Here is a 57,532-nt window from a genome sequence, read left to right on the forward strand (position 1 = left end):
AACGCTGCGGCATGTTTGCTCACCACTGGCGCTGGCGCAACAATCGGTAACTGCATCCTTCACCTCCTGCTCAAAACCTTTGAACCTAACGCCTAGTCTACCTCAGACGCGATATGATGATTTTTCTCTCATGAGAGCACAACACTCAAGTAATGATCATGTTGGGAAATACCATTTAGCGTCACTAGAAGACATTGAGCTTTCAATTTGTCTCGACGCCTTCTAGCGCTTGGTCAGCTACATCGTAGAGTGTTTCTAGTTTTTCTAGCGTCTCAGCTGGGGCCTGCCACAGGTTACGGTTACTGGCTTCTATCATCCGCCCGACGATGTTGCGAAAGGCTTCTGGATTGGCTTCTCTTAGCCGCTTAGCCATATCTGCGTCTAGGGCGTAAGTCTGAGCGGCCTGGTCGTAAACCCAATCATCTTTGAAGCCTGTGGTGCCGCCCCAGCCGACTAGCGCTGTCAGCCGTTGAGAGATCTCATAAGCTCCGCCCGAGCCCTGCTGTGCCATCGCTTCAGCCCATTTGGGGTTGAGTAGCTTGGTGCGATACTCCATCCGCAGTACCTCTTCTAGCTGCCGTGGGGTGGTATCGGCTGAAAAGCTCTCTACAAAGCTGGCGGTGACTCGTTTACCCTGGCGCTTTTCGGCGGCTTGTTTGAGTGCGCCTGTATTGGCGTAGTATTCTTGAATGTCGGTAAGGCCGTATTCTACAGAGTCAATTTGCTGCACGATGCGGCTGGTGCTTTGCAGTAGCGTATTCAATACTTCTGGGCGAGACTGGCCTTTGTCGCTGCGGCCATAGCTGAAGGTATTGCGATCGCACCACGTCTCTCCCAATTCCTCACCTGACTCCCAATTAGAATCTATTACCCGATCATTGACCAGCGAACCGTAGTCACCTGACGGGTTAGAAAACAGCCGCGCCGACACATTTTCGACGCCTTGGGCTTTTAGCGCTAGCGCGTGCTGACGAATAAAATTCTGCTCGGGCGGCTCATCCGCTTCAGCCGCTCTTTGAAACAAATCGTCCAACAGCTCAATAATATTCACGAAACTATCGCGGAAAATCCCTGAAAGGTTTGCCAACACGTCAATTCGAGGGTGGTCAAGCTCATTTAGGGGAATCAGCTCGTACCGAACAATCCGCCCGGTGCCTTCTTTTACAGGTGCTGCGCCGACTAGCTCCAACAAAATGCCAAGAGATTCTCCTTTGGTCTTAATCGCATCCAATCCCCACAGCATCACAGCGATAGTTTCTGGATATTCGCCGGTCTCCGCCTGACTTTGTGCGATCAGTTGGTGGGCAATGGCGCGGCCCCTTTCATAAGCTGCTGGTGAGGGCATCCGGTAAGGGTCTAGGGCGTGAATGTTTCGGCCTGTGGGCAAGACCCCGGGTCCATCTCGGAGTAGATCGCCGCCGGGCGCTGGTGGAATGTATTCACCATTTAGGCCGCGCAGCAGGTTAGTGAGTTCGTCTGTGGTTTGGGCAAGGCCGTGACGAATATCAATTGCCTCTGTCAACAGTTCCACCGTCACCGGCTCCGAGGCAGGATAGCGACGCGCTAAAGATTCAATGTCAGGGTTGGCGGGTAGCGTGTTCTCTGAAATTTGTTCAATCAGGTCAGGAGAGAGGCGATCGCCAAAATACGCATTCAGATAGCTGCTCAGTTCCTCTGGCTCAGGCGCTTGCCCAAGCACATGCAAGCCACTAGAGAACAGGCGATTTTCCAATACCTGTAAATACTCATAAACCGTGACAAAGTATCGCTCTATAGCTGCGCTGCTGAACAGCCGAACGTTTTCTAGCGTAAAGTCTAGTCCCTGCGCCTTTAGCTCTGCCATCGGGCAATCGGCTGCCAGGCCCGTGTCGACGATTTTCTGAAGAATAGGATCACGCAACACCGCATTGACCTGGGGATCGGCGCGAAACTCTGCTATCAGCTCTCTCAGCAGCATCAGCTCTTTGTATAGCCCCGCTCTACCATAGGGCGGCACATTGTGAGAGATAATCAGCCCATAGCCGCGTCGCTTGGCGAGAATAGATTCTGAAGGATTGTTGGCCGCGTAGATATAGAGATTTGGCAGGTTGCCTAGCAGAATGTCAGACCAGGAATAGCCGGTATTGCCCAAGGGCGAACCCGGCAACCATTCCACCGTGCCGTGCATACCAAAGTGAATGACCGCGTCAGCCTGAAAGTCTTTTTCTAACCAGGTATAAAAGGCCGCGTACTGCGGATGAGGGGTTAGATCTCGCTCAAACATTAGCCGCATTGGGTCGCCGGCAATGCCTAGCGGTGGCTGCACTCCAATCCATACGTTGCCAAGACGAATGCCGCCGATTAAGAAATCTTCACCCAGTGTTTTGATTCCCGTTTGGGTGAGAGACTGCCACTGCTTTTTGATTTTGGAGGTTTGGAGATATCCCAACCATGTTTCTAAAGTCTGGGCGCTGACCGCCGCTGGAATATCAGCGCCTGAGTCTTCTGCTTTTCGCTTTCGGGCAGACCATAGCCCTTCGTCATCAGCGTCTTTGACCCAATCGATCAAGGTCTCACCGTTTTCAGGGAGCTCTCCAACCTGATAGCCCTGATCTTTGAGAGCTTGCAACAGAGCCAAGAGGGATCTCGGTACGTTGAGCAGAGCGGCGGTTCCGGTAGCTCCGTAGCCAGGCGGAAAGCCGTAGACAATGATGGCGAGTTTGCGATCGCGCTTCTCCTTCCGCCTCAACGCAATCCATCGCTTCACCCTGCCCGTCAGCCGCCGCATCCGCTCCGGCACCAGATAGATCTGATCGCCCACCAATCCGCCCAAAGGCACTGGGTCAATTGCCCCGTCTAGCTCAGGCAGCGAATAGAGCACCACACTCTGCAATCCCCCAATGCCCTGCCGCGTCCAAGACGCAATATCTTGAATCAGCAGTGGCGCAGAGACAAAGTAGGGTACATTTTTCGCGCCCAGAATCTTTTTGGCAACGGCTACCTGCCGCCCGGCTTCCATAGAGCCCGCTGGCCCGCCTACGAGCGGAAACCCGATGGTAGAAACAATCGCGTCTACCTGTACCGCCTCTTTTGAGAGAGACGGGTACTCTGTATTTCCTAAAGCCCGCTGGGTCTGTTCGTAGGCGCTAGTCATCAGATCTCGAACGGCAACGTGACCTTCAACCCCGTTGATGAAAATTGGCAGCGGCCTCAGCCCGGCCTGCTCAAAGTAACGAATAAGCTGGAGAACATAGGGCTGTTTTGTAATCACATGCTTGCGGTACAGCAGAATTCCAACTGTTGGCAGCCCCTTGTCTTCATGAGTTTCGGCATACCATTTCGTATACGCTTTTGGTGATTCAAAATAGCCATCATACTCAGGATGCAACAGACCAATGTTGGGCGTTTCTATAGCTGGCGGAATCTCTCCTACCGGCAGATCTAAGTAGTTCTCTGCTAGCACCCAGAGCATAGCCGCTACATTCTCTGCGCCGCCTGCATTCCAGTAGCCGTAAATAATGAGCCAGTTGCGCAAGTCCTGCACTTTGCGCGCAGGAATGTACTTCAACAGTTTGGGGCCAACTTTCAGAAAGCTGATGTAGCCTGCTAGCTTGTCTTCCTCTTTGCCGCTGCCGAATTTGCTCAGAATGAACTGCACCGGCTTGGGCATCCCTTTGGGCTTTTCGCCAATGGCAAATTTGCCTAGCTGAGTTAGCGCCATTAGCTCCAGCGCTGACTCAAATACCAGACGAATGGGGATTTGCTGAACGCGATCGCGCAGCCACAGCACCTGATCATAGTCAAAAATCAGGCTGGCAAAGAAACCATCTGCATTCTCCAGCGCAGCAGCAATGGCGTCGGGTTGGGCGATGAGATCGCGATCGCAAAACACCCGAATATCCAAATCTGGGCAACGCGCCTGAGCTAGATCTGCCGCCTGCTGATACAGCCGCGTATTAAAGGCTTCAAACCCTGCAATTAGGACAATCCGTGGCATAGTGAGGGCTCGCGTAGCTAACTACTAAATTGTAGCGAGAGTGAAGAGTCACAATATGAATGGTTCGGCTACACCCAAGATGCCAGTGGAAACTTCATCACGGCTTGTATACGCAAAAAGTCTCTATCTGTAGAAACGATAGATAGTTCGTAATGAATGGCGGTGCAGGCAATCCAAAGATCATGATCGCTGATACCGATATCTTCAATTTTAGTTTTACGTCGCTTAGGGCCATAGTAGTGAATTAACTCTGCCTTGAGCTGTCCGTACAGCTTGGCAATCTGGCTATTAAGGCGATAGACATATAGAGCGTTTAGATAGCGTTGAGCGATACGCAGATTTTGTTCCTGCTGCTCGGAGTTGTAGGCCATGTAAAATATTTCGCCCTGGGTGATGACGCTAATAGCTACGTTCTCCTCGCCAATGTCGGCAATGTGCTGTCGTATAGTCGCGTCATCTAAAAGCAGACGGCTCAAGTGGTTAGTATCAATTAGGTACAAACGCTACGCCTCAATTTGAGAACGGGTGTCGTAGACTGTTTGAAGGCACTCTTCAAAATCGCTACCTTCCCAGGTCTCAGTGATATCTAGCAAGGGGTGATCATCAATAGGTGGCCGAATGTCAGCATCTTTAGATTGAATAGCTAACGAACCGCTGCTTAAGTCGGACAAGTTTGTATTAGGACTGTCTTTGAGGGGAGGCGATAACGGCTTCTCGTAGCGACGCAGCAGAAAATCGACAAACTCAATGACTACTGCCAAGATTTCTGGTGGAAGTTGGTCAAGCTTCTGGCTAAGCTGTGCTCGCCGGTTAGTCGCTGTCATAGTTGACTACCTAGAAAATCAAGGCTGCTCAAATTATACAAGTTTGCCCTAGACTTTACAGATTTCTCTAGGGCAAGTCGTTTAATAAGTCCCTGCTCGCTTTATAGTTCAGCTTCAGTAAAGAAGTCTGCGTCGATGCGCTTGATATGAAAAGTTTCTTGAACACTCACGCCTACGCCGTGTTCGATCATTAACTGAGCCAATTTCTGTCCGTCAATTAATACAATTTTGCTATCCCTTAGTCTCTCGACGTATCTGATAGCGTTGTGGGTAAAAGTAGACGTTGTGATAAAGACACCTTTACGCGCACCAATGCCAGCGAGCGCGCCCTGAAAGGCTTGAATTTTCTCTCGTCCGACGGTGTTACTATTCCAGCATTTTGCCTGAATGTATATGGTGTCTAAGCCGAGCTGATCCTCTTTAATTAGCCCATCTATGCCACCGTCCGGACCGCGAGGTACACCTTCCACGTCTTGAATGCTACCGCCGTAGCCCATCGCATGGAGTAGCTGTAGAACTAACCATTCAAAGGCGCTGGGATCAACCTGCTGCATTTTATCGAGAAGGTTATCCCTTAAATTTGCCTCGATAGTGGCATGAGCTTCTCGAATCTTTTCATCGGGGGTACTTTCGTTCGGGTTACTGCTAGTATCAGAAACCTGTTTCTCTACGTTGTTAGGTGCTGCACGATCACTAAATTCTTGGTATTCTTCAAAACGCAGCAGGTAGGCATTATCAAGAGCAGGCGGGTCGTCTGCAATGACTGCTTTGCCTCGTTCGGTAATTCTGACGTAGCCTCTGCGAGTGCTTTCTAAAAGGTTGGCTTTCCGGAGATAGGTCGTCGCCCAACCTGTGCGGTTGTCGTAGGTTGCTTGGCGTCCGCTCGGGAGTCTGATGGCTCTCTGTTCTGGGGTAAGCTGGAGCTTTTGGGCAACGCGGTCACGTAATTCTCCCACAGCGTGCTCGTTGCCGTCTTCTGCGGCTATTTTAAGCAGGGGCAGCATCAGTTCATCGTAGGTGGGTATAGACATAGAGAAATGAAGAATCCGAAGGGACAAGTAGATTAGATTTGGCTACCCTTTGTAATACCCTTTGTATTTTTATATCCTAAACAGGGCTTGCTGAAAAAGTCAGATTAGGCCATTTATCGGCTGAAACCCTTGTAATCTCGTTGCCGCTTTCAGGTTTTACGCTTAGGCAAGTACAAGGTAAAATCGGCTGAAACCGCCAAAACTCGTTGATTACCCTTGCACTTGTTTGTGAATATTTCGGCTGAAGCTTATGTATACGAAGGGTTTAGACTTTTTCAGCAAGCCCTAAACATATTGGTACTTAATCTTATACCGGACACAGATCATAGTGCCGTTAGAAAGCCTTCACCGATTAGAAGCTGCTCTAACCCTGTGAAGGCTTGTCTGCTATAGGTTGTTTTGGCTGGCTAGCTAGCTACCGATGCGCAGTAGCTCTACATCAAAGATCAGCGTAGCGTTAGGAGGGATGACACCGCCTGCGCCGCGTGCGCCGTAGCCCAGGTCGGGAGGGATAATCAGTTTGCGGCGATCGCCTACCTGCATCATCCCGACACCTTCATCCCAGCCTTTAATCACCTGACCTTGGCCAATAGTGAAATCAAACGGACGACCGCGATCGCGCGAGCTATCAAACTTGGTGCCATCTTCCAGGGTACCAACGTAGTGGACAAACACCCGCTGACCTGGCTGTGGCGTTGCGCCATCGCCTTCAGTGATAACTTCGTACTGTAAGCCCGAGTCAGTCGTTACTACATTGCTATCCGCCGCTGCTTCACCTGACATATCATCTCCCATCAAATCATTTGCATTTTGGGCAACTAAAGTGCCCGCTTCCGAAGCCATTGCCGGAATGTCGGAGACGCCAGAAGCGATCGCCTCTGCACTGCTGCCGCCTGTGAACTGAGCCACCAGTAGCACAGTACAGCACACCACCAGTACGCCAAAGCTAATTAATATTTCTCTCATTGTCTTAAGGAATGTATTTTTCCAGACCGTTCCAAATTCACGGCCCCAGTGTACGACGCTTTAGGGTCAAATTTAGCGCCTACTCACTTAAAGCTAGCCGTTTTCTAGCGCCACTGCTTATTTTCCATATCGCGTAGCTGCCGCTCTAGCCGATCTAGCCGCCCGCGCAGCTCATCCATTTCTGCCTGGCGGGGCACGCCCAAATCTTGCATAATATTGCGCACCTGCCGCCGCATTTGCTGCTCTAGCGTGCTTTGGTCAATATTAAACTGAGCCATAAAATCATCGACAAATCCTTTGGCCTGCTCAGGATCTAACTTACCTTCGCGAACAAGATCTTCACTCATTTGCTTGACCCGTTCAGCGACCAGGGAGGTCGTGCCGATACCAAGCATCAATAGCTGTCTGAGTAGATTAGAAGTGTCCATAGTAGTTTCCGTTCAAGCGCAGAGGTCGCAGTTACTATCTCATTTTGACAAACTATTTTCTGCTCAGCGGACGGTTTACCGTATGAGATAGCAGACTCTACTCTGATCGTCAGTCAGGGCAGTGCTCATGCCTATCTAAGCAATGCCTATCTAAGCTCTTACGCTTTGGCTATGCTTTTAACAGCAGAAAATGTATCTGCTGATTTAAGCGCCCCCTTGTCTGATTCGAACAGAGGCCACCCACCCACATGCCTGTTTGCCCGAGATGCGATCGCTCCATTCCCGAAACTGCTCTGAGTTGCCCCTACTGCAAGCTCAAGCTCAAAGCCCACGGCCACCCCGGCATGACGCTATACCGGGCCGAGAGCAATACGCCCCTGTGCGCTACCTGCCTTTACGATGCAGACGATAGCTGCAATTTTTCTAAGCGACCTGACGCGATGACTTGCACACTCTATCAGCCTCTCAGCGCAGTGTCAGAGCCCGATCCCAAGGCGGTGTACCGCATTCCCTGGTGGCGTAAGTACCGCCTGTGGATAGCCCTAGCTGGACTGATTGCCGTCAGTCTATTGGTTGCCGTCCTCTGAGCTAGGAGCTGAGTAGATGATCAAGCAGTCTCTTACGCCGCAAATCTCCCTATAGGTAGCGCAAAACTATAGTAGAGCGTGCTATCACCTCCATAAGCGATTCCCCCTACCCAAAAAACTTGATGTTGGCATATACCACCCTCTCTGACTATATCCATCTGGCCACAGCCTCTGAATTTGCGGTCTATGCACTTGGCCTACTGGCCGTCATTGCTGTGCCAAGCTTACTGTTTAGTCTGATGGACAAGCTAAACAGCAAATCTGGGCAGAACTCTGAAAAGTCGTAGCGGTTCACCGCTTTTGTGGCCCGCCTCGTTTGTAGCGTATGGGTGAAGCCACTCCCTTTCACCGTTAAGCGATGACCTCGCACAAAGCACTACAATTGGTTAAGCAAAGCCACTAATCGCCGATGACCTCCACTCTTGTGCCCAGTAGCGAAATTGCCGAAGCGGTCGAGCATCGCCGCAATTTCGCCATTATTTCTCACCCTGATGCCGGTAAAACGACGCTGACCGAAAAGCTGCTGCTCTATGGCGGCGCTATTCATGAGGCGGGTTCGGTCAAGGCCCGGCGGGCACAGCGTCACGCAGTTTCTGACTGGATGGACTTGGAGCAGCAGCGGGGCATCTCAATTACGTCAACGGTGCTGCAGTTTAGCTATAGCGACTACTGGATCAATCTGCTGGATACGCCCGGTCACCAGGACTTTAGTGAAGATACCTACCGGACGCTGGCCGCTGCTGACAATGCGGTGATGCTAGAAGACGCGGCTAAAGGCTTAGAACCGCAGACCCGCAAGCTGTTTGAGGTGTGCCGGATGCGCGACATGCCGATCTTTACTTTTTTTAATAAGTTAGACCGGCCCGGACGTGACCCGATTGAGCTGCTCGATGAAATTGAGCAGGAGCTAGGGCTGAGTACCTACGCGGTGAATTGGCCGATTGGGACGGGCGATCGCTTCAAAGGCGTTTTTGACCGTCGCCAGCAGCAGTTTCACCTGTTTGAGCGGACAGCACACGGCAGCAAAGAAGCGAAAGACACGGTGATTGAGCTGGGTGACCCCCGAATTGAAGAATTGATTGGGCAGGAGCTGTACTACCAGTTTAAAGAAGAGCTGGAAATGCTCGATGAGATTGGCCCCGAACTAGACTTAGAGATGGTACATGCCGGTCAGATGACGCCTGTCTTTTTCGGCAGCGCCATGACTAACTTTGGCGTGGAACTGTTTTTAGATGCTTTTTTAGACTACGCGCTGAAGCCAGGGCCGCATGAAAGTACGCTTGGCCTGGTACAGCCGACGCAGGAAGATTTCTCTGGCTTTATCTTTAAGCTGCAGGCAAATATGGACCCTCGGCACCGCGATCGCGTTGCTTTCATCCGCGTCTGCTCTGGCAAATTTGAAAAAGACATGGTCGTCAGCCACGCCCGCACCGGTAAAAGCGTGCGCCTCTCCCACCCCCAAAAGCTCTTTGGCCAGGGCCGCGAATCGCTAGAAGTGGCCTATCCGGGCGATGTCATTGGCTTGAATAATCCGGGCGTGTTTGCTATTGGTGACACCATTTATCAGGGCGAAAAACTGGAGTACGAAGGCATTCCCTTTTTCTCGCCGGAGATGTTTGCCTACCTGAAAAACCCTAATCCCTCTAAGTTTAAGCAGTTTCGCAAAGGCGTTTCTGAGCTGCGAGAAGAAGGCGCAGTGCAGATTATGTATTCTGCTGATGAATCTCGCCGCGATCCGATCCTGGCTGCTGTCGGTCAGCTCCAGTTTGAAGTTGTGCAGTATCGCCTGAAAAATGAATATGGCGTAGATACCTTGCTAGAGCCTATCGGCTATAGCGTGGCTCGCTGGGTAACGGGCGGCTGGCCCGCTCTGAAAAAAGCAGGACGTATCTTCAACACGGCGACGGTAAAAGACAGCTATGGTCGCCCGGTTTTACTTTTCAAAAATGAGTGGAACTGCCGCCAAACTGAAGGCGATCACCCTGAGCTGAAGCTTAGCAATACCGCTCCGGTAGTATCGGGTATGGAACCTGAAGATATTTAGTAGATAGTAGATAGGGCAATTGTTACAGTCTCGCCGCAGACATTAAGCGTTGCTAAGGTTTAGCCGGTTTGGGTCTGGGTAAAGGGGGCCATCGCTACCATTGAGATATGGGAAAAGGTGACGATATCGTCAAGCGTCAGCACCTACGTAAAACCCATACAGTCATTCCTGGCGGAACGATCCATGAACAAGAGCATTCTCTCTCTCATCATTCTGGGTATTGCCCTGGCATTTCTCCATGTGCCGCATGCCATGATTACGGTGGGGATTATTGCTGGCTTAGTGGCTGCCGCTGTTAGGCTATCCTGGGCGCTACTGCAGTCATTTTCTCAGTCTTCAGGATCGCAGCCGGCTACCGTACGCATCTTATAAGAGCGCTGCTCAACTTGCTCTGGTGTTTAAAGTTAGGCACTCAGATTCAAGATAGGGTGAGAGGCCGGTGCGATAACCCGATAGAATGAGCCGGTTGCTTTAGGCCCAGTGCACTCCTTGATAGAACGCTACACGCTGCCCGAGATGGGCGAACTATGGACAGACCAATATAAGTTTGAAACTTGGTTACAGGTAGAAATAGCCGTCTGCGAAGCGCAGGCCCAACTAGGGCGCATCCCGGCCGAAGCGGTAGAGACTATCAAAGAAAAGGCCGATTTCGAGGTGGCGCGTATTCTCGAAATCGAAGCCGAAGTGCGGCATGATGTGATCGCCTTTCTCACTAATGTAAATGAGTATGTCGGCGATGCGGGCCGCTATATTCATCTGGGGATGACCAGCTCTGATGTGCTCGATACGGCGCTGTCGCTACAGATCGTCGCTAGCCACCGGCTCATTCTTACCCATGTCGAAAATCTGATTCAAGCGATTCGCTATAAGGCGCAGGAGCATCGGGATACGGTGATGATTGGGCGATCGCACGGCATTCACGCCGAGCCCATCACCTTTGGCTTTAAGCTAGCGGGCTGGCTAGCCGAAATGCAGCGCCACCGCGAGCGCCTCAGACGCATTGAAGATGAGATTGCCGTTGGCCAAATCTCCGGCGCAGTGGGTACCTACGCTAATATCGACCCGGAAGTTGAAGAAATTACCTGTCAGCTACTTGGGCTGAAGCCTGATACCGCTTCTACTCAAGTCATTTCTCGCGATGTCCATGCCGAATTTATCATGACGCTAGCAGGCGTCGGCGCATCGCTTGAGCGCTTCGCCGTCGAAATTCGTAATTTGCAGCGTACTGACGTGCTCGAAGTTGAAGAATTTTTTGCTAAGGGGCAAAAGGGATCTTCAGCAATGCCCCACAAGCGCAATCCGATTAAGTCGGAGCGGCTGACTGGCATGGCGCGAATTTTGCGGGGAAATGCGATCGCTGCTCTAGAAAACGTTGCCCTATGGCACGAGCGCGACATCTCTCACAGCTCCGTTGAGCGAGTGATCTTCCCCGATAGCTGCATCCTCACCCACTTCATGCTGGTAGAAGCCACTAAGCTCATCAAAAATCTGCTGGTCTACCCCGAAAACATGCAGCGCAACATGAACCGCTACGGCGGCGTGGTCTTCAGCCAGCGCGTGCTGCTCACCCTGGTTGACAAAGGCGTCAGCCGCGAAGACGCCTACCAAATTGTGCAGTCCAACGCGCATCAAGCCTGGAACACACCTAGCGGTAATTTTCAAAAGCTAATAGAAGCCGATCCTGAGGTCACCGCCCAACTCTCTGCTGAAGAGATTGCCGAGTGCTTTAACCCTGACTATCAGTTGCGCAATCTGCCCAAGGTCTATCAGCGGCTAGATATTTGAGGAGCGTTCCAGGATTGAGCAGTACTATCTTCAAGGACAAGTTCTTCGTATGAATAGAAGACTGAGTTTTTGGTCGAATTCCCTGATTCGCTTTTTGGGCGCTATTCTAATTCTCGGCTTATTGGGCTCAGTTATCTGGTTTGTGCCAAAAGTACAGGTAAGTTCGATGTCTTCTCCGACAGACCGAATGCAGGCGGAGACAGCTGCGCGTGACGTTATAGTCAAAGCGATAGGCGGACTTTTAGTTTTTGTTACTGCCTTTGTTAGCGTGGAGAACCTGCGAGCCACTGAAGAGAAGCAAATTGCAGAACGCTTTTCAAAAGCAGTAGAGATGCTAGGCCACGAAGAAAACGTTCATATTCGTCTTGGCGGAATATATGCTTTAGAGCGTATTGCTATGGATTCCAGAAAAGACCACTACCCTGTTATGCAGGTGTTAGCTGCATTCATTAGGACAAAAACATCTGTAGTGCGCGAACAAGTCTCTGATACAAAGCAACAAGACCTGCATCAATATGAGGAATTTTCATCTGCTAGAGATCATCATGAACAAGAGGAAGAGGAACGCTTCGGTGGGCATTACGGAAATTACGAAGATATGTGTGCTGGCGAATATGAGTACTTCATAGGAGCCCTAAATGAGGGTTACGTTCCCAATCACTCAGTTGATGTGCAAGTAGCAGTATCCGCAATAGGCAGACGAAATCTTAGCGATAGTAGCTCGTATTTTCTCGACCTAAGTAAGACGCTTTTAGAAGGAATTGCTTTTGAAGGCAACTACGAAAACGTAAACTTTTACAAGGCTCATTTCAAAGATTGTATATTCGGAACTCAATCAGGAGAAAAGTACACGAGCTTTCGAGACGATGATTTTAGGGAAGCTATTTTTGAGAAGGTAGAGTTTAAGCACTCTACTTTTAGAAAAACCCGCTTTAATAACTCCGTATTTGTAAGCACTACCTTTAAAGACACCGATCTTACAGGGGCAGATCTAACAAAGACGCAATTTTCTGGAGGGACGAAAATTTGTGGATGTAAGTTTATTAAAACCAACTGGACTGAGAGTAGTATAGGGGGCGAGATAAGAGCACCAAAGTTTGCATACTTTACGGGAAAGAGCGAAGTAAGGGACACAGATTTTAAGGATGCAAAGTTTACGAAAGCGAATCTTGTCAACGCCTTATTCAAGAAAGGTAGCTATCAGGGGACAAGCTTTGAGAAAGCAGCTCTCAGCGGTGTCACTTTCGAAGACGTTAACTTGAGAAACTCTAGCTTCATCGGAGCGCAGATTGGGCATGAATCAAAGTTATATATGGGCTACGAACAGTACGGGAGTCGAAAAAGATATCAGGAAAACTACTCTGATGAAGTTAGCTTTGTAGACGCGGGTATAAAAAGAGCAGATTTAGAAAAAGGGAAAGCAATTATCATTGAAGCTAATTTCAATTAACTCATATCTTGCACCAATCTCGATAAGCCCTGTCAGGCAAAGATTTGATGATAATTTCGAAGCCATAATGGGCGGCAATATCAGCATTGCGCCTGATTTGCCTGAGCATCTGAGACCAGAGCACAGAGGGTAACAGTTTCTCCAGAGGTCAACCCAATGTGCGAGCAGATAAGCATAAGCCTGCGGCAGGCTTCGCCAACAGCGACAGTACGAGCCAACGATACACACCGATTTTAGTGCTTTGGCCAAAGCAATGTAGGCCAAACTGATGCTTAGCGGTTTTGAAAAAGCCCTCAATCGCCCAGCATCTGCGGCCTAAGCGGACAAGATAAACGCCAGAATAAGGATGAGTCGAAGCGACAAAGCGCAACTCTCGTTTATTGTCCGCCCGTTTGAGCCAAAACCAAGAGACGGTGAGGGGATAGTCGATATCTTTGAGGTAGACCTGTAGGCCGCGCTTTGCCTTGCCTGGAAGGTCTTTTAGCTTCCGCCCATCCTGTAATAGCCGACTGTTTTTGACGCCGACGACGGCTCTCCATTTTCGCTGACGGACGGCATTGAGAAATTCGATGGTGCCAAATTCGGTGTCTGCCCAGGCAATCACCGTTCTGCCTTTGACCAGAGATTTGGGGATGCTGTCCAACAACTCGCGGCTAACTGATTCGGGCTCGGTTGCCCTTTCCCTCGCCAGACGCGGAAGCTCCACGGTATGCGCCGTTGGCCAATCACGATGTAGAGGACGACCAGATGCAGTCCACGCTTGCCATTGAGCATTCGCACCCAGGGTTCAGGCGCATCCATGTCCTCGGTAGGCGTGCTCAAATGCCAGAATTTGCCGGTCTTCTTCAGCGTGCTTAAATCTATCAATAACCGCACTGGAATACCCGCTGGCACTGGATGTGTCGCCAGTTGTGCCAAGATAGCGGCGCGGGTGGTGCGGATCACTTGCCGAGTTGACCAACGGTAGTGATTTAGAAAGCGGCTCAGTGAGCTGGCTGACTTGATTTGCGTATGTTCCGGTAGCGCATGACCTTGCGCGTCTAGAAACAAGCCTAAAATGGCTTTGAGACTCGCTTTTTGATAGACGCTGGGCATCAGGCTAATCAGGCTATAAACTAGTCCTTGGGCGTGCTGAAGCATGGTTACTATGACCGTCTTCTAAGTTTTACTACGCCCTTTTTTTCAGATTTTGGCTCTTTGCGCAACCCTTATTGAGAATGGTGCAAGGTCTGAGATATCCTTAAGGAGTCTATCTTTCACTATTTCATTTCTGAGTTGATTTAGCTTGTCTCTTAAATGCCTTGCTTCTTTCGTTATGACACAAGCAATAGCGAGTATCTTAGATTCTCTATCAACACCTGTTTCATCAATAAACATAAAAGTATTTTCTGCTGTCATTTGATATCTAGAAATCCTCGCAATAGCCTAAAACAATTCAACTTTATGCTAACCTCGCCCGATGCTCAGGCTTGCGATTACTCAGCACCCAAATGTAAGTCGCAATCCCCGTGTTGTAAAACATATTCAGCGGCAGCGCCACAATCGCCTCTAGCCAGTCATTCTCAATAATCCATCGTCGAATATTGCTCTCCTCTTGCCCCGCATCCCTGGTAAATAGCGAAGACCCGTTATGCACCTCCGCAATCCGACTGCCCAGCGGCGTGCTCTGCTTCATTTTCGAGAGCATATTCGCCAAAAACATCAGTTGCCCATCGCTAGAGCGCGTCACGAGCGAATATTCACTGTCCTCCGCGTGCTCAGTTACAAAGCAAAGCTGTAATTGCGCCAAGGTCACTTTATAAAGGTCACTTCACATTCGTCTGCCTCATCCACCGCTGCACCAGCTCAGCAATCAGCGCCAGACCGAATGCGCCCAGCAGGGCAAAGACCAGCAGCAGCTTTCCTTGAGCAAACAGCCCAGCCCCCAACGCCACAATCGGTGGGTTAGAGAGCGCAATACTGAGGACGAGCGCGGGCAGAAATTTCTGCCAGGGAGACCGAGCTAGCCCAATCCCATAAGCGACAAAGTCAAAAAAACCAGTCATTAGGCAAGCCGTCATCAAGAAAAAGTTGCGCTCCAGATGCCGCTGGCTAAAGCGGTCAACCCGGCCAATAAAGCGCTCCCCCACCAGCTTTTTAACCAGTTGCCGCCCAAACTGCCGCGATAGCCAAAAGCTCAGCGTACAAGACAAAAAATCTGACAGGCAGACCACTACCAGCCCTTCGCCAAAACCCAGCAGGCTTCCCGCCAAAATTGAGTAGGCAGTGCCGGGCAGCGCCGGAATCACCACGCTGGTAAAACGCAGTACAAACAGCCCAAGCGGTGCCCACAGCCCCATTTGCTCCACGCTGGCCCGCAGTTGCGCAATGCCATAGTGATTGATCAGCCCAACGGCGACAGCGACTAGCGCTACCGCCCCCAAAAAGCTGATCGTCTTGTGAATCCGTCTGTCCATGACTACGCACCCTATTTAGCGCCGCTGACTTTGCCGCGAAATACTACATACTGCCACATACCGATAGAGGTTGTAAGCCAGCATGCCAGTGACCCAAAAGCTGACCGCAGTCAGCATAGACACTAGCGAGTTCGGGGTGTTAGCTCCCTAGCATTTTGCCAGGGAGCATCGTAACTTCTAAAATAAAAGCTCAAGCCAGTTCGTTCATTGTCTGAGACTGGCTCTGTAAGCGCAAAATGTGTCATACAATTGCGTCTGAATTTGGCCGCAGAACCCCCATGAAATATCTGTCTGTTCTATTTAGCCTGTCTTTCCTCCTGGGCTGTTACGGGGCCAAAGTGCCCACCCTTTCATCAAAGGATCAATCAGACACTCAGTCCGACGTTGCCGAGGCCAAAGCCGCTAGCGCTGCCGATACGGAGGCAGCCACTGATAACAGCGGCGCTACTGATGGCGATGCAGAGGAAGCTACTGGCCCAGATGAGGCGGCCAGGAAAGAAATTGAAGGCGCTGAGCAAAAGAATGTCAAGCTCGTTGTAGAAGATCAAGCGACTGCCGGTCAAATTATTGTCAAAACGGTTGCTACTTCGCGAGATGGCTGGGTCTCGGTACATAAGAGTCAGGCGGATGGCAGTATGCAAACGCCTGAGAGCATTGGCCAGGCCCGCGTAGATTCGGGCGATAGCGAAGATATTGTCGTTGACCTGTGGGAAGCGCCTGCTGTGGGCGACAAGCTGTGGGTATTGCTGCACGTTGATGCGGGCGATCGCGGCCTATACGAATTTCCTGACAAAGACGTCGCTGTGTATAAAAATGGGGAGATTATGGCTAGATCTTTTGAGATCGAAAGCAGTGACCAAGCAGCCGACGAGGAATAAGCTGACTGGCCTGATCAACTCAGGTGAATGTTTACGCTGTACCTATAGACAATCTCGAAGCAGGCAGGCATAATTAAAGCCCTGCGGGTATAGCTCAGTGGTAGAGCGTTTGCTTCCCAAGCAAAATGTCGCGCGTTCGAATCGCGTTACCCGCTTCCTTCCGAAAGCCCTTTCGAGGCAAGGTCTCTAAGTGCTACCATATTCTGACTTATGAGCATGGGTCGGACGTTTTAAGGTGGTTTTAACCAGTTTATTGCCAGCAATTCTCATTATGAAAGTCATTCTTGTTCAAGCAGAAATATGAATGCTTGAAGGCCCCATTCTGCCGTTTTTGGATTTGGCCTAAACCGCATTTCAGAGCCGGATTTTAGTACAAAGGATTCGTTGTAGTGGTGAATGAAGTACCAAATGGACTGAAATCACTACGGTCTATACTTTTTCAGCAAGCCCTAAATAGTTTTGCCAGACCCATGAACCGCCTGCCCGCCCCTCAAGAGCACACCCACTTTTGGCGCGACCCGGTGCTGCGTAATTTGGAAATGCTGCACGCCACCTACATCACCTATGCTTTTTCGCGCCATGCGCATGAGGGATTTGGCATTGCCATTGTAGAAGCCGGAGCAATGGAATTTGAATACCGAGGAGCGACCTACATCGCGCCAGCCGGGAGTGTAGTAGTTATGCATCCGGGTGAGGTGCATACTGGGCAAGCCGTGCTAGAAACCGGATGGACCTATCGCACGCTGCTGCCCGCTGTCGATTGGCTGCAGCAGGCGGCGGTAGAACTGGCCGAGCGTCCGAGCGATATTCCCTACTTCTCATCGCCTGTGATTCACGATGCGCGGCTCAATCGACAGTTTGTCAACCTTCACCGCACGTTAGAAATCTCTCCTTCGCCCTTAGAGAGAGAGTCTTACTTTCTCTGGGGGATGACTCATTTGGTGAGCAACTATGCGAGCGATCGCCCCGCAGTCAGATCTGTTGGCAAAGAGCCCCGCGCCGTTCAGCAAGTACGCGAATATCTGATCGCCCACCATACTGATAATCCCTCACTCAACGAGTTAGCAGCGCTGGTGAATTTAAGTCCGCTACGGCTGCTGAGAGCCTTTCGCAAGCAGGTTGGGCTGCCGCCTCACGCCTATCTCAATCAGGTGAGAGTAAATCAGGCCAAACAGCTTTTGGTAGCCGGATGGTCAATCACCCACACAGCCCTAGAAACAGGCTTCACCGATCAGAGTCATCTGCATCGCCATTTCAAAAAAATGGTAGGCGTCACGCCCGGTCAATATGCGCGGGGCTGCAAAAACGTACAAGATCTAGCGCTACCCTTTGGCTAAGCTAGCGGTGTTCGTAGAGAAGCCTCCTGTGAGAAGACCCATGCCCAAAGCTCAGCCGCTGTCTCATCTATCACAATCTCGCCCGGCCTCTCCTCGCACTGAGTTCTGGGCAGGCGCACGGGATATTTTTCCGCTAGTGGTCGGAGCGATTCCGTTTGGCATTATCTTTGGCACCCTCGCTGTCAGCAGCGGTCTCTCAGTAGGCGGCACGCTGGCAATGTCGGCGCTGGTTTTTGCCGGGTCTGCTCAGTTTATTGCGGTGGGGATGATCGCAGCTAAGACCGGATGGCTGCTGATCGTGCTGACGACAGTTGTTGTTAATTTGCGGCATTTGCTCTATGCCGTCAGCCTGGTGCCGCATGTCAAACGGTTGTCGCAGCGCTGGAAAGTGCCGATGGCGTTTTGGCTGACTGATGAGGTGTTTGCTGTTGCCATTCGCCGCTATGAGGCTGACGACTTCTCGCCGCTGAAGCACTGGTACTATCTGGGGACGGCGCTAGCGATGTATAGCAATTGGCTGCTCTGTACGCTGCTGGGCGCTACCGCTGGGCGGCTAATTCCGGATGCGACCAGCTGGGGGCTCGATTTTGCCATGTCGGTCACGTTTATTGGCATGGTGATTCCCTATCTCAGAAGTAGGCCAATGTGGGTGGCTGTAGTCATAGCAGGCGTGGTCGCGGTCGTAGCCTATCCTTTGCCGAATAAGTTGGGGCTGATGGCGGCAGCGATCGCTGGTATCACCGCCGGTGTTCTCAGTGAACGCACCTTCAGCCGTGTTTAGATCCTCCTCTACCGTGGACTTATCCTAATGAACGAATTTCTACTTATTTCTGGTATGGCGTTAGTTACGTTTGCCATCCGCTACAGCATGTTTGGCGCTAGCAACCGGATCAAGCTGCCCCCGGCCTTGCTGAATGCGCTGCGCTATGTGCCGCCTGTCGTGCTCACTGCGATTGTGGTGCCTGAGGTGCTGCTCAGTGAGGGTACGCTACAGGTGAGCTATATGAATGCGCGATTGGTGGGGGCGATCGCCGCTGGCATTATCGGGGGGCTGACGCAAAATCTGCTGCTGACGATTGTGCTAGGAATGGCCGCTTTCTTCGGCTGGCAGGGAATGCTGGCCTTTTTGGGCTAGCTCATCCATAGTCGGCAGGGTTTCCTTACCGGCCCGACTACTTACGTATCTCTACCTCGCGCCGCGTGCCGACACTAACACAGGACGTTTTCCATCTCTCTGAATCCTCCGTGATTTCAGAATATCTAGAATAAATCTTTCCACCGCCGCAGTACGCTCGCCTCTACCCAGCCGATCTCCAAGCAAAGGCCAAAGCGCGAGAAATTTAAGCCTGGTTACGCAGCGATTTGATGCCCATTCGAGCGGAACGTCCGACTGACGTCATCTACTTTGAACCCGTAGATACGCCCTTGTCTGAGGCTGCCCTGGTCGCTGTAGAAAAGTTGTTTGCCGCTGTTGGGCCGCTGCTAGAGAGCAACAATAACTTATTTGGCGAATGGTGCATTGCCGACACCGATCTGGCAATTATGCTCAACCGCCTCATAGCTAACGGCGATCAGGTGCCAGAGAGACTTGTCGCCTACGTCCGGCACCAGTGACAGAGAGACTCCGTACAGTCATGGGGCAGCATTGCTCGCACAGCTTAAACAAACCAATTCGGCGCAGCTATGCGGGAGACGACATCCCCTCTGAGCTGGACTGATTTTGTCTTTATAACGACCAGGAGAAGGCAGGTATGGACTAGATTTCGAAGCTAGCTAGCAAGGCAACCCGACTGGTAACATAGCGGTGTCGGTGGGGCGCAGATGTTTTGAGACGCGCGAGCCGCAAGCGGTTTTTACTTCATCTTCTCAATTACCTACGTATGCATCCAAACGATCGCTCTGTTGACCCGCCCCATCATCGAAATGATTCTGTGATGCCGCAGGTCAGGCAGCGCCGCTGGTCGCTATTGACTATAATGATCTATAGGGACGGCGATCGCCCTGCTAACCTCAGCCGTTGCGCCCGCTCACAGCAGCCAGTTTAGCCATAGCGCCGTCCATTCAGCCGATAGCGGCGAGCTAGTTCAGTTCAGTTAGGGAGAAGCGCGATCGCAGACAGTATCCGAGCAGGTCTACCAAGCAGCCCTCTTAATCGGTCTCTCCGTCCTGCTGCTGCTCAGTATTCTAATCTTTCTAATGTGGCGGCACCTGTCAGCCCATAGTAAAGACAGCGCCGCGATCGCTGAGCAAGCCGAACGACTGCGGATCACCCTTGACAGCATCGGAGACGCGGTCATTACGACTGATGCCGAAGGCAGAGTTACCGATATGAACGCTGTCGCTGAGTCACTAACTGGGTGGCCTCTCAACGAAGCAACCGGTCAACCGCTACCTACTGTCTTCCACATCATCGGTGAAGACACCCGTCAAACCGTGAATAGTCCTGCAATTAGAGCATTGACAGAAGGCACTATTATCGGCCTGGCAAACCATACTCTCTTAGTTGCTAAAGACGGCACAGAACGCCGGATTGACGACAGCGCTGCGCCAATTCGCTCGGGCAAAGGCGAGATTGTAGGCTGCGTGCTGGTATTTAGAGATGTGAGCGATCGCCGCCAGCAGGAAAACCAATTGCGAAACGAGCAAGAATGCTTAGAGCTAGCCCTCTCTGCTGCTGACTCAGGTCAGTGGGACTTAAATCTCATTGACGGGTCAGCCTATCGTAACCTACGGCACGACCAAATTTTTGGCTACGACTCACTGCTGCCTGAATGGACCTACGACATGTTTTTAGAACATGTTCTACCGGCGGATCGCCCTTTGGTAGATCAGACATTCCAGCAAGCGATAGCGAAAGGCACCTCCTGGGACTGCGAATGTCAGATTCTTACAGTAAAAGGCATAGAGCGATGGGTGTGGATAAAGGGAAAAGTCCAACAGAATGCGAATGGCCAAAACGAGCGGATGCTCGGGCTTGTGAACGACATCACCCGTCGCAAGCAAGTAGAGGCAGAAATTCAACAGGCCCGCTCGCGGTTAGCCTCAACATTAGCAGCTAGTGAGATTGGCACCTGGGAGCTAGACCTTGCCACTGGGACTATTCAAAGCGATCTCAATGGCGAAGATGTTCGGCCTACCGCCCGCCGCTGCTGCTGCTGCTCCCAGAGACGTCTACAGAAATGCTATCCATCCAGATGACCGAGAGCGGTTGATAGCAGTAGTTGAGCGATCGCTGACAACGGGTGAAAACTACGAAACCAAGTACCGCATTACTAGACCTGAGGGCGCAGTTCGCTGGGTTATCGCTCGCGGACGGATTGAGCACGACAAGGCCGGTCAGGCGGTTCGGTTATTGGGAGCCGTTGTTGACATCACCGCTCAGAGAGAAGCCGAAGATCAGCTACGAGAGAGCGAAGCTCGATTTCGGCGGCTAGCCGATGTGATGCCGCAAATCGTTTGGGTCACCGGGCCAGACGGTTTGAATGAGTATTACAATCGCCGCTGGTACGAATACACTGGCTGCACCTCAGAAGAAGGCATGGGCGAGCAGTGGAGCATTTTCATTCACCCGGAAGACCAGCAGCGTGCCATTGATCGGTGGAATGACTGCGTACGGACGGGTAACCCCTACGAAATTGAGTATCGCTGTCGGTCAAAGACAGAAGAATATCGCTGGTTTTTAGTGCGGGCCTTACCTATGCGCAACGAGGCTGGGCGAATTGTGCAGTGGTTTGGTACCTCTACCGATATTGAAGACTTCAAGCGCGCCGAAGAAGATCGGCAGAACTTTGTGCGACTAGCTGACAACAGCACCGAATTTATCGCCATGTGTGACTTGTCGGGCGTGCCGTTTTACATTAATCCAGCCGGGCTCGAAAAGCTTGGCATCGGCAGTATGGCGGCAGCGCGCCAGATCAACTTGGGCGAAGATCTCTTTTTTCCCGAAGATCGAGATCGGATTGCCAACGAATTTTTACCGGCTGTATTAGAAAACGGCACGGGGACAACCGACTTGCGTTTTTGTCATTTCGAGACTGGAGAAACCTTGTGGATGGTGTCCAACGTCACCGTTCTGGTCGATGACAAAGATCGGCCCATAGGCTTTGCGATGATCAGCCAGGACATCACTGAACGGCGGCACCTAGAAGAGAACCTGCGACACTTAGCGGCTGACTTGTCCGATGCGGGTCGGCGAAAAGACGAATTTTTAGCCACGCTAGCTCACGAACTGCGCAACCCACTGGCCCCCATGCGCAACGGTCTACAGATTATGCGGCTAGCCGGTAACGATACCGAAGCAGCCGAGCGAGTCCGCACCATGATGGAGCGGCAGCTCAACCAAATGGTCAGACTAGTAGACGATTTGCTAGATGTCAGCCGGATCAGTCACGGTAAGGTGGCGCTTCGCCGTGAGCGCATTGAGCTAGCACCCATCATCGAGCAAGCCGTCGAGACCAGTCGGCCCGGCATTGAGTTAGCCCGGCATCAGCTGACGGTAGGTATACCGCCGCAGCCGGTATATCTGCATGCTGACCCGGTGCGGTTAGTTCAGATATTTAGCAATCTGTTGAACAATGCCAGCAAGTATAGCGAGCCTGCCGGGCAGATTGTTGTGAGCGCCGAGCAGCAGCAGCAGCAGGTAGCCATATCAGTTAAAGACACCGGCATCGGCATCTCGGCGGAGATGCTCCCTCAAGTGTTTGGCCTGTTTACTCAAGTGCATGGGGCACTGGAGCGAGCCTCTGGAGGCGAAGCGGCCTCAGAGACAGGTGGCCTGGGCATTGGTCTCACCTTAGTTAAGCAACTGGTCGAAATGCACGGCGGTACGGTTAGCGCTTTTAGCGAAGGACTAGGTCAGGGCAGTGAGTTTGTCATCCGGCTACCTGTCGCGGCTGCCCCCGCTGGTCAACTAGAGTCTACCGCCAGCAAGCCTACTAAGACGAGTGCCCGGCGCATTTTAATTGTCGATGACAATGAAGATTCGGCGCTATCGCTAGCAATGCTATTTGAAATTACTGGGGACGAGACGCAGACTGCGCATGATGGGTTGGCAGCGATAGAAGCTGCCGCCGATTCTCGACCCGATGTAGTGTTACTCGATATTGGCCTGCCAGGTCTGAACGGCTACGAGGCGGCGCGGGCCATTCGAGAGCAGCCTTGGGGTCAGAATATGATTTTGATCGCTTTGACCGGCTGGGGGCAGCCAGAAGATCGGCGCAAATCCACTGAGGCTGGGTTTGATGCGCATATGGTCAAACCAATAGATCACGACGATCTTTTGCAGTTGTTGGACGAACTAATCGAGTAAATTCCAATGCCCGCCGCAGACCTAACAACATGCCCCTAGCAACATGCCAACATCTAGTGATTCGCTCATCGTTAACATAGGTTTATTTGCCATTGCGGTTTTTGTCATTGGCGTCGTCGGCGTCAAAATGACAAAAGTGGCGGATCGCCTGGCCGATAAAACTGGGCTGGGTGAGGCGGTGATGGGAGCCCTGTTTTTAGGCGGCACAACTTCCTTACCGGGCGTGGTCACCTCAGTCACTGCGGCAGCGACTGGGCATCCAGAACTGTCTATCAGTAAAAGTGCCTTATCCAGACCGGGTATCGTCTCGAAAGCGCTCTTCCGTCCAGCTCCTGGCGCTCGTTGCCCCGGTTCGCTCAGGGCCTCAGGATCTGATATCTCTGCTATCCCCAAGCGAATGCTCGGACGACCACAGCCTAGCAGTCGATGAATATAGCTGATGCCGCCATGACCTAGCTTGACCGCTTTGATCGCGGCATAGCGGCGGCGATCCTTCTTGCTCAGTGACCCATAGTACTGCTACATTTGCTGTTCTATCGCTGATGAGTAGGGGCGAATCTGACGCATCTTAAAGGACACTATGATAACGGCAGATCCAGCTCACAATGGATAACTACTCTGGCTCTTTAATTTAATCCTCGATCCTTAGCGTAGAAGATGAGAGTGGTGATTCATAGAAGAAACTGCGGCGTGAAACAACTCATCACCCCGCAGAAAAACAATCGTCTTTAGACAAATTCACAGCGAAATCATCGTATTCCCGAAAAAATCTGCCAATCTCAAAAGCTATCCCCGTTTAGAAATTTTGCCATAGGCTAAGTCGTCAGCTTTAGAGAATACCTGAAACTCATACTGACGGCTGAGCAGCTCAATATCTTCTTCTGCTAAAACGGCCTCTCCTTCTGTAACCGTCTCCAGGTCATTGACCGATCTCACCCAGCGAATAGGCCGATTGCTGTAAAACAGGGCTGTCGGCATGTAGAGATCTTCAGACAGGCTGACGACGATCAGCTCCTCATTGTTAGGATTAGCCGACTGACTCGCACTTTCGGCCAGCGCCGCAACCGGGCTAGGCACCTCAAGATACAGCCCTCTAATCTCTCTCACCCCGGCCAGCACTAGCACGCCGCAGAGCACCAAAGAGACTGCCTGATAGCCTTTCGCAAATCGCAGAAAGTAACCGGATATGGCGGTCAGCCCAACTAATCCAAAGCCTGCTACTGCCATCTGCGCTGGCGGTGAGAGAAAAGTTACCCGCTGCGGAGCCAGCACACAGACAGCCGCCGCGACTACCAGCAGGCTGACAAAAGAGGCCGAATAGCGATACCTGATCGCCTGCGTAATCAAATGCCCTATCCAGATCGCAAACACCGGATAGCAGGGGACGACATACCACTCTAGCTTTGTCCCTACCAGGGTAAAGCCGCCTAGCACTACCAAAACCAGAACCAGAAGAATACGGCTACTCTGACCTGGAGTCTGATTTTGCCCCAGCGATGAGGCGCTCGAACTTTTCTTGATCTGTTCTTGAATTTGCTCTTTTATCTGGAGGGCAAACGCCATCGGCAGCAGCCAAACCCAGGGAAAAAACTTTTTCCCTAATTTTAAAAAGTAGAAAGCAGGCCCGCCCTCATTGCCTTCGATACCGTTGGTTGAGCGCTCTACGACATGGTACAAAAAGTACTGATCTACAAATGCCTGACCGTGCTGGTAAAGGGCAATACCGTGCCACGGCAACACAATCAGCGCGGCCACAAGACTGCCTCGCCAGAAGGTCTTCAAGCGCAAAGTGGGCCAGAGCTGACGGTCTACAAGTAGCGCCGTCAAGATCGCAATCGGGACAATCAGCCCGGCCACGCCCTTAGTCATCAGCGCGCTGGCCATCGCAAACCAGGCCAGATACCACCAACGATGCGCCCCCGCGACAGCTCGCAAATAAGCGTAGATGCTGATGAAGATAAACAGCGCCAGGGTGACATCTGTCGTACCAAAGCGAGCGTAATGCACAAAGGAAAAGTTAGTCAGCAGCACCCCCACTGAGAAAACAGCCGTGAGCCTGCCATACAGCCGCTGGCTAATTAAATACGCAACGCCGACAACGCCTAAGCCAGACAGTGCCGACGCAGCTCGCGCCCAAAACTCATTGACTTCAAATAGCCGGTAAAGCAGCGCCGTCATCCACATAAACAGCGGCGGCTTGTGATACCAGGGCGCATAGCCCCAGTGCAAAGTTAGCCAGTCCCCGCTATTTACAATTTCTTTAGAAACCTGAGCGTAGATAGCTTCGTCCCAGTTGTTTAGCGTTCTGGCACCTAGTTCGTAAAACAAGACGAATGTAGCGATCAGCATAATGAGCCCAAAGACCCAGTATTGACTCTTCGCTGTGCTGCGCTGTTTTTCTTGTGAGCCTGAGCTAGTCTGTACGCTGTTTGACAAATGCATAAAGCTGAGTGGCCCGTACAAGTTTGAACAGGGCGTTACTTTACCGGCCAGGCTGCGAACAACCCAAAGAAAGTAACGCTCGTATTATCGCTTATCTATCTTTTGCAGAGAGGTATCATGAGCTACAGATAAGCAGGGGGGAGCTTATCGCCTTTGACAAGCATGTAAGACACCGGGTAGTGACTATTTAATGACGCGATCGCCCCTCTTCAAGTTCCGCTTAACGCAAAGCTAACCGACTATCTTTTTGTTCTTGCGGATACATATGAAACAGTCGGTTAAGCGCACTAATTACAGCCAATAGAGAAGCCGTGACAATATTTTCGTGAAGGCCAATGCCGTAGCCGCTCTCCTGCTGCTTGCCTTTTTGGGTGACTATCTCAACTAGGGCGATCGCCTGCCCAGCACTGCCACCGCCGAGCGATCGCTCCTCATAGTGACGAATCTGAATCTGGCCTAACCTTTCTGCTAAAAGCGTGGCCGCCTGCGAGCTACCCCCAGCATTCAATGCATTAACAAAACCATCAATCGGCCCATTCCCCTCACCTGACATGCCAATCTTAAAACTGTCATAAGTCAGGTCAGCAGAAACTTTGGTGCGCTTGTCTAGCTGAGTAGATCGATGCGACAGATAGCGCAGTGGTGCTGTCTCCGGAGAATACTCCGCCTTAAATATCTCCCAAATTGCCTGAGCAGAAATCTCCTTGCCGCTGGCATCAACAGCCCGCTGCACCACCTGACTAAACTCTATCTGTAGCCGTCGGGGCAACACAATGCTATAGTCTCGCTCTAGCAAAAAGGCAATACCCCCTTTGCCAGATTGACTATTCACCCGAACGACAGATTCGTAAGAGCGCCCCACATCAGCCGGGTCCATTGGCAAGTAAGGCACGGCCCAACTGTCTTGCGGCTGCCGGGCGGCAAATCCTTTCTTGATAGCGTCTTGATGAGAGCCAGAGAAAGCAGTAAAAACTAGCTCACCTGCGTAAGGATGACGCGGATGAACCGGCAGCTGCGTGCAGTCTTCCGCTACGCGCACAATATCGTCTATACCCGAAAAATCAAGCCCAGGAGAGATCCCCTGCGTGTATAGATTCATCGCCAGCGTGACCAGATCGACATTGCCCGTCCGCTCACCGTTGCCAAACAAACACCCCTCTACCCGCTCAGCTCCGGCCATTTGCCCCAGCTCGGCGGCAGCAATGCTACAGCCCCGATCATTATGCGGATGCACACACAGCACTACCGCAGCGCGATAGTCCAGATGGCGGCTCATCCACTCTACTTGGTCAGCAAATATATTCGGCGTAGAGACTTCGACGCTCGCAGGCAAATTAATAATTGCCTTAGCCGCTGGCGTCGGCTGCCAGACCGCCAGCACCGCGTTGCAAATCTCTTTAGCAAACGACAGCTCTGTAGACGTAAACACTTCAGGCGAATACTGAAATCTCCAGGCGGTCTCAGGTTGAGCAGCGGCCAGTTCTTTCATCAGGGCAGCAGCTTGAGTTGCTAAGCGAACCGTGCCCGGCTTGTCTAGCCCAAAGACAACCTGACGAAAGGCCGGCGCGGTCGCATTGTACATATGCACGATGGCCCGTTTAGAACCACGCAATGCCTCAAAGCTGCGACGAATCAGCGCGTCTCTAGCGGGGGTAAGCACCTGAATGGTGACATCATCAGGAATGAGATTTTGCGCTATGAGATGACGAACAAAGTCAAATTCTGTTTGCGAAGCGGCCGGGAAACCGACCTCAATTTCTTTAAAGCCGATGTCTACGAGCGTTCGAAACAGGCGCAGCTTGCGAGCGATATCCATCGGCTCAATCAATGCCTGATTGCCATCGCGCAGATCGGTACTGAGCCAGATGGGGGGCTGGGTGATTGTTTTGTTTGGCCAGGTACGATCTGGTAAGTCAACTGGCATAAAGGCGGTGTATTTGGTCGCAGGTTGAGTCAACATAATAGAGTGCAAAAAGGGTAGAAGTTGTCAAAAAAATGAGGACGAAGCAGGCTGCTCTAAGCAGAAGGACAGAAGCAAACAGGCCACAAAAGTGGAGCCACTCAAATCAAAAATGCCGAGATGGGCGTAGCGATTTTATGCAGCGTTGCCGCTAGCCGTAGGACAGAGCTACAGCAGGCATCTCAGGGAAATATAGGGGTGTAAAAATGAGTATTATGCGCGCCCGCGCAGCAGCAGCAGCCCGTTAAGGCCAAAGCTGGAGATGAAGAGAACTGCGGGCTGAGCGTTCATAAGCGAGAGATAGACCTGTTGCTGACAGAAAGGTCTCCAAAGATACCGAAAATATTAACTCAGGAAAAGTGATGAGTCAAGCCTGATCTAGAGCCAGGCTATTCGGATTTCTGTTGTTAGAACGTGAATGGCATAGGCAAAACCTCACAAAGGGCCGCTACTCAACCGCTAATGACACCCGGCGACCGCCGATTTTTCTCAGCTCGCTCAGAAGCGCTGCGATGTCGTCATAAGGCAGAGCGCGGTCGGCCTTGAGCATGAGGCTGCCGTCGGGGTTTTCTTGAAAATAGGCGCGGATGCGAGGAGAAAGAGCTCCCAATTCAGTTTTTTCGCCGTCGAGAATCAGTTCTCGCTGGTCGTTAAGGCCAATAACCAGCGGCTCAGCCTCTTCACTCTCATCCATAATTTTTTGATCTGCGCCATCTACCGATTGAGGCAAGATAACACCGTTGATCTGCACGCCAGTCAGCCCCATCGAAATGACGACAAAGAAAATCAGTACCGTCATCAAAACGTCCATCATCGGCACCAAATTGACTTCGGGAATTCGACTCGGGCGGCGGTGGCGGGTACGCATGAAGGCTTTGTGAAAGGTTTTGCAAGCGAGGACTTTTAATTGGAGACTTTTGATCGGAGCGATTGAGCCGAGCGATGCGGGGTTAGTTAGCCGGTGCGGGCGTCTCTTCTGAGGTGTCTTCATCTAAGGCCAAAGAGACGCGCTCTCCCCCTACCGACCGCATTTCTCCTAAAAACTGCATCACCTGCTCATAGGGCAGTTCACGGCTAGGCAACAGATACACAGTGCTGTCGGTGCGGGCCAGATAGTTTTCTATCTCGGCGGTGAGCTGGTCAGGTGCAATCGGCGCACCATTTAACAGCTGCTGGCCAGACGCATCTATTTCTACGATGAAGGGATCTTGCACGGTGTCGGCAACTGGGGTTTCTTCGGTTTCTTCCGCTGGCAGATCTACCTGAATCAACTCTTCGCTGCCCAGCGACACCGAAACCACAACAAAAAACGCTAGTACGCCCATCATCACCGTCAGCATCGGGATGAGATCAATCGGGGGGATGCCATTGTCTTCTGTTTGGCGAAAGCGCATAGAAGGTCGGAAAAAGTAGGTTTAGGGAGAGTGCTAGATGGCGAAATGTTGGAACAAAGATATTTAGCGGGTAGGTAGCGGGCGATCAGGCTCTCTAGCAAGCCCTGAAGTCGTCTCTAGTGGGCGGTCAGCAGTCTGTCTGCGAGTGGCGGGTTCTCTTCCCTGCCCCCAGTCAGCTTCGTACCAATATTCGCGGTAGATCAGCTCTAGCTCATTGCCTGCTTCAGAGAAGTAGTCCATCTGCTGTGACTGTAGGGTCACCATGATCCGCAAGACGAGTAGGGCTAAAATAGCGACGACCATGCCCGCTGCGGTGGTGATGAGGGCTTCTCCAATGCCGCCGGCTGCTTCGGTAGCACCAACCGCGCCGCCACCGCCGCCGATATTGAGATTTTCAAAGGTGTTGATCAGGCCGGTTACCGTCCCGAGCAGACCGAGCAGCGGTGAGACGGCGACCACGGTTTCTAGCAGTTTGTCGCCTTTACGCATTTTGACAAATTCCTTATCGCCAGCGTTTTCTAAGGCGAGCCGAAAGGTATCGGGCGAGGGATTTTTCAGGTTTAGCGGGGCCAGCAAAAAGCGACCGATGGGCAAATCGCGGGCTCGGGCGGCGATCGCTGCTGCCCCAACCAGATCGCGGCGGGCTGTATCCAGCACTTCATTGACGATCTGGCCCTCTCGCTTCAGCAAATTTGTCCAAAAAGTAGCCCGCTCTAAGGCGCAGGCCACCGTGAAGACAGATGCCCCAATAATGGGCACCATAACTGGTCCCCCTTTCGCTAAAAAATCAAATACCGTTGCCATATTGAACGCTGCTGTATGAGACGGGGTTGAGGGCAGAGAGTGCTGAAAAGACCTGTGATTGAAAAATAGCTGCTGGAAAGACTATAGCCGGGCGGCTTCTGCTCTGGGTAAACAGAAGATTAAGGAGGCGATCGCGCTATCTCACTGAATTTACCTCTCTAGACTTTTTACCTCTCTATTTACCTCTCTATTTACCTTTCTGAACGTTACAGAGCTGCCCGCCTCTGCATTTCGCTCAAGAGCCAGTTAGCCATCGTTGCCCGCCGGGTGAGCCGAGGGACTAGCTGATCTACAGAGTATCCCTTAAATCCTAACTGGGTTTTGAGTAGCTGTTTGTTTTCTTTAGGAATAGAGCGGGTGAGCTGTACGGTCGCGGGTCTGCTCTCTATAAAGTTTGGCGGTTCGGGATACTTTTCGGCCCAGGCGGTGTCTACGTTTTCTGTTTGCCAGGTTTGCGTCTGGCTGTCGTAGCGGTAGCCTAGAATGTGCCACACCATTTGGTTAACTGTGTCGTCAGGCAGCTCATTATTGAGAATGGCCCACAGCGTTTCGGTCGTTAGGGGAGGGAGGTCAGTCATCATCGCGTCGATTATAGCAACTCATTTTACTGAGAATACAGACAGTGTATCTGAGATAAATCCCCAAAAAATTCGGGCTGCCCTGGCGATGAATGGAGATCACTTAGGCATTTGCGCCGAGTTTAGGCATATCCAGCCAAAATTTGACCTGCATGTGTTTGAGTGCGTAGATTCCACCAGCGTGCAGCTCTGGAAGATGGTAAATCAGGGAGCTGAAGCGGGGACAGTGGCGATCGCCCAGCGGCAGTCAGCCGGGCGGGGGCAGCGAGGCCGCAGCTGGCTGTCAGGGCCGGGCGGGCTGTATCTTTCTGTGGCGCTCTCTCCCGATTGGCCGGTTGACTATAGCGCCCAGCTTACCTGCATGAGCGCTTGGGGTATCGCCACTGCTCTGAACAATCTGGGGGTGCCGGTACAGATCAAGTGGCCTAACGATCTATTCTTTGAAGGCAAAAAGCTAGGCGGCATTTTAACCGAAACCAGGCTAGCCCAGGCGTCTGCAGAGTCTGCAGAGTCTCAGCGCCAGCCCAGCCGTCAACCTGTAGCCCGAATTAAACAGGCCGTGATTGGTGTAGGCATTAACTGGCACAACCAGGTACCCGAGACCGGCACGACCCTGACAAAAATACTGAAGGCACTACCTGAGGGCGCTGCTCGGAACAAAATAAGTTGTTTGGAGGTGCTCGCGGCCCTGGTGCTTAGGGGAATTCTACAGGGAACTTTCTTTCAGCAGCAGGTGGGCAATCAAGCTTTCATGAAGGCTTACCAGAAGCTACTGACACAGACCGGCAAAACTGTTTCACTGAGTAATGACCTGCGATCGCTCGCTGTTTCTGATGACCCGGTGACCCGGCGATGGGATACATTGCAATTGGCAAACCGTTCCGGAGAGGTCGTTGGCATATCAGAAGAGGGTTATCTAAAGGTTGCTTTGTGTAACTCTAGCTGCTTTGCTGACGGGTCTGCCCCTTCCCCAGACAGCCTCACAGCCGATGGAAACACTCACAGCAGCGAGCTGCTGTTACTCAAACCCAGCGAGATTCACATAAGTTAAGATTGATCGGGATTATTTTAGGTTATTGACTATGACTGCGCCCCAGCATACTGCCAAGCCCAAAGCAGACCAGCCCAGAGCAGACAAACCCAGAGCAGACCAGAGTGATAGTAGCTGCCCCCCCCGCTATAGATTGCAGAGATGCTGGTTCGTCACCCTCGGATTGTTAGGCAGCTTTAGCTTTATTGCGAGCCAGGTCAGTCTGGCTCGGGCTGAGAGTAGCGACTACTCGGTCAATGATTTTTCGGTGAGCGAATCAGTCAGCGAATACGAGGCCGCTAACAGCGCGGCGTCTTCTGCAGCTGCAGCTGCTGCCGCAGTTCCTTTGACGATGCCGGGTGCAGAGAGCTTTTCAAACCCGTTAGCGACGGCACTGCCCGCTGCTAGCCTGGATAGTGCTGCCGCGATCGCGCCTCAGGTCACCCCTATTGCCCCTCCCAGCTTTACCGCAGCTAAAAAGCCGGTTGCGGCTAAGCCCGCTCAGCGCCGCAATCCGTTTGCTGGGCTGATTGAAGCAAGCGCTATGGCCGCTACTATGGCTACGAACGATACGGCCACCGAAGCCGCGCCGCAGACCACACCCACCGCTCCGCCTGCCGGGGTTCCAGACATTGCCCCCGCTCCTGCACCTGCAGCTCCGCCCACAGCAGCCCCGGTTCAGCCCACTGATTTGGTACCGCCTAACCTACCAGGCGGCAACCTGCCTGAAGAGTACAACAGCGTTTTTGTAGATCCGACAGACTACAGCGTGGGCGCAACTGAAGCTCCCAACGTGGTGATTTCTGAGCAATCGACCGGCTGTGAATTTACGGTGGGTCAAGGGCAGGCAGTCCCGAATGGAGCCTGTGCGAGTCAGGCAGGGGCTCCAGCGGCTTCTGGTCGGGCAGCAGCAGCGCCCAGTGCAGCGCCAGCAGCCTCTGCAGCGCGGTCGACGGCTACTGCTAGCGGATCAGCGGTGAATGTAGGGCCGGTGAGCTTTAGCGCCTCAGGCATTCGCTTTTCGGGTTCGACGACTGCGGCAGGTCGCGACTTTGTCAATCGCTCGGTGCGCCCGCTAGTCAATCTTCAGGCTGCTCGGCAATTTATCTTTCCGCTATCGATTCCAGCGCCGATTACTTCGCTGTTTGGCTTCCGCATTCACCCTATTAGCGGTGACCAGCGCTTTCACGCAGGAACTGATATTGGCGCACCTCAAGGGACGCCAGTGTTGGCAGCTCAAGACGGGGTAGTCACATCTGCAGATTACGCCGGTGGCTATGGTCTGATGGTCGTGTTGCGCCATCAAACTGACGGGACGCAGCTAGAGACCCGCTATGCTCACCTCTCTGAAATCTTTGTAGAATCCGGCAAGTCTGTGAAAAAGGGAGACGTGGTTGGCTTAGTAGGCAGCACAGGTAACTCTACTGGCCCTCACCTGCACTTTGAGATGCACCAGCTCACTGCCGATGGCTGGGTGGTGGTTAATCCCGATGGTTTGATTCAGCAGTCTTTAGCTAGTTTGGTAAGAGTGCTTAACGATCCGACGCAGGCTCTGAGCTTTAGCCTGGCCGATTTTAATCTGGGCAATGCCAGAGCGTCGGGCGTAGCCACTCAAACTAATCCCGTTAACATCCTGCCCTCGCTGCTACCGGGTCAAAATGGCATCTCCTTCCGGCCTGCCCAGCCTAACGCCAGCTAACTAACCTGAGTTTCGAACTCAGGCGGTACGATGTCCTTTTGCTATCTTCGGGTTATTCGGTTTCACGAGACTGATGCGGCGGGCGTGGTGTATTTTGCTAACTTGCTGACACTTTGCCACGAAGCTTACGAAGCGGCGCTAGCTGCCGCGACCATTGATCTCAAAGAGTTCTTCTCAGACGCGGGGGAGACGGCAGTACCGATTGTCCATGCTGAAGCGGACTTCTATCAGCCTTTGTTTTGCGGAGATGCCATCGCCATTACCCTTATACCCCACCAGCTAGATCCGTATCGTTTTGAAATTGCTTACCGTGTTAGCCGTCAGTCTCAGACAGACACAGCTACAAAAAAGCCGCTGGCTCAGGCCCTCACCCGGCATGTCTGTATCAGTACGGGCGATCGCCGCCGTCATCCGCTAGGGCCCGATCTGCTTGGCTGGATAAAGGCGCTATCTGAGCCAGCAGCGCCTGCCGATTGACCTTGCCCTGAAGGTTGCGCGGCAAGGCCGTTAGCGGTATCCACCGCTTGGGCTGTTTGTAAGGGCTGAGCTGCCTAGCGATCGCCTGCCGCAGACTGCCTTCAGAAACTTCGGAGTCGATGGGCACATAGGCTGCTGTCACCGCCTCTCCCCACTGCAAATGGGGCAAGCCGACTACGCACACATCCTTCACCTGACCGGTGCCGCGCAGGACAGATTCTACCTCGGCGGGAAAAACATTTTCACCGCCGCTGATAATTTTGCCGCTGACTCGACCGGTGATGTGCAGGTGCCCGTCAGGGCTCAGGTAGCCTAAGTCATCGGTGGTGAAAGTCTCTGGAGCCATGCCGCCTGAAGAAAGCGCGGCCAATGCCCTAGAACTCACGGTAATTTGGCCGATTCCTCCGGGAGGCAGCGGCTGACCGGTTTGCATAATCTGCACAGTGGCGTGAGGCAACGCAGGACCACAGCTGCGATCGCCCTGTAGAAAAGCCTGGGGGCGAAGTGCCGTCACCATTGCCGCTGTCTCCGTCATGCCATAAGAAAGGCATAGCGGAATCTGCTGGGCAGCGGCGCGATCTAGCAAGCTAGTCCAGGCGGGCGCACCACCTAAGAGCACCGCCTGAAATTTGCTGAGCCAGGCGCTTTTACCGGACTGCATAAGTCTTTCTAGCTGGGTGGGCACCAAAGAAATAAACCAGTCCTGAGGATGGTGAACCTGAGGCTGTGAGGCTTCTAGCTGTTTGAAAGGGGCGATCGCCACCTGTCCGCCACTGACCCAGGCTCGCAGCATCTGCATTAGCCCGCTAACGTGATATACCGGCAGCACACAGTACACATTGACCGGGCCATCATCGGGCCTAAAATAGCGGCAAAACCCTTCTGCTGAAGCCATCAGGCTAGACCAGCGATGACGGGCAAACTTTATCTGTCCGCCGCTGCCGCCAGTGGGAATCAAGATGGCGGGCTCAGTGCTGTTTGGATGGTCGCTGTCTGAATTTTCCCAGATGCTTGATTCGATAGATAGCGCCGCAGCTTTTCCCCAAATCATTTGCGGACGGATGAGCTGGCGGGCTGACGTCCACTCGTGAGCGCCCCACTGCGGATTGGCCAGGGCCACCTGCCAGCCTGCCAGCAGCGCGGCCCAGAAACCTGCTAAGAATTCTAGAGGGTCAGCGTCCGCCAGGAGAACCAGCGGGCGATCTGAAATCGGAGTCTGCTGAGCAAATTGTTCTAACTGATGGCGGCGATCGCGAACTCGCTCTTCCCAAACCGCCTGCCGACCGTCAGCGCCAGGGTCAACTAGCCAGTGCGGCTGGAGCTGATCCCACAGCGCAGTTGGGGTGAGCGCTAAGCGATCCGATCTAATCGCTGCCACAGCGCCTCCCAGTCTGGGTCATCTAGACCATCATTTGGCAGCCACTGCTGAGTGCCCATTCCCATCACCCGCTGAGGCTCGTAAGGCATCAATACTGACAGCTCTACCGCCAGATCAATCAGCGCCTGACGGCCAATATCCGTCTCAAAAACTGACGAAATTACAATATCAATCGGGTAATCGGCGCAAAACTGCTTGAGCCGGCCCGGAGAGCCCGAGATGGCCGCCTTGACCACATATATCCCCCGCCAACCGCGAAAGTAGTGCGTCTTCAGCTGATCTAACGTGGTGACCGATTCATCTAGCGCAATCGGAGTCTGGTAGCGATGGGCAAGTTTGAGCAGGTCGATAAAGCGATCTGGCGGCAACGGCTGCTCAATAAACTCAATGCGGTGACCGAGGCGATCGCACTGATCCAGCCAGTGGTGAGCGCTCAGCTCATCTAGCCCGCCATTCGCATCTAGCCTGAGCTGAGCCCCCAGTGGCAGTTGCTTCATCAGCTGATGCAGCCAGGCCAGTTCAACCGACACCGGGGCCACGCCAATTTTCCACTTAAAGGTGCGATGGCCCATGGCCCACAGCGCTGCCCAACCCGATAGCGCCCCCTTCCCAGCAGGCAGCAGCGCGCTACAGCGATGGGGCTCTAGCTCGCCGCAGTGAATATCACGTGAAAGATTACTCAGCGCTATTTCAAAGCCAAACTTACAGGCTGGCATCGTCGGCAATATCGCAAACCCGTTGCTCGCTGATAGCTGGTGCGGTACCTGCGCGCAAAAGGCTACCGCCTGCGCCTGCGTCTCAGTCCCAAACCAGGGCAGCGGTGCAACCTCGCCAAACCCGGAGCGGCCCTGCTCATCAGTAAATTTTAAAATTATTCCTTCGCGATACTTCCATACCCCATAACTGGTTTTGATAGTCTGGCGAAAGGGTCGCCGATAGGGGCGAAATTCAAATCGATAGGTCATGCGCCCTCACCTAACAGTCTCACCCAATACCTCAGAGCCCAACAACTCAGAGCCCAACACCCCCAGCGCCTAGAGAAAGGCTAGCAGACAGCCACAGTCCTGGCAGCAGCAGCCCCAGCACTAGCAGCAGCCCACTCCAAAAGTGAAAGTAAATCGCCAGAAACTTAGAGTTACTCACTCGCTCAGGCTGAGCGTGAAACCATAGCACATGGCGACAGAGCCGCACCGCTACCGGAATGCTGCCGCAGATCAGCAGCACGCTTAAAGGCAGTCCGCCGCGAACGATGCCCCCTACCAAAATGACAAATACGCTGCCGCAAGCCCAGGGCAGCAGCAGGGCCCCTCCCCGAGTACCGAGGCGGACAATGGGAGATTTCTTTCCGGCTTTGAAATCATCTTCTACCTGGTGAAAGTGAGAGCAAAAGAGCACTAGCGTAGTCGCAATCCCGACAATCAGGGCAGCTGGCAGCAGCGGCTGGCTCCAGCTCCAGCTCTGTGCCTGCCAGCTCTGCGCTTGAGCGTAATAGGCCGCGCCGACCGCCAGCGGCCCAAAGCTAAAAAAGCACAAAATTTCGCCCAGGCCCTGATAGCCCAGCCGAAAGGGCGGTCCCTGATAGAGATAGCCCAAAACGCAGCAAGCCAGCACCAACTGAAGCACGGTCGGGTCTTGCTGCCAGAGCGCAATGGCGACAATCCCAGCAATGCCCAGCAGCAGGCAAAGATTGCTCAGCCAGAAAATCAGCGCTGGCCTGTGAGTGAGATTAACCAGCGAATGGTGCTTGTTTTCATCGATACCGGTGGCAGCGTCGAAGACATCATTGCTCAAGTTTTCCCAAACCAGCAGCAGCACTGCCGAGAGCACAAAGACGGCAAATATGCCTGGATAGAAGGTGCCAGTTTGCGCATAGGCCACAGCGCTGCCGGCGCAAATTGGCATGATTGCCACGCAATACATCGGGGGTTTGAGCGCCGCCATCCAAAGCCGCAGTCGGTCTGGTCGCTCTTCTGGCCGTTTTTCTGGCTGCTCTTCTGGCTTTCCTTCTGGCCGGTCAACAAGCGGGTGGGTGGGCTTAACCGTTTGGGTGGTCATAGATAGAGTATCTAGTTATTGATAAAAAATGTTGCGATAATCGCTGAGATCAAAAGCCTTACAGCGCCTAGCATAGCTGTTTGTTTAGAGACACTAAGCTGACAGCAAAAAAACTCAAAGTTGCCCGCCGATTGCGATGAAGACTAAGACGACAGCAAAACGAGGTGTGGCTGGGGACAATCTAAGCGGTTTGTCTGTACAGCCAGGCGCTACCTATTCGCTGGCGCGCGTTCATGCGCTGATCTGGGTTAACTCTTCTGCCAGTCATCTTTGTCAAGATTTCTGCTAAAGTTCATTGCGACTCTTTAGGCTAGCCGGTAACCCTGACTAAATTGCTAGCTGGCTATTGATTATCAGCGCGACCAAATTCGGTAGAGAGAGAACCTGTGACTTCCAAATTTGCGATGCGGCTACCTGAAAAGCGTGCCAGACTGCTAGCCCTGGGAGCGGTCTTTGTAATCGGCGGCGGGGCGATCGCCTATTTAAACCTTGTGCAGCGATCGCCCAGAAGCCTCTCCCCCGCAGGTGCTCGCTTGGTGCCGCAGACCGCCCTGGCGACAATGACCTTCACCACTGACGAGCTGGCTTGGACCAAGCTACGGCAGTTTGGCACAGCCGATACCCAGCAGCAGCTTGACGCGGTGCTCACGCAGTGGAAAGACCGGCTGACGATCAATGGCTACAGCTTTAAGCGCGATATTAAACCCTGGGTGGGCGATCGCGTCACCCTCGCTCTACTGCCCGCCCAAACAGCGGCAAATCCGACCGATCTGCCCGCCGATAGCGGCGTGACTCAAAATTGGGTGGCCGTTGTCCCTATCGCCGACCCGCTCAAAGCCAGATCGCTGCTAGACGAGGAACCCGAAGAGGCTGCGCCTGACTGGGAAGAGCGCACTTACAAAGGGGTCAAGGTACGGACGCTCCAGGCGGCGGGTAGCGACCCGATTGAATCAGCGGTGATCGGTACTAACTGGCTGCTGTTGAGCAACGGTGCCGCCGGGATTGAGCAGGCTATTGACACTCATAAAGGCGGGCGATCGCTATTCGACATAGCGGGCTATCGTAAGGCTGCCACTCGGGTAGAGACACCGCAGCCGCCCGGCAAAAACTTTGCGCAGATCTATCTGAACATTCCGGCGGCGACTCAGATGCTGGAGCCGTCTGCCAGCGCCAACCCCGGATCTGCCGGGCAGGGCAGCATTTTGCCGCTACAGGGCTCGCAGGGACTGGTCGCCACTGCCCTGATCGAGTCAGACGGGCTCCGCTTTCAGGGCACGAGCTGGCTTGCACCTGAAAACGACCTGGCCTACAGCGAGCTGCGCAACGAGGCCGGTGATATGCCTCGCCGCCTGCCCGATGACACGCTGGTAATGATGTCAGGCAGCAACCTACAGCAGTTTTGGCAGGGCTTTAGCAGCGGCAATACCTCGCCGCCTTTCTTTCCTAATCCGCAAAATCTGAAGGCCGGGCTGCTGACCCAAACTGGCCTCGACCTGGATGAAGATGTCATGCCCTGGGCGGCAGGCGAATTTGCTCTGGGCATACTGCCCCCGGTTCAGCCTGACAGCACCGCGCCGCCTGATGCCGACTCACCCAACGCCGCAGGATCTACACCAGATAATCTGCCCGACGGCCAGCCCGATGGCCTGACGACTGAACCCGCTATTGGGAGTGCGCCGCTGCTGCTGCTAGTAAAAACCAACGACCGTCAGGCCGCCGAATCTGTGTGGGCGCAGCTAGACGATGTGATGAGCAGCCGCTATCGCTATCAGGTCGAGACTGAGGAGTTTGAAGGGGGGACGATAACCCAATGGATTTCGCCCTTTCAAGGGGTGCAGTTCAGCCACGGTTGGCTACCGGGTAACGTGGCCTTTTTCTCGGTAGGTAGCGGTGCGGCTGAGGCGATCGCGCCAAAACCCAACCAGTCTCTGGCCAACAACCGGCTATTTCAAACGCTCACGGGCGAAGCGCCTAGCCCGAATAACGGTCACTTTTATATCAATCTGGCGCAAATTAACAGGCTTGAGGGCATTTTTCCCTTGCCGCAGCTCTCACCAGACGGAGCGACTGCCGCCATCGAGTCGATTGGCCTAACAACGACGCTCAATGGCCGGACGATGAACTACGACCTCTATGTAGAGCTAGCTAAAGGCGCTTCCCCCGATCCACTGTAACGGCTCTGATAGCTGGCCTCCCCAGTTTGTTTAGGCAGTCCGGGGGAAATAGTCTGATAAACTCAAAGACGGACTTATAGAGATTTAAAGACTCTTTTAAGATCGGCTATATTCGGCAGTTTGGAGGAATAAACACCCCGTGGAAACCACCCTCGGTTTAGAGATTATTGAAGTCGTTGAGCAGGCCGCCATTGCATCTGCTCGCTGGATGGGTAAAGGCGAAAAGGATATCGCTGACGAAGTCGCCGTAGAGGCGATGCGTGAGCGGATGAACAAAATTCACATGCGCGGCAAGATTGTCATCGGCGAAGGTGAACGCGACGACGCACCCATGCTCTACATCGGCGAAGAAGTCGGCATCTGTACACAGCCCGATGCTGATAAGGTTTGCACACCAGACGAACTGATGGAGATTGATATTGCCGTTGACCCTTGCGAAGGCACTAACCTTTGCGCTTATGGTCAGCCCGGTGCGATGGCGGTGCTGGCAATTTCTGAAAAAGGCGGTCTGTTTGCCGCGCCTGACTTTTACATGCGCAAGCTAGCCGCGCCCCCCGCTGCTAAAGGCAAAGTAGATATCAACAAGACCCCGGCAGAAAACCTGAAGATTTTGGCTGAGTGCCTGGAGCGCGGGGTCGATGAGCTAGTCGTGATCGTGATGAAGCGCGAGCGTCACAACGAGCTGATTCAAGAAATTCGCGATGCCGGTGCGCGGGTGCGCCTGATTAGCGACGGCGATGTGTCAGCAGCTATCTCCTGTGGCTTTGAAGGCACCAACGTCCATGCGCTGATGGGCATTGGCGCAGCGCCAGAAGGCGTGATTTCAGCGGCGGCTATGCGCTGCTTGGGCGGTCACTTCCAGGGTCAGCTGATCTACGACCCGGCTGTTGTCAAAACCGGTTTGATCGGCGAGAGCAAGGAAGCTAACTTAGAGCGCCTGGCCTCAATGGGCATTACCGATCCCGACAAGATTTACACAGCTGAAGAGCTGGCCAACGGTAAGAACGTTCTATTCGCTGGCTGTGGCATTACGCCCGGCACGCTGATGAACGGCGTCCGCTTCTTTAACGGCGGCTACCGGACTCAGAGCCTGGTGATCTCTAGCCAGAGCAAGACGGCACGGTTTGTCGATACGGTTCACATGAGCGGAAATCCTAAGCGGGTAAGCCTGGTCTAGCTCTGATTTCAAATCTTCGCAGGAGGCGCAAGGCACGATGCTTGCGCCTCTTTTGTTGTGCCAATGCCTCTAGAAAATGTATCCTTGCTCTGCGGCTATAGCGTTGGTCACTTTGCTGAGGTGCATTACACCGGCTGAGAGCCTTATGCTGAGACGGGCAAAAAGTGACTCGCGGTTGCCGAATGCATCCGGGAACCGCTCTATCTGCCGAATCCTTTAAAATAGAGTTTTGTTGAGTTTTCTTGAGATGGTCTTCAATTATTTAATACCTTAAAGAGAGGGCCCAGCGCTCACGCCATTTCATTACCCGTTAGGCGAAAATTCTTCATTACAGATTCTTAGGAAGCATAGATGAACATTGCTGTTGTCGGGCTCAGTCATCAGACTGCGCCAGTTGAAGTCCGAGAAAAACTGAGCATTCCTTCGGCTCAGGTCGCGGATGCGATCGCTCATCTTGGCGGCTCGCCCTACATCGAAGAAGTCTCTATTCTCAGCACCTGCAACCGCCTGGAAATTCATATCGTCGCCACCGAAATTGAGACCGGCGTCCGCGATGTGATTCGGTTTCTCTCAGAGCACAGCGGCCTGGCGCTCGGCGACCTGCGCCCCCATCTATTTGTGCTGCTCCAGCAAGATGCGGTGATGCACCTGATGCGAGTCTCTAGCGGCCTTGATAGCCTGGTGCTCGGCGAAGGTCAAATTCTCTCCCAGGTCAAGCACGCCCACAGCCTCGGCCAGCAGCATAAAGGAGTCGGTCGCATTCTCAACCGCCTGCTCAAAGACGCTATTAAGGCCGGTAAGCGGGTGCGTACAGAAACCAGCATCGGCACGGGCGCAGTCTCGATTAGCTCTGCCGCTGCCGAATTGGCCCTGATGAAGGTCGAAAACTTTACGGACTGCCACATTGCTATTTTGGGCGCGGGTAAGATGGCCCGCCTGCTGGTACAGCATCTGATTTCTAAGCGGGCTAACCAGATCACCATTCTCAACCGGACGATTAACCGGGCGAATGATCTGGCCGCTCAGTTTGGCGATGTCGATATTCAAACCGGCACGCTCGACGCCATGCTAGATACCGTCATCGCAGCAGATGTGGTCTTTACCTGCACGTCTTCGACGGAGCCAATTTTGCACCGCGAAAATTTGGAGCCTGTTTGCTCGGGCAGGCAGCTAATGGTGTTTGATATTGCCGTGCCGCGAAACGTGCATAGCAATATCAATGAAATTGAGACTGTCTTTGCTTTCAATGTGGATGATTTGGAAGCGGTAGTGGCGCAAAATCAGGAGAGTCGCCGGCAGATGGCGCTAGAAGCTGAGGCGCTGCTTGATGAAGAAGTTGAGGCGTTTATGGATTGGCTGCGATCGCTCGACACCGTCCCTACCATTAGCAGCTTGCGGACCAAAGTAGAAACTATCCGCACCCAAGAGCTAGAAAAAGCCATGTCGCGTTTGGGCTCAGAATTTTCTGAAAAGCATCGCGGCGTTGTCGAAGCGCTCACGCGCGGCATCGTTAACAAAATTTTGCACGACCCGATGACCCAGCTGCGGGCGCAGAGAGATTTGGGCGCACGCGATCAGGCGATGGAGACTTTACAGATATTGTTTAACTTAGAAACTGCCGCTAGAAATGAGATTGGCAGCCACCGCTAGTTAAAACTTAACGAGTGCAAGACCAGTCGCCTAACTGGGTACTGTACGGCATCATGATTGGCCCCGCTGATTAGAATCGGGGCCACAGCTATTGGCGGAGTTCCTATGTTTTTACGCTTGCGTCGGTTTGTTCGTCGCTTTTTTAACCGGTCTCGCCGGGTTAATCATGAGCCGATCAACAAAGTCAGCCTGATTGTCATCATTCTGGTTGACCTGTTCATTTTGTTCAATGTGTTCATGGGGCTAGACGACATTAGCCGCTGGCCGATTAGTCCGGCGCAGGCGTATCCCTGTCACAGTGAATGGCAGAGCTACCGCGAGAACACTTCAGAAAGCAAGGCTTACGACGCTGTTAGCCGCACTTTCAATGATCAGGGAATGCCGCTACAGGCTTTTTATGCGTCTGCGGGCGATCAGCACCTGGGTCAGGTCTCTGAAGTTTGCTTGCAGTATGGAGCGGCAAGCGATGCGATCGCTTCTCAGCCTGACCAGGCGATCGCCCAGCGCATCAACGACACCCAGGCAGAGATTAACTCTTTTGCCGCCAAGAACAGCTCCATTCGCCAGCAGTACGACTCGACGCTGCTAGAAGAGATTGCCGGACAGCCGCGCGACCAGTCTATCAACACTGTAGAGGCGGCTCAGGCCCGGCGAGAGATTGAGCAGAATAATGCGGCGATCGCTCAACGTCAGCAGACGCTTACAACGCTAAAGGCAGAGCTAGTGAATGCGCCAGCCAGCCAAACCTTTTTAACGCTGCTGGCTGACGACGGTCAGTTTGAACAGGTGGATCGGGGCCAGCGGCGAGCGGCGTTTTGGTACCCCAGCATTCAGCTATTGTTTCAGGGGCTGTTTTTACTGCCGCTAATCTTTATCGCTTCGGCGGTACATCGCTTTGCTCAGCGGCGTGACTATGGCTATGTAGCGCTGATTAGCTGGCATCTGCTGGTAATCTTTTGCATTCCTCTGATCTGGAAGATATTCGAGTTTCTTCAAGTTGGGTTTCTCTTTGAACTACTTGCTCAACTCGTAGAAGTGCTGTTTGGCAGTCTGCGTTTTCTGTTGAACTATCTGCAAATCTTGTTGATTCCGCTGATTGGGTTTGGCCTGATTAAGTTCTTGCAAAGGTTTGTCTTTAACACTCGGTTGCAAGCTGCCAATCGTATCCAAAACATGCAGTGTGTGCGCTGCGCCAAAAAGCTGCGGACTGGTGATCTGCACTGCCCTCATTGCAGCTATCCGCAGTATCACGACTGCACCAACTGTCACAATCTCACCTATCAGCACTTACCCTATTGCCACCACTGCGGCACCAACCAAGCCTTAGATTTATGAAGAGGTGGGATAGATCTCTTTGATGTGATCTTTGCAGAGCCACATGACATCGCCTTCGGGGGTGGTGGTGCGGGTGAGGTTGCCCCAGGTTTGGGCGCGGTCATTCTTTATCAGTTCGCTGTAGTCAGGCGCTGAGACGCCGAGCCAGGGGCCAGCGACGGGAGTGACGTATTTTAAGATGCCGAAGAGTCGATTGAGATGAGGCGTCATCTCCTGTAGCCACTGCTTGGGGTTGTCGATGGGGTAGAGACCGCCTTCCTGAACGGGATGGAAGCAGCCGGGATGCTCGCAGTAAAGCTGGAGGTTGATGCGCTGTGAGCCGATGTCTTTTTGCCAAATAGCGCGGTCATCGGGGCGCAAGACAAATACGCTGGGGCAGGGAGATTCGATTTGCTTTTGCACGGTGCGGATTTCTCGAAGGACTTCGCGCTGCACTAACTCTCTTAGCTCGGTGAAGCCTTGTTCCACTGAGTCTTGTAGAGCATCGAAGTTACCTTGGTTTGATGCTTGGAGTCTATCAATTTTAGCGATGACGGCATCTTGGGTCGTGTAATGAAGGCCAAATAATAGCTGTGTTACTGAAATAATTTCCAGGCAGTTAGGGCACTCAATGGTTTCTCGGGGTGGGATGCGCTCAAGGCGCATGGTGAGATTGGCGTAGTCAAACTCGTGGATGCAGTTGGTGTTTTCTGGGTCGGGGCAGGGCAGTAGACGGGTAACTTTGAGGCCGGGGTAGCGGCGGAGGGTTAGCTCTAGTCCTTCGCGTAGCACGTCAAAGAAGTTGTGGGGGACGGGGCCGCGAACGGTGAGGTGTAGATAGTCGGCGTTGGTGCTTTCGTCGCGCAGTGTGCGGACGAGGCCGAGGTGTTTGGCATCTCGGTCTTGAAACAATACGCCTGTGCGCCAGTGAAGGCCGCGCCGCTCGCCCTGGTCGATAGTGAAGCGATGCTGACGAGCGATAAACCAGGTAGGAATGCCGGGAAGAATCTCGCTGACTTGAAACTTCATGGAAATCTCTTTGCAGTTGGCTTCCTGCTGCTTTTGTTGCCAGAGAGGTTGGAAGGCGGGCGGCTCGAAGGGCAAGCACTCTACGACCAGGCTGATGTCGGGACTTTCGCGGGTGCGATAGGAGAGATCGAATCGCTCCATAAGTCGTAGAAAGAAGTCAGGAAGGCCGGGTGGGAGGTCTGCCCAGACCCGGTCCATACACTGGCGAGTGAAGATGCCGTTGCTTTTGATCACTTCCTCAGCGGTGAGTACTTTGCTGATGTGCTGGGTGACCCACTGGGGCTTGAGAATGATCAAATCGTTAACTTCATCGTCGTCTTGAAAAAATAAGATGTCGCCCAGTTCATGGAGCCACTTTGTCAGAACGGGCTGGCTATCTTCAGAAACTTTTGCTTTTGTCATGGCGGCCCAGAATTGCTGAGGCGTTGCTTGCTTACCCTCGTTTTGGCGGATGGCTTTAGCAAATTTCAGCCAAGTGGTAGGCCAGATTTCACCCATGAGCGGTAGCTCGGCGGCAGTGTTGATGATGGCCTGCTGTAATTCTTTAATACCTTCCCCTGTTTTGTTACTTGCTTCGCAAAGACCGGTGATTTGTGGGAACTGTTGCTTTAGGTCTGATAGGGGCAAATCGGCATGGCGCTCGTCTATCCAGGTAGCGACCAGAATGACGGGGGCGTCCGGGGCGTTAGCGTGAATGGTTTTGAGCCAATAGATTAGCTTACCTTGCTCGAAGCCGACGCCAGCGTTGAAGACGAGAAGAAAGAGGGAGCGGTTGGTGAGGAAAAACTTGTGGGTGGCATGGTAGATTTCTTGACCGCCGAAGTCCCAGGTGTTGAGATTCATGGTGATATCAGGCTCTACGGAATGAGGCAGATTTAGTGTCTCGATCTCAATGCCGTGGGTGGAAGACTGCTGTGCCTCAAATAATTCGCCTCGTAGGGCGCGGAGTAGGGAGGTTTTGCCGGCCCGGCCTTCTCCAACAACTAGAAGTTTTGAAATCCATTGACGTTCGCCGTCCTTCCATTGCTCCCGCAGATAGGTAAGGATTGCTTTATTTCCTTGTTCGATGATTTCAGGTGATGGATAGGCAAGGTCAAGGTTTTGGTGTAGATAAAGCTCTGTGAGATTGGCGAGGTTGCCCAACTCCCTTGGCACCGCCGTCAGTCGATTTTGGTCGAGGTGAAGCTCTGTGAGATTGGCGAGGTTGCCTAACTCCTTTGGCACCGCCGTCAGTCGATTTTGGTCGAGGTGAAGCACTGAGAGATTGGCGAGGTTGCCTAACTCCTTTGGCACCGCCGTCAGTTGGTTTTGGTCGAGGTGAAGCACTGAGAGATTGGCGAGGTTGCCTAGCTCCTTTGGCACCGCCGTCAGTTGATTTCGGTCGAGGTGAAGCCGCACAAGATTGGCGAGGTTGCCTAACTCCCCCGGCACTGCTGTCAGTTGATTTCCGTCAAGGTAAAGCTGTATGAGATTAGCGAGGTTGCCCAGCTCCTTCGGCAACGCCATCAGTTGATTTTGGGAGAGGTAAAGCCATATAAGATTAGCGAGGTTACCCAACTCCCTCGGCACCGCCGTCAGTTGATTTTCCCAGAGGGAGAGCACTGTAAGATTAGCGAGGTTACCCAACTCCCTTGGCACCACCGTCAGTTGATTTTCCCAGAGGGAGAGCACTGTAAGATTAGCGAGGTTACCCAACTCCCTCGGCACTGCCGTCAGTTGATTTTGGCAGAGATAAAGCACTGAGAGATTGGCAAGGTTACCCAGCTCCCTCGGCACTGCCGTCAGTTGATTCTGGGAGAGATAAAGGTTTGTAAGATTGGCCAGATTGCCCAACTCCTTCGGGACTGTGTGTAGCTCTAGCCCTGACAGGTTTAGAGAAGTTCCGTTTGTTTTGAACGCTTGCTGAATTCGTCGTTCTGCTTCGGCAGTTTTGGATGATGACATGGGCGTGCAATCACAAAGGCGCAGGAAACTGGACTGTATCTGGGAAACTAACTGTGGCTGCGGGCTACTTAATGAGAGCAAAGCGGCCCTAATTATCTACCACTTTTACGCTTCTTATGGCTTGGAGGCAAGGGGCAATGCAGCCGCTTAATGACATCTTCAGTTTAGCTGCATTGGCCTGCCTGCACTAGGAAAGTCGTAAAAGCATGGGAACCCCGGTTATTGCATTGACAAAAGTTGCTGCAAGCGGGCTTGTCGAGGATACGGGCGGGACGTTTGTTTGTAACGACGGGCTTGTCGAGGGTAAGGGCGCGACGTTCGTTTGTAACGGCGGGCTTGTTGAGGGTGCGGGCGCGATGTTTGTTAGTAACGGCAGGCTTGTCAAGGGTGTGGGCGGGGCGTTTGTTAGTAACGGCAGGCTTGTCGAGGGTAAGGGCGCGATATTTGTTAGTAACGGCGGGCTGAGCTAGCAAAATTACGGAAGAGGCTTGGGCGAGTTCTTCAAAAATCGCTGATCATACGGAGCGCGTTGCGTTCCAAAAGCGGACATTCTAAAGATGTTCTCACAGATGAGAAGGCGATCGCTCGTTGGGGTAAGCCCAACTGGTGACGCCAAAAGTTGTTTATCTTTTGCAGTAGGGATCTATCATGGCCAGACAAAAACGGAGTTCTCGCGTTTTGGATAGGGCACAGCGACGCTCAGCCGGTATGCAGTCAATTGATGACAAGCTAGACCTGGGGACTGGCATGACCATGCAGCTCTACATCCAAAACATCGACAATCTACGCACCCAGCTTAACGCTTACAACAAAACGCTTTCTTATGTCGATGAGCTGCAAAACGAAGTCGATAAGGCTGAGCGGGTGCTGGCCCTTCACTCTGAGCAAATGCTGCTCGGCGTCGCGGCTCGGTATGGCAAAGACAGCAACGAATATGAGATGGCAGGCGGGGTACGGAAGAGCGATCGCAAGCGCCCCACTCGTCGGACTGCGGCTGTCACCACTAGCCCACAGACAAACCCAATAGGCACAGCTCCTTAGCGACCCATCCAGCGAGACATTTACGCATACATGCTTGGAAGCAGTCCTGCGTCTTGGTCCCCCTTGCCAAGGGGAACCGCAAGGGAGGGGTCCCCGATAAATCCGCTACACACCGAGACCCCTCCGTTGGTTTCCCTTGCCAGGGGGAACCAGTCCCAACGCCCCAGCACAATTTACCGCTTGCCTCCACAGGAAAATGCGCTTATTATCAGTTCTAAGGTTGTGATGCCACATCGCTGCCTTACTCAGAACTCAACATGACTTAGCGCCATCGGCAGGTGTTAGAGCACCTGACCGACGGCTAACCCCCAAGATTACCAGTCAATCTCGGACGCTAAGAGTAAATGTACTCTTTAGCCACCCCGATTTGCACGTCATCTCTGCGGGCGGCTGAGGATTCGCGAGTTCTGGGTTTCCTTAACCCACACTTACGGAACCCAGAACCCTTATGTTTACTCCTTCCTCTCAGGGCGCTCCAGCGTCCACAGTTTCTTCTACCAAAACGTCTGGCCAAGCCGAACCCGTGCGCCACCTGTTGTTTGGCAGTCTTAGCGCCGTGCAAGCCACCATCAAGCAACTGCACAAACACCGCTACGCCGAGCCCAACGACTGGAGCCAACCGATGTCTACCGGTCGCCCCAATGAAGTGATGGCCATTTTGACCAAGCGCGTCAGCGCAGACTAACCTGAGTTCGCGATCAGCCGTCTCACAGTCAACTGCTCAACCCCTTCATACCAAACCCGATCCAGGTTCCCCTTGCCAAGGGGAACCGTAAGGGAGGGGTTCTGCCGACGTGCTCTACGCTCAGCCGAAACCCCTCTCCCTGCGGCATCTCCCCTCGCCAAAGGGAGAGCGGGTGATCGCCACCCAGAAATAACGCACAATAAGAAAGCCAACCTGCAAAGACTGCGCTCTTTATCTATGACTCTTATCTCCCGCTGGCGATCGCACCTGCCTCAACTGCTCAGCGTTTGCCTGTTACTACTGCTCACCCTCGGCTGCACCGCCAACGCCACAGTCAATGCCACTACGGACGGCACCTACACCTACAAATCGCCCAGCTCAGACGGCATCGGCAAAGTGTACTATGGCCGCGAAATTGCTAACGTCATGGGCTACCAGGGGGCAAACTGGCTAGCTCGCCCCAGTCGCACCACCGAAGAACGATCCGATCTGGCAGTAGATGCCCTCCAACTCCAGCGCGATGATGTCGTCGCAGATATCGGCGCAGGCATGGGATACATCAGCTTTCAGCTCGCAAAATGGGTAGACAACGGTAAGGTCGTCGCAGTCGATGTGCAGCCAGAAATGCTGGCGCTGCTAGAGGCTGAGCGCGATAAGTATGGTGTAGACAATGTAGAAACGGTATTAGGGACTGAGTCAGACCCGAAACTAGCGCCCGAAAGCATCAACCTGGCAGTGATGTTTGATGCGTACCACGAATTTGCCTACCCCAAAGAAATGATGGCAGGCATCGTCAGCGCCCTGAAGCCGGGCGGACAGGTCGTGCTCGCCGAATACCGCGCCGAGAATCCGCTCGTGCTGATTAAAAAGCATCACAAAATGTCTCAAAGACAGGTCAAAAAAGAACTCACCGCTGCGGGGCTAACCTGGGTGAAAACAGATGACCGCCTGCCGCAGCAGCACCTGATGTTCTTTGAGAAACCTGCCTGAGCTGCCTTTTGCTCGCGCTGCTATCCCAACTTACAGTGAGCTTCACCACCGGCTTCTATCCAGCCGTGAATCAGCCCAGAAGTAGACTGAGCCGCCGCGCAGCGACCGCTTTTGTCAATGACAATGACGCCGCCATCACCGTTTACTTTAGCAACCAAATACTCAATGCCCGCCTCAGCCGCCGCTGCCGCATCCATGCCCTTAAAGTAGACAAAATCAGAGATGGTCTTTGATAAAACGGTGCGCAAAAACTGTTCCCCATAGCCAGTGGCCGACACTGCGCAGGTTTCGTTATCGGCAAATACGCCCGCCCCAATCACGGGGGTATCACCGACCCGGCCCCATCGCTTATTGACCAAACCGCCCGTTGAAGTAGCGGCAGCCAAATTGCCGTGACTGTCACGGGCTACCGCACCGACCGTGCCTAGCTTTTGAGCGGGCTTAATTTTCTCATGGTCAAGCATCATCACGCCTGCGGCCTGAGCTTCTTTGAGCTGCTTAATCCGCGATTCGGTAATGAAGTAGTCGTCTGGGTAAGGCTCTACGTTGCAGAACTTGGCAAACTCCATTGCGCCTTCGGCCACCAGCATGACGTGGCTGCTCTGTTCTAAAACCAGACGCGCTAACGAGATGGGGTTTTTGATGTTTTTGATGCAGGCGATCGCCCCCGCTTTCAGCTCTTTCCCCTCCATCAGCGCCGCATCCATTTCAACCTGGCCGTTTTCGTTCAAGACAGCGCCTTTGCCCGCGTTGTAGAGCGGATTGTCTTCTAAAAGATTGACGCAGTACTCAACCACATCTAGCGCGGCGGCTCCGGCTTCTAGACGCTGACGGCCCTGCTCCAAAATAGCGGTAACGCTAGCTTTAAATTCGGCTTCGCTGGCTTCGTATTTCAGGTCTTCGAGGGCACCGGCCCCCCCATGAATCATCAGAGAATAGGACATAGATTAGAGCTGCTCGTCAGCACCTGGGCGAAGTTCATCCAATATGGTAAAGCGAATGTGATTAATGGCCAGATCGCCGAGCGACATCTTCTCAGGCTTATCGTCGGCTTTGAGCTTGGCAAACGGAATGCCCTTGCCCAGTTCGGTATGGTACCAGGCCAGGCCCATAAAAAATCGGGTGGGGTAGGGGCCGCGATCTATCACATCGTCTACATTCGACTCCATCGGCAGCCAACCAATGCCGGGCACGTAAAACTCCAGCCAAACATGGTTAAAGTCTGGCTCTAGGGGCAAATTGCGCTGTTCAGGGTAGGGCGGGCACTTATAGCGGCCAATCGTCCGGCAGGCAATGCCATTCAGCCGGGTCAGCGCCAGCAGCACCCCGACATACTCACCGCAGGAGCCCACGCCGCGTTTGAGCGCGACATCTGGCGTGTCAATTTTGGGCTGAATGCCGTAAGACAGCCGGTCGTAGACATAGTTGCGAATTTTGAGCATCTTTCGCAAAATATTGGTCTCGGTGCCGCTAGCTGCTTTTGCCGCCTCGCGAATCGTCTCGGTGTCCATGGCCAGATCGTCATCATCTACCAGGTATCGCTGCTGAAACTCTTCTGAGAGCGGCGGCACTTCTTCGACATCGGCGGGGGAGAGCATGTATTTAATGCTGTACATTTCGATCACCGCTTTCCAGCCAACCAAACCGCCCTGATGCGGCTTTAGCTCGTCAAATTTGAAGACAGCTACTCGCTGACCGTCTTGCACTTCTTCGGTAAACGGATGACCAATCGCTTCGACATGACGGACGCGCTGGCGCAGCGTATCGGCAGGCAGCGCAATTCGCCACTCAACGTTGTGAAGCGGCGGCACGTCTTCTAGCGGCAGCAGTTCTTCAACATAAGACAGCTCAACTAAGTAGCCGTTCGAGAGCGTGTAGTGCTGCTTGGGATCGTAGTAGATGTGTAGCGGGTGAATGAAGGTGCGATCGCGAAAGGTCAGATGATAGGGCGATTCGGCATTGGGATCGTCGCGAATATAGGGTTCTTCGTTCGCGTAGGCGATGTAGCAGATATGGGTATCGGCATCATAGGGGTAAAAGGCAATCCCCACTGGTGAACTAAACGGAGTGAGCGCGCTAAACAGCACGCTGCCAGTGGCCCGATCTAAGCAGTAGACGCTTTGCTCATCGCGATCGCACACCCACAGCGAGTCTTTAGTCGCTGTAATATTCTCAATGCCAATACCGGGCTGGCGAAACTGGCCCGTGCGGTCGCCGCTGTTGCGGTCAAAAATATAGATATAGCCCGACTTCTGGCAGGTCACATAGACCTGATCTTCCCAGACGGTCAGGCCGTTTGCCGGGTAGGAAAGACGGGTAAAGGCGGTCGCTGACGGCTCAGCTAGACCTATGCTGGCGCGATCGCACCAAAAGATCTCATTCCCCTTCGCCAGCCAGAGCTGATCTTGCCAGACGGCTAGCCCCGTTACGCCAATCCAGTCAGCGACACTGTGAGGATTGAGAATGATCGTGTTGTTCGTGCGCGGGTCAATTTCGACCAGATATCCTCGGATCGTATCGGCTGCTAGCAAGCGCTGCTGATCGACCGCTAGCCCAGATAAAACATAGACCCCAATCGGGCGGACAGTAGAATGCAATAGCGCTGGCTCAGACGACACCCGGTCAGAATAGGACATAAGGTTAAATATTAATCAAGTGCAGTGGCGTATTGCCTGTACTCAACAATACAGCACAGTTTTATCTACGATTCTCAAATTGTGAGAAAGCCTAGAGTACTCAGATTAATTCAAAGGGAAGCCCTGTTCTGCAGCAGACACTACTGACAAAAGTCTATAGAATGTCTAGAAGATTAAATACACATGAGCAAGGACGAACGGGTGATAAGCTCGCTCATGTCGATCTGACCCACATCCTGGCGAACCCGGTGAAAAGTGACCTATGAAAAGTGACCTATGAAAGTGACCTACGATCCAGACAAAGATGTTTTACAGGTGTCCTTTAACGAGGTTTTAGTTGAGGAAACAACTCAAATCGCGCCTGGATTGATCTTGGACTATGACGAAGACGGTAATGTAATTGGCTTAGAGCTCAGGCGCGCGTCTAAAAAAGTAGACAACCCTTACGCCCTCACCTATTTGGTCGGCGAGGTCGATAGCGACAAGCCCCCCGTGACCACTCACGGTTAAGCACCCGCGAAGCAACCAGCCCGGTTAGGGACTCATTGCCTCTAATGGCAGCCGCCGCTTAGTCATTGAGCCAGGCTTCTTTACCAATCAAATCGCCGATGTGATCTCTTAAAAGATACTCGTTAGTTTCTAAGACTTCTCCGACTTTTTTCCATTCGCGATCGCTAAAATATCGCGATAGTGAGTAGATTTGCTGCTGTCTGCCAATCGAGCCTCGGGTAACCAGCGCCCGGACTTCGTCTTGAATAAAGCAAATGGAATACTGACGTTCTGCAAGCATGGGTATTGTCCTCAAGAAATGAATTTAGAACGTAAATAAAGGGGTAAGCGCCCCCACTTAAACGCTCTGTAGAAACGCTCTATAGATAAAAAAGCATTGCCGTCCTGAAGGAACTTCAGCGGTCTAAGCATTCACATTAAATTCTTAAGGGGCTTCTATATCGCGGCCTTGGCATAGAAGGGGAGTGCCGTTACGAATGGCTTAAGGGTCTTGTCGGATTAGTTAAGTGATTATATAGAGCGAGATGTCTAGAAAAAGATGTTTGGAAACCAACTTGTCAGCGTTCAGAATATCGGAAAACTAGATACGCTTTCAGGATCATTGCAGATTTCTTAAACAAATAGATCCCCGAGCGAACTCTACCAAGGGGTAGCAGTTAGGCTATGGTCAAAAACTTTCGATGCTTTTGCAGGTAACAATGGTATTGTACAGCACAGTTTTTGATTCATTCTCAACCATTAGTTATGGTTTCCTAACATTGTCACGGAGACTACATTGGGTCGCGGGTCGTGTCAGCCTCTGATCTAGATTGGCTATGCCGCTGTTAGCGCGGCTAGCGTCGCAAAATAGGGGGATGAATCTCAAAAATATTGCTATGTTTGTTGCACAGCGATGTCCGTTCTGTTGTGAGATGATTTGTTTGCAGATATCGCAATATTTTATCTTCAGCGCTGAGTATCTTAAAGAATAGAAGCACTACTCAGAATTTCAATTTTAAGGATCACCATGACTGACGCAGTACGAATTTTGATGTGCCCTCCCCACCACTACGATGTGGACTATGTGATTAATCCATGGATGGAGGGCAATATCCATCGCTCATCGCGGGAGCGCGCTGAAACCCAGTGGAATCAGCTCTATCAGGTGCTGACGGGCTACGCCACGGTAGATCTGGTAAAGCCACAGCCGGGCTGGCCCGATATGGTGTTCGCAGCTAACGCCGGACTGGTACTCGGTGATCATGTTGTCCTCAGCCGGTTTTTGCATCCTGAGCGGCAGGGAGAAGAGCCCTACTTTGAGCAGTGGTTTGAAGAAAACGGATTTACCGTACACAAGCTGCCTAAGAGCCTGCCTTTTGAAGGCGCGGGTGACGCCCTGCTAGATCGGGCCGGGAGATGGCTTTGGGCAGGCTATGGGTTTCGATCAGAGTTAGATTCTCACCCTTACCTGGCAAAGTGGCTAGACGTAGAAGTGCTGTCGCTACGGCTGGTAGACCAGCGGTTTTATCACTTAGACACCTGCTTTTGCCCGCTCACCGATGGCTACCTGCTGTATTATCCGCCCGCCTTTGATGCCTATTCCAACCGCCTGATTGAAATGCGGGTGCCCGCCGAGAAGCGAATTGCCATTAGTGAAGTCGATGCGATTAACTTTGCCTGCAACACGGTGAATGTAGATCGGGTTGTGGTGATGAATCAGGCTAGCGATGAGCTGAAGCAGCAGCTGGGCGATCGCGGCTTTACCGTCGAAGAAACGCCGCTGACTGAGTTTCTTAAAGCGGGCGGCGCGGCCAAATGCCTGACGCTGCGAGTGACCGAACCCCGGCAGGATTCTCCCCAAGCCTCCACCGTGCAGAGCCGAGTAATTCACTTAGAGGGCCATCTGCTCGATTCGGGTTTGGTGAACCGGGCGCTGGATACGATTGTCACCGGGGGCGGCAGCTTTCAGGTGCTGAATTTTAACCTGGGCGAACAGCGGCAGGATCATTCATCGGCTGAAGTCAAGGTCTCTGCGCCAGGCCAAATGGTGATGGATGACATCATGGGCCAGCTGATTGACCTCGGGGCGGTGAGTTTGCCGCAGGAGGCAACGCCTGCCGCTTTAGAGGCGGTGGTGCAAGACGGGGTCGCACCCGATGACTTCTATGTGACGACGATCTATCCGACTGAAGTGCTGATCGGCGATCGCTGGTTTAAGATAGAAGGTCAGCGGATGGATGGGGCGATCGCCATCACCCGCAGTGCCAATGGGCTAGTGGCCCGCTGCAAGCTGCTGCGAGATTTGCAGGTAGGCGAAGAAGTCGTCGTCGGGAGTAAAGGCATCCACACGCTGCGGAATGAGCCTTCTCTGAAGCAAAAAACGGACGACTTTAGCTTTATGGGGGCGGGCGTATCGAGCGAGCGCCGGGTAGAGCTAGTGGTCGAGCAAATTGCCTGGGATCTGCGGCGAATTCGCGATCGCGGCGGCAAAGTCGTGGTCACCGCTGGCCCGGTTGTCATCCATACCGGCGGCAGTGAGCATTTGAAAAAGCTGATCCAGGGGGGCTATGTGCATGCGCTGCTTGGCGGCAATGCGATCGCCGTTCACGACATTGAGCAGTCGATGATGGGCACCTCGCTAGGCATGGATATGAAGCGCGGCGTCTCGGTTCACGGCGGGCATCGCCACCATCTGAAGGCGATTAACACTATTCGTCGCTATGGCAGTATTGCCGCAGCGGTAGAGCAGGGCGCACTCACCAGCGGCGTCATGTATGAATGCGTTAAAAACAACGTGCCCTTTTCCTTAGCGGGCTCCATTCGCGATGACGGCCCCCTGCCCGACACCAAAATGAACTTACTAGAAGCGCAGTCAGATTACGCCCGCTTAATTGAAGGGGCCGACCTGATCTTAATGCTCTCGACCATGCTGCACTCAATTGGGGTGGGCAATATGACGCCTGCCGGGGTGAAGATGGTGTGCGTCGATATTAATCCGGCGGTGGTGACAAAATTGAGCGATCGCGGCTCAGTCGAATCGACGGGCGTCGTCACCGACGTGGGTCTGTTTTTAAGTCTGCTAGTTCAGCAACTCAGCAAGCTCACAGGGCAATACGCTCAGATCTAACCTGCCCTCAGAATCACTTCGGAAAAATATGGGTAGGTGCGCCGTCAATGCTCACCTGATTTTTCTCTTTCCAGTAGGCTTCGACACCGTCGGGGCCTTTTTTGCATGCCCACTGGTTGAGGGCTTCGCGATCGCCCTCATAGTCATACAGCGGTACCGCCATTCCACAAGAGGTTTGCACCCTATCTACCTGCAAATCAAACAGTTGGCGAGTGCCGGGCAAAGAGGGAAACTCACCTATCAGCCCATCCCAATCTGGATCGCGAGGATAGACGACGCCCGCTTTACCATACAGCCGTAAAATCATCGGCGCGCCCTCAAACGAGCAGAACATCACCGTCATTCGGCCATTTTCAGCGACGTGAGCGGCGCTCTCATTGCCGCTGCCAGTCACGCTCAGCCACACCACCCGGTTGGGGCCTAGCACCCGCAAGCTATCCATACCCTTAGGCGACACGTTAACTCGCCCTGATCGCCCGGCGGTGCCCACAAAGAAGATCCGCTGCTGCTCAATAAAAGCCTGATGAGCGTCCGTGATTTGGGGGTACTGTTTAGCCATTTCCTGTATTTTTTAGAAGGGCTCGTAGGCAAGCATTCTAACTGTGTATCTTGCCCTTCTCAAGCATAGGCGATGGCTACGTACGCTTGCCCGCTACATGCAATGGTTTCAGCGGTTGCTTTTGTAGCGAGCAAAGTGGTCAACGCTACATCACCTCTAGACGCTTCAGTCGTCACATATTCAATCTGATAAAGTGAAGATATTGATTGGGCTGGAGCTAACTGTGACCCTCGCAACTGACCGACTCATACAGCAAAAGCCGCTCAGCTTTGGCGAATTTCTTGCTCATTATGAGGGAGACAACCGCTATGAGCTGATTGATGGAGAGGTGTTTGATTTGGAACCGACTGGTCTTCATGAAGAAGTTGCTGCCTTCATCACCGCGAAGGTCTGTGTCCAGATCGACACCATAGGGTTGTCCTGGTTTGTCCTTCAGCGCGGGCTGTTGCGCCCCTCTAACGCTAGCATGACAGCTTTCCGACCTGATGTTGCAGTGGTTGACCGAGACCAGCTTGTCAAAGAACCGTTCTGGTCTGAACAATCAATCTTGACACTGGGAAATTCTATTAAATTTGTGGCGGAAGTTGTCAGTAGCAATTGGCAAAATGACTATGCCCGTAAGGTTGAAGACTACGCAGCTTTAGGTATTCCCGAATATTGGATTGCAGACTATGCAGCATTAGGGGGCACCCGGCACATTGGGAAGCCCAAACAGCCCACACTCTCTGTCTGTACGTTAGTAGATGGAGACTATGAAATTCAGCAGCTTCGAGGCAGTCAAACGATTGCTTCTCCTACTTTCCCAGAATTGAGAGTGACGGCTGAACAAGTTCTTAAAGCAGGTGGATAGAATATGTCAATCAGCGATCACCGACAAGAACAGCGATTAGCCCAGTGCGGAGCCGTCTTGAAACGCTAACAACCTAAAACTTTTCGGGTACGAAGTTTTGAGTGGACATGGGCGGCCTTTCGTAGTCGATATTTTCTTGCCGGGGCGGTAGCTTCATCGGTGGTGGGGTCAGATCTCCGTAGTCGATTTGGGTGAGCAGGTGATTGATACAGTTGAGACGGGCGCGCTTTTTGTCGTCTGCTTCGACGACGTGCCAGGGCGACCGGGTGGTGTCAGTCGCCGCAAACATATCGTCTTTGGCTTTGGAGTACTCGACCCATTTAGCCCGCGCCTCTAAGTCCATGGGGCTGAGCTTCCAGCGCTTGGTCGGGTCGTTTAAGCGGTCTTGAAACCGATCTTCCTGCACGGCATCGCTGACTGAAAACCAATACTTCACCAGGATGATGCCAGAGCGCTGGAGCATATGTTCAAATTCCGGGCAGGAGCGCATAAACTCCACGTATTCCTGATGGGTACAAAAGCCCATTACTCGCTCTACCCCGGCCCGGTTGTACCAACTCCGGTCAAATAGCGCAATTTCTCCACCAGCGGGTAGCTGCGATACATAGCGCTGAAAATACCACTGGCTCTTTTCTTTTTCGGTCGGGGTACCGAGGGCCACAATCCGGCAAATACGAGGGTTCAGGCAGTCAGAAATGCGTTGAATCGTGCCGCCTTTGCCCGCTGCATCTCGCCCTTCAAACAAGACAACAACTTTCAGTCCTTTTTCTTTGACCCAGTATTGCAGCTTAACCAGCTCTCTCTGCAGACGTTCTAGCTCTGCCTTGTAAACTTTTTTGCTAAGCTTTTTGGGTTTGTCCTGCTTGGTCTTAGTTTTTTTGGGTTGAGCCTTTTTATTCTCAGGCTGAGTGGCTTTTGGCTTGGCTTTCTTGCGCTTGCCCTGCTTTGCCTTAGCAGTTTTGGATTTGGTCTCTGACGGT

51 protein-coding genes, 1 tRNA gene and 3 pseudogenes (1 of these 55 cut by a window edge) are annotated in these 57,532 nt (G+C 52.9%); 29 read left to right on the plus strand and 26 right to left on the minus strand.

Annotated features, from left to right (window positions below):
- Nucleotides 1–202: 202 nt before the first annotated feature.
- The 6 genes from bchH to CKL79_RS05275 form a co-directional block, all read right to left on the minus strand.
- Nucleotides 203–3,976, minus strand: a complete 3,774-nt coding sequence (bchH, locus tag CKL79_RS05250; protein WP_121968546.1) for a magnesium chelatase subunit H — start codon at nucleotides 3,974–3,976, stop codon at nucleotides 203–205.
- Nucleotides 3,977–4,044: 68 nt separating this feature from the next.
- Nucleotides 4,045–4,476, minus strand: a complete 432-nt coding sequence (locus CKL79_RS05255) for a type II toxin-antitoxin system VapC family toxin (protein WP_121968547.1) — start codon at nucleotides 4,474–4,476, stop codon at nucleotides 4,045–4,047.
- 3 nt (nucleotides 4,477–4,479) lie between these two features.
- Nucleotides 4,480–4,800 carry a hypothetical protein gene (locus CKL79_RS05260; protein WP_121968548.1) on the minus strand — a complete coding sequence of 107 codons (321 nt, stop codon included), beginning with the start codon at nucleotides 4,798–4,800 and terminating at the stop codon, nucleotides 4,480–4,482.
- Nucleotides 4,801–4,901: 101 nt separating this feature from the next.
- Nucleotides 4,902–5,831, minus strand: a complete 930-nt coding sequence (locus CKL79_RS05265; RefSeq protein WP_121968549.1) for a restriction endonuclease — start codon at nucleotides 5,829–5,831, stop codon at nucleotides 4,902–4,904.
- 411 nt (nucleotides 5,832–6,242) lie between these two features.
- The gene (locus CKL79_RS05270; RefSeq protein WP_121968550.1) at nucleotides 6,243–6,797 is read right to left on the minus strand and encodes an FKBP-type peptidyl-prolyl cis-trans isomerase; all 555 of its coding nucleotides are present in this window, start codon (nucleotides 6,795–6,797) and stop codon (nucleotides 6,243–6,245) included.
- 104 nt (nucleotides 6,798–6,901) lie between these two features.
- Nucleotides 6,902–7,225, minus strand: a complete 324-nt coding sequence (locus CKL79_RS05275; protein WP_121968551.1) for a phasin family protein — start codon at nucleotides 7,223–7,225, stop codon at nucleotides 6,902–6,904.
- A 248-nt stretch (nucleotides 7,226–7,473) separates the two neighbouring features.
- Here CKL79_RS05275 and CKL79_RS05280 point away from each other — a divergent pair, with 248 nt between their 5' ends.
- From CKL79_RS05280 to CKL79_RS05300, 5 genes are all read left to right on the plus strand, one after another.
- Complete coding sequence (locus tag CKL79_RS05280) at nucleotides 7,474–7,812, plus strand: zinc ribbon domain-containing protein (protein ID WP_121968552.1); 339 nt, start codon at nucleotides 7,474–7,476, stop codon at nucleotides 7,810–7,812.
- Nucleotides 7,813–8,221: 409 nt separating this feature from the next.
- Nucleotides 8,222–9,856 carry a peptide chain release factor 3 gene (gene prfC, locus CKL79_RS05285; RefSeq protein WP_121968553.1) on the plus strand — a complete coding sequence of 545 codons (1,635 nt, stop codon included), beginning with the start codon at nucleotides 8,222–8,224 and terminating at the stop codon, nucleotides 9,854–9,856.
- 183 nt (nucleotides 9,857–10,039) lie between these two features.
- On the plus strand, nucleotides 10,040–10,228 hold the full coding sequence (locus CKL79_RS05290; RefSeq protein ID WP_121968554.1) for a hypothetical protein: 189 nt from the start codon (nucleotides 10,040–10,042) through the stop codon (nucleotides 10,226–10,228).
- Between the two features lie 117 nt (nucleotides 10,229–10,345).
- Nucleotides 10,346–11,641 carry an adenylosuccinate lyase gene (gene purB / locus CKL79_RS05295; RefSeq protein WP_121968555.1) on the plus strand — a complete coding sequence of 432 codons (1,296 nt, stop codon included), beginning with the start codon at nucleotides 10,346–10,348 and terminating at the stop codon, nucleotides 11,639–11,641.
- Between the two features lie 166 nt (nucleotides 11,642–11,807).
- The gene (locus tag CKL79_RS05300; RefSeq protein ID WP_170943978.1) at nucleotides 11,808–13,091 is read left to right on the plus strand and encodes a pentapeptide repeat-containing protein; all 1,284 of its coding nucleotides are present in this window, start codon (nucleotides 11,808–11,810) and stop codon (nucleotides 13,089–13,091) included.
- 148 nt (nucleotides 13,092–13,239) lie between these two features.
- On the opposite strand, the gene CKL79_RS23765 is transcribed toward CKL79_RS05300, so the two are convergent.
- The 5 genes and pseudogenes from CKL79_RS23765 to CKL79_RS05320 form a co-directional block, all read right to left on the minus strand.
- Complete coding sequence (locus CKL79_RS23765) at nucleotides 13,240–13,695, minus strand: transposase (protein WP_240518679.1); 456 nt, start codon at nucleotides 13,693–13,695, stop codon at nucleotides 13,240–13,242.
- Nucleotides 13,692–14,231 carry a hypothetical protein gene (locus CKL79_RS23770; RefSeq protein WP_240518680.1) on the minus strand — a complete coding sequence of 180 codons (540 nt, stop codon included), beginning with the start codon at nucleotides 14,229–14,231 and terminating at the stop codon, nucleotides 13,692–13,694. Before CKL79_RS23770 ends, CKL79_RS23765 begins: the two co-directional genes overlap by 4 nt.
- 42 nt (nucleotides 14,232–14,273) lie before the next feature.
- Nucleotides 14,274–14,489 (minus strand): DUF3800 domain-containing protein, encoded by a 216-nt coding sequence (locus CKL79_RS05310; protein WP_121968557.1) that lies wholly within the window; start codon nucleotides 14,487–14,489, stop codon nucleotides 14,274–14,276.
- A gap of 58 nt (nucleotides 14,490–14,547) precedes the next feature.
- A pseudogene (locus CKL79_RS05315) lies at nucleotides 14,548–14,859 on the minus strand (N-6 DNA methylase); the annotation flags it as partial.
- A gap of 37 nt (nucleotides 14,860–14,896) precedes the next feature.
- Nucleotides 14,897–15,547 (minus strand): VTT domain-containing protein, encoded by a 651-nt coding sequence (locus CKL79_RS05320; RefSeq protein WP_121968558.1) that lies wholly within the window; start codon nucleotides 15,545–15,547, stop codon nucleotides 14,897–14,899.
- A 278-nt stretch (nucleotides 15,548–15,825) separates the two neighbouring features.
- Between CKL79_RS05320 and CKL79_RS05325 the strand changes: the two genes are divergently transcribed.
- From CKL79_RS05325 to CKL79_RS05365, 10 genes and pseudogenes are all read left to right on the plus strand, one after another.
- Nucleotides 15,826–16,425, plus strand: a complete 600-nt coding sequence (locus tag CKL79_RS05325; protein ID WP_121968559.1) for a hypothetical protein — start codon at nucleotides 15,826–15,828, stop codon at nucleotides 16,423–16,425.
- An 83-nt stretch (nucleotides 16,426–16,508) separates the two neighbouring features.
- A tRNA-Gly gene (locus CKL79_RS05330) sits at nucleotides 16,509–16,580 on the plus strand.
- Nucleotides 16,581–16,895: 315 nt separating this feature from the next.
- On the plus strand, nucleotides 16,896–17,762 hold the full coding sequence (locus tag CKL79_RS05335; protein WP_121968560.1) for an AraC family transcriptional regulator: 867 nt from the start codon (nucleotides 16,896–16,898) through the stop codon (nucleotides 17,760–17,762).
- Nucleotides 17,763–17,802: 40 nt separating this feature from the next.
- The gene (locus CKL79_RS05340; protein ID WP_121968561.1) at nucleotides 17,803–18,543 is read left to right on the plus strand and encodes an AzlC family ABC transporter permease; all 741 of its coding nucleotides are present in this window, start codon (nucleotides 17,803–17,805) and stop codon (nucleotides 18,541–18,543) included.
- 27 nt (nucleotides 18,544–18,570) lie between these two features.
- On the plus strand, nucleotides 18,571–18,897 hold the full coding sequence (locus CKL79_RS05345; protein ID WP_121968562.1) for an AzlD domain-containing protein: 327 nt from the start codon (nucleotides 18,571–18,573) through the stop codon (nucleotides 18,895–18,897).
- A 29-nt stretch (nucleotides 18,898–18,926) separates the two neighbouring features.
- Nucleotides 18,927–19,031 (plus strand): annotated as a pseudogene (locus tag CKL79_RS24340) (glutathione S-transferase N-terminal domain-containing protein); the annotation flags it as partial.
- 87 nt (nucleotides 19,032–19,118) lie between these two features.
- Nucleotides 19,119–19,376, plus strand: a pseudogene (locus tag CKL79_RS23445) (glutathione S-transferase); the annotation flags it as partial.
- Between the two features lie 582 nt (nucleotides 19,377–19,958).
- On the plus strand, nucleotides 19,959–20,960 hold the full coding sequence (locus CKL79_RS23100; protein ID WP_170943979.1) for a PAS domain S-box protein: 1,002 nt from the start codon (nucleotides 19,959–19,961) through the stop codon (nucleotides 20,958–20,960).
- Entirely contained in the window at nucleotides 20,878–23,070 is a 2,193-nt protein-coding gene (locus CKL79_RS05360; protein ID WP_121968563.1) for a PAS domain-containing protein, read from the plus strand. The genes CKL79_RS23100 and CKL79_RS05360 overlap by 83 nt, the downstream gene beginning before the upstream one ends.
- A gap of 43 nt (nucleotides 23,071–23,113) precedes the next feature.
- Entirely contained in the window at nucleotides 23,114–23,500 is a 387-nt protein-coding gene (locus tag CKL79_RS05365) for a hypothetical protein (RefSeq protein WP_121968658.1), read from the plus strand.
- A 356-nt stretch (nucleotides 23,501–23,856) separates the two neighbouring features.
- Here the strand turns inward: CKL79_RS05365 and CKL79_RS05375 are convergent, their stop codons facing one another.
- The 6 genes from CKL79_RS05375 to CKL79_RS05400 all read right to left on the minus strand — a co-directional run bounded on the left by CKL79_RS05375 (nucleotide 23,857) and on the right by CKL79_RS05400 (nucleotide 30,248).
- Complete coding sequence (locus CKL79_RS05375; protein ID WP_170943980.1) at nucleotides 23,857–25,419, minus strand: glycosyltransferase family 39 protein; 1,563 nt, start codon at nucleotides 25,417–25,419, stop codon at nucleotides 23,857–23,859.
- A gap of 313 nt (nucleotides 25,420–25,732) precedes the next feature.
- On the minus strand, nucleotides 25,733–27,472 hold the full coding sequence (gene leuA / locus CKL79_RS05380) for a 2-isopropylmalate synthase (RefSeq protein ID WP_121968565.1): 1,740 nt from the start codon (nucleotides 27,470–27,472) through the stop codon (nucleotides 25,733–25,735).
- Between the two features lie 448 nt (nucleotides 27,473–27,920).
- Entirely contained in the window at nucleotides 27,921–28,340 is a 420-nt protein-coding gene (locus CKL79_RS05385) for a biopolymer transporter ExbD (protein ID WP_121968566.1), read from the minus strand.
- 82 nt (nucleotides 28,341–28,422) lie between these two features.
- The gene (locus tag CKL79_RS05390) at nucleotides 28,423–28,866 is read right to left on the minus strand and encodes a biopolymer transporter ExbD (RefSeq protein WP_121968567.1); all 444 of its coding nucleotides are present in this window, start codon (nucleotides 28,864–28,866) and stop codon (nucleotides 28,423–28,425) included.
- Between the two features lie 63 nt (nucleotides 28,867–28,929).
- A complete protein-coding gene (locus tag CKL79_RS05395) occupies nucleotides 28,930–29,670 on the minus strand; it encodes a MotA/TolQ/ExbB proton channel family protein (protein WP_121968568.1) in 741 nt (246 codons plus the stop codon).
- A 206-nt stretch (nucleotides 29,671–29,876) separates the two neighbouring features.
- Nucleotides 29,877–30,248, minus strand: a complete 372-nt coding sequence (locus CKL79_RS05400) for a DUF1823 family protein (protein ID WP_121968659.1) — start codon at nucleotides 30,246–30,248, stop codon at nucleotides 29,877–29,879.
- 88 nt (nucleotides 30,249–30,336) lie between these two features.
- Here CKL79_RS05400 and CKL79_RS05405 point away from each other — a divergent pair, with 88 nt between their 5' ends.
- From CKL79_RS05405 to CKL79_RS05415, 3 genes are read left to right on the plus strand one after another with little or no spacing between them, the layout of a single operon-like run.
- On the plus strand, nucleotides 30,337–31,299 hold the full coding sequence (locus CKL79_RS05405; protein ID WP_170943981.1) for a biotin--[acetyl-CoA-carboxylase] ligase: 963 nt from the start codon (nucleotides 30,337–30,339) through the stop codon (nucleotides 31,297–31,299).
- Between the two features lie 31 nt (nucleotides 31,300–31,330).
- A complete protein-coding gene (locus tag CKL79_RS23450; protein ID WP_205879006.1) occupies nucleotides 31,331–32,977 on the plus strand; it encodes a M23 family metallopeptidase in 1,647 nt (548 codons plus the stop codon).
- 30 nt (nucleotides 32,978–33,007) lie between these two features.
- The gene (locus CKL79_RS05415) at nucleotides 33,008–33,454 is read left to right on the plus strand and encodes an acyl-CoA thioesterase (RefSeq protein WP_121968570.1); all 447 of its coding nucleotides are present in this window, start codon (nucleotides 33,008–33,010) and stop codon (nucleotides 33,452–33,454) included.
- On the opposite strand, the gene CKL79_RS05420 is transcribed toward CKL79_RS05415, so the two are convergent.
- Genes CKL79_RS05420 through menA form a run of 3 tightly spaced genes read right to left on the minus strand, consistent with a single transcriptional unit; the run spans nucleotide 33,363 to nucleotide 36,773 of the window.
- Nucleotides 33,363–34,832, minus strand: coding sequence for an AMP-binding protein (locus CKL79_RS05420; RefSeq protein WP_121968571.1), 1,470 nt, complete (start codon nucleotides 34,830–34,832; stop codon nucleotides 33,363–33,365). The genes CKL79_RS05415 and CKL79_RS05420 overlap by 92 nt on opposite strands.
- Entirely contained in the window at nucleotides 34,805–35,797 is a 993-nt protein-coding gene (locus CKL79_RS05425; RefSeq protein WP_121968572.1) for an o-succinylbenzoate synthase, read from the minus strand. The genes CKL79_RS05420 and CKL79_RS05425 overlap by 28 nt, the downstream gene beginning before the upstream one ends.
- Before the next feature lie 46 nt (nucleotides 35,798–35,843).
- Nucleotides 35,844–36,773 carry a 2-carboxy-1,4-naphthoquinone phytyltransferase gene (gene menA / locus CKL79_RS05430; protein ID WP_276299224.1) on the minus strand — a complete coding sequence of 310 codons (930 nt, stop codon included), beginning with the start codon at nucleotides 36,771–36,773 and terminating at the stop codon, nucleotides 35,844–35,846.
- A 500-nt stretch (nucleotides 36,774–37,273) separates the two neighbouring features.
- Between menA and CKL79_RS05435 the strand changes: the two genes are divergently transcribed.
- From CKL79_RS05435 to CKL79_RS05450, 4 genes are all read left to right on the plus strand, one after another.
- A complete protein-coding gene (locus CKL79_RS05435; protein ID WP_141242155.1) occupies nucleotides 37,274–39,061 on the plus strand; it encodes a DUF3352 domain-containing protein in 1,788 nt (595 codons plus the stop codon).
- Nucleotides 39,062–39,200: 139 nt separating this feature from the next.
- A complete protein-coding gene (gene glpX, locus CKL79_RS05440; RefSeq protein WP_121968575.1) occupies nucleotides 39,201–40,238 on the plus strand; it encodes a class II fructose-bisphosphatase in 1,038 nt (345 codons plus the stop codon).
- A 351-nt stretch (nucleotides 40,239–40,589) separates the two neighbouring features.
- Entirely contained in the window at nucleotides 40,590–41,888 is a 1,299-nt protein-coding gene (locus tag CKL79_RS05445; RefSeq protein WP_121968576.1) for a glutamyl-tRNA reductase, read from the plus strand.
- 105 nt (nucleotides 41,889–41,993) lie between these two features.
- The gene (locus CKL79_RS05450) at nucleotides 41,994–43,223 is read left to right on the plus strand and encodes a hypothetical protein (RefSeq protein WP_121968577.1); all 1,230 of its coding nucleotides are present in this window, start codon (nucleotides 41,994–41,996) and stop codon (nucleotides 43,221–43,223) included.
- On the opposite strand, the gene CKL79_RS05455 is transcribed toward CKL79_RS05450, so the two are convergent.
- Entirely contained in the window at nucleotides 43,218–46,175 is a 2,958-nt protein-coding gene (locus CKL79_RS05455; RefSeq protein ID WP_121968578.1) for a COR domain-containing protein, read from the minus strand. The genes CKL79_RS05450 and CKL79_RS05455 overlap by 6 nt on opposite strands.
- 206 nt (nucleotides 46,176–46,381) lie before the next feature.
- Between CKL79_RS05455 and CKL79_RS05460 the strand changes: the two genes are divergently transcribed.
- From CKL79_RS05460 to CKL79_RS05475, 4 genes are all read left to right on the plus strand, one after another.
- Nucleotides 46,382–46,645: a hypothetical protein gene (locus CKL79_RS05460; RefSeq protein ID WP_121968579.1), complete on the plus strand. Its 264-nt coding sequence runs from the start codon at nucleotides 46,382–46,384 to the stop codon at nucleotides 46,643–46,645.
- Between the two features lie 178 nt (nucleotides 46,646–46,823).
- Complete coding sequence (locus CKL79_RS05465; protein WP_121968580.1) at nucleotides 46,824–47,216, plus strand: hypothetical protein; 393 nt, start codon at nucleotides 46,824–46,826, stop codon at nucleotides 47,214–47,216.
- Nucleotides 47,217–47,664: 448 nt separating this feature from the next.
- Complete coding sequence (locus CKL79_RS05470) at nucleotides 47,665–47,901, plus strand: hypothetical protein (protein ID WP_121968581.1); 237 nt, start codon at nucleotides 47,665–47,667, stop codon at nucleotides 47,899–47,901.
- A gap of 237 nt (nucleotides 47,902–48,138) precedes the next feature.
- The gene (locus CKL79_RS05475; protein WP_121968582.1) at nucleotides 48,139–48,891 is read left to right on the plus strand and encodes a class I SAM-dependent methyltransferase; all 753 of its coding nucleotides are present in this window, start codon (nucleotides 48,139–48,141) and stop codon (nucleotides 48,889–48,891) included.
- A 20-nt stretch (nucleotides 48,892–48,911) separates the two neighbouring features.
- Here CKL79_RS05475 and CKL79_RS05480 read toward each other — a convergent pair whose 3' ends face one another.
- Nucleotides 48,912–49,835: an isoaspartyl peptidase/L-asparaginase family protein gene (locus CKL79_RS05480; RefSeq protein ID WP_240518683.1), complete on the minus strand. Its 924-nt coding sequence runs from the start codon at nucleotides 49,833–49,835 to the stop codon at nucleotides 48,912–48,914.
- 3 nt (nucleotides 49,836–49,838) lie between these two features.
- Nucleotides 49,839–51,527: a transglutaminase domain-containing protein gene (locus tag CKL79_RS05485; protein WP_121968583.1), complete on the minus strand. Its 1,689-nt coding sequence runs from the start codon at nucleotides 51,525–51,527 to the stop codon at nucleotides 49,839–49,841.
- Nucleotides 51,528–51,803: 276 nt separating this feature from the next.
- On the opposite strand from CKL79_RS05485, the gene CKL79_RS05490 reads away from it, so the two are divergent.
- Entirely contained in the window at nucleotides 51,804–52,037 is a 234-nt protein-coding gene (locus CKL79_RS05490) for a DUF2283 domain-containing protein (RefSeq protein WP_121968584.1), read from the plus strand.
- Nucleotides 52,038–52,095: 58 nt separating this feature from the next.
- On the opposite strand, the gene CKL79_RS05495 is transcribed toward CKL79_RS05490, so the two are convergent.
- Nucleotides 52,096–52,317: a DUF4327 family protein gene (locus tag CKL79_RS05495; RefSeq protein ID WP_121968585.1), complete on the minus strand. Its 222-nt coding sequence runs from the start codon at nucleotides 52,315–52,317 to the stop codon at nucleotides 52,096–52,098.
- 726 nt (nucleotides 52,318–53,043) lie between these two features.
- Between CKL79_RS05495 and CKL79_RS05500 the strand changes: the two genes are divergently transcribed.
- Nucleotides 53,044–55,143, plus strand: a complete 2,100-nt coding sequence (locus CKL79_RS05500; RefSeq protein WP_121968586.1) for a TIGR00300 family protein — start codon at nucleotides 53,044–53,046, stop codon at nucleotides 55,141–55,143.
- Nucleotides 55,144–55,156: 13 nt separating this feature from the next.
- Here CKL79_RS05500 and CKL79_RS05505 read toward each other — a convergent pair whose 3' ends face one another.
- Nucleotides 55,157–55,702 (minus strand): pyridoxamine 5'-phosphate oxidase family protein, encoded by a 546-nt coding sequence (locus CKL79_RS05505; protein ID WP_121968587.1) that lies wholly within the window; start codon nucleotides 55,700–55,702, stop codon nucleotides 55,157–55,159.
- A 223-nt stretch (nucleotides 55,703–55,925) separates the two neighbouring features.
- Between CKL79_RS05505 and CKL79_RS05510 the strand changes: the two genes are divergently transcribed.
- Nucleotides 55,926–56,552, plus strand: a complete 627-nt coding sequence (locus CKL79_RS05510; RefSeq protein ID WP_121968662.1) for a Uma2 family endonuclease — start codon at nucleotides 55,926–55,928, stop codon at nucleotides 56,550–56,552.
- 73 nt (nucleotides 56,553–56,625) lie between these two features.
- On the opposite strand, the gene ppk2 is transcribed toward CKL79_RS05510, so the two are convergent.
- On the minus strand, nucleotides 56,626–57,532 hold the 3' portion of the coding sequence (ppk2, locus tag CKL79_RS05515; RefSeq protein WP_121968588.1) for a polyphosphate kinase 2. It continues 80 nt past the right edge of the window; the window shows 907 of its 987 coding nt (coding positions 81–987); its start codon lies off the right edge, out of view; its stop codon occupies nucleotides 56,626–56,628.

It is taken from the genome of Leptolyngbya sp. BC1307, assembly GCF_002286735.1.
Taxonomy (GTDB): Bacteria; Cyanobacteriota; Cyanobacteriia; order Phormidesmidales; family Phormidesmidaceae; genus Phormidesmis.

Coding starts and splice junctions, on each gene's coding strand:
- CKL79_RS05265 (WP_121968549.1), bottom strand. CDS start 5,831: ATGTCTATACCCACCTACGATGAACTGATGCTGCCCCTGCTTAAAATA.
- CKL79_RS05500 (WP_121968586.1), top strand. CDS start 53,044: ATGACTGACGCAGTACGAATTTTGATGTGCCCTCCCCACCACTACGAT.
- CKL79_RS23100 (WP_170943979.1), top strand. CDS start 19,959: ATGTGGCGGCACCTGTCAGCCCATAGTAAAGACAGCGCCGCGATCGCT.
- bchH (WP_121968546.1), bottom strand. CDS start 3,976: ATGCCACGGATTGTCCTAATTGCAGGGTTTGAAGCCTTTAATACGCGG.
- CKL79_RS05485 (WP_121968583.1), bottom strand. CDS start 51,527: ATGTCCTATTCTGACCGGGTGTCGTCTGAGCCAGCGCTATTGCATTCT.
- CKL79_RS05335 (WP_121968560.1), top strand. CDS start 16,896: ATGAACCGCCTGCCCGCCCCTCAAGAGCACACCCACTTTTGGCGCGAC.
- CKL79_RS05455 (WP_121968578.1), bottom strand. CDS start 46,175: ATGTCATCATCCAAAACTGCCGAAGCAGAACGACGAATTCAGCAAGCG.
- CKL79_RS05445 (WP_121968576.1), top strand. CDS start 40,590: ATGAACATTGCTGTTGTCGGGCTCAGTCATCAGACTGCGCCAGTTGAA.
- CKL79_RS05280 (WP_121968552.1), top strand. CDS start 7,474: ATGCCTGTTTGCCCGAGATGCGATCGCTCCATTCCCGAAACTGCTCTG.
- menA (WP_276299224.1), bottom strand. CDS start 36,773: ATGGCGGCGCTCAAACCCCCGATGTATTGCGTGGCAATCATGCCAATT.
- CKL79_RS05290 (WP_121968554.1), top strand. CDS start 10,040: ATGAACAAGAGCATTCTCTCTCTCATCATTCTGGGTATTGCCCTGGCA.
- CKL79_RS05365 (WP_121968658.1), top strand. CDS start 23,114: ATGCCAACATCTAGTGATTCGCTCATCGTTAACATAGGTTTATTTGCC.
- CKL79_RS05470 (WP_121968581.1), top strand. CDS start 47,665: ATGTTTACTCCTTCCTCTCAGGGCGCTCCAGCGTCCACAGTTTCTTCT.
- leuA (WP_121968565.1), bottom strand. CDS start 27,472: ATGTTGACTCAACCTGCGACCAAATACACCGCCTTTATGCCAGTTGAC.
- CKL79_RS05275 (WP_121968551.1), bottom strand. CDS start 7,225: ATGGACACTTCTAATCTACTCAGACAGCTATTGATGCTTGGTATCGGC.
- CKL79_RS05270 (WP_121968550.1), bottom strand. CDS start 6,797: ATGAGAGAAATATTAATTAGCTTTGGCGTACTGGTGGTGTGCTGTACT.
- CKL79_RS05475 (WP_121968582.1), top strand. CDS start 48,139: ATGACTCTTATCTCCCGCTGGCGATCGCACCTGCCTCAACTGCTCAGC.
- CKL79_RS05460 (WP_121968579.1), top strand. CDS start 46,382: ATGGGAACCCCGGTTATTGCATTGACAAAAGTTGCTGCAAGCGGGCTT.
- CKL79_RS05495 (WP_121968585.1), bottom strand. CDS start 52,317: ATGCTTGCAGAACGTCAGTATTCCATTTGCTTTATTCAAGACGAAGTC.
- CKL79_RS05395 (WP_121968568.1), bottom strand. CDS start 29,670: ATGGCAACGGTATTTGATTTTTTAGCGAAAGGGGGACCAGTTATGGTG.
- CKL79_RS05480 (WP_240518683.1), bottom strand. CDS start 49,835: ATGTCCTATTCTCTGATGATTCATGGGGGGGCCGGTGCCCTCGAAGAC.
- CKL79_RS05325 (WP_121968559.1), top strand. CDS start 15,826: ATGAAATATCTGTCTGTTCTATTTAGCCTGTCTTTCCTCCTGGGCTGT.
- CKL79_RS23450 (WP_205879006.1), top strand. CDS start 31,331: ATGACTGCGCCCCAGCATACTGCCAAGCCCAAAGCAGACCAGCCCAGA.
- CKL79_RS05405 (WP_170943981.1), top strand. CDS start 30,337: ATGAATGGAGATCACTTAGGCATTTGCGCCGAGTTTAGGCATATCCAG.
- CKL79_RS05425 (WP_121968572.1), bottom strand. CDS start 35,797: ATGACCTATCGATTTGAATTTCGCCCCTATCGGCGACCCTTTCGCCAG.
- CKL79_RS05450 (WP_121968577.1), top strand. CDS start 41,994: ATGTTTTTACGCTTGCGTCGGTTTGTTCGTCGCTTTTTTAACCGGTCT.
- CKL79_RS05310 (WP_121968557.1), bottom strand. CDS start 14,489: ATGACAGCAGAAAATACTTTTATGTTTATTGATGAAACAGGTGTTGAT.
- CKL79_RS05465 (WP_121968580.1), top strand. CDS start 46,824: ATGGCCAGACAAAAACGGAGTTCTCGCGTTTTGGATAGGGCACAGCGA.
- CKL79_RS05300 (WP_170943978.1), top strand. CDS start 11,808: ATGTCTTCTCCGACAGACCGAATGCAGGCGGAGACAGCTGCGCGTGAC.
- CKL79_RS05505 (WP_121968587.1), bottom strand. CDS start 55,702: ATGGCTAAACAGTACCCCCAAATCACGGACGCTCATCAGGCTTTTATT.
- CKL79_RS05390 (WP_121968567.1), bottom strand. CDS start 28,866: ATGCGCTTTCGCCAAACAGAAGACAATGGCATCCCCCCGATTGATCTC.
- CKL79_RS05340 (WP_121968561.1), top strand. CDS start 17,803: ATGCCCAAAGCTCAGCCGCTGTCTCATCTATCACAATCTCGCCCGGCC.
- CKL79_RS23770 (WP_240518680.1), bottom strand. CDS start 14,231: ATGCTTCAGCACGCCCAAGGACTAGTTTATAGCCTGATTAGCCTGATG.
- CKL79_RS05490 (WP_121968584.1), top strand. CDS start 51,804: ATGAAAGTGACCTACGATCCAGACAAAGATGTTTTACAGGTGTCCTTT.
- CKL79_RS05415 (WP_121968570.1), top strand. CDS start 33,008: ATGTCCTTTTGCTATCTTCGGGTTATTCGGTTTCACGAGACTGATGCG.
- prfC (WP_121968553.1), top strand. CDS start 8,222: ATGACCTCCACTCTTGTGCCCAGTAGCGAAATTGCCGAAGCGGTCGAG.
- CKL79_RS05385 (WP_121968566.1), bottom strand. CDS start 28,340: ATGCGTACCCGCCACCGCCGCCCGAGTCGAATTCCCGAAGTCAATTTG.
- CKL79_RS05260 (WP_121968548.1), bottom strand. CDS start 4,800: ATGACAGCGACTAACCGGCGAGCACAGCTTAGCCAGAAGCTTGACCAA.
- CKL79_RS05360 (WP_121968563.1), top strand. CDS start 20,878: ATGGCGAAGATGTTCGGCCTACCGCCCGCCGCTGCTGCTGCTGCTCCC.
- CKL79_RS05400 (WP_121968659.1), bottom strand. CDS start 30,248: ATGACTGACCTCCCTCCCCTAACGACCGAAACGCTGTGGGCCATTCTC.
- CKL79_RS05320 (WP_121968558.1), bottom strand. CDS start 15,547: ATGGACAGACGGATTCACAAGACGATCAGCTTTTTGGGGGCGGTAGCG.
- CKL79_RS05345 (WP_121968562.1), top strand. CDS start 18,571: ATGAACGAATTTCTACTTATTTCTGGTATGGCGTTAGTTACGTTTGCC.
- CKL79_RS05375 (WP_170943980.1), bottom strand. CDS start 25,419: ATGCTGATCGCTACATTCGTCTTGTTTTACGAACTAGGTGCCAGAACG.